This window comes from Methylobacterium sp. GXF4, assembly GCF_000272495.1.
Lineage (GTDB): Bacteria > Pseudomonadota > Alphaproteobacteria > Rhizobiales > Beijerinckiaceae > Methylobacterium > Methylobacterium brachiatum.
On the sequence record NZ_AKFK01000063.1, the window covers coordinates 54,876 to 96,297 of the forward strand.

At 68.8% G+C, this 41,422-nt stretch carries 40 protein-coding genes and 1 pseudogene (1 of these 41 running past the window's edge); 16 read left to right on the forward strand and 25 right to left on the reverse strand.

The window, feature by feature from the left end; translation table 11 throughout:
• Nucleotides 1-7 carry the beginning of a phosphoribosylformylglycinamidine cyclo-ligase gene (gene purM, locus WYO_RS16110; protein WP_007564369.1) on the reverse strand. 1,061 nt of this gene lie to the left of the window's left edge, so 7 of the gene's 1,068 nt are visible here — the first part of the coding sequence; the start codon lies at nucleotides 5-7; its stop codon lies beyond the left edge, outside the window.
• 156 nt (nucleotides 8-163) lie between these two features.
• Between purM and WYO_RS16115 the strand changes: the two genes are divergently transcribed.
• The 5 genes from WYO_RS16115 to WYO_RS16135 all read left to right on the forward strand — a co-directional run bounded on the left by WYO_RS16115 (nucleotide 164) and on the right by WYO_RS16135 (nucleotide 9,141).
• Nucleotides 164-1,294, forward strand: coding sequence for an AI-2E family transporter (locus tag WYO_RS16115; protein WP_007564372.1), 1,131 nt, complete (start codon nucleotides 164-166; stop codon nucleotides 1,292-1,294).
• Nucleotides 1,295-1,314: 20 nt separating this feature from the next.
• On the forward strand, nucleotides 1,315-2,025 hold the full coding sequence (locus WYO_RS16120; protein ID WP_007564375.1) for a hypothetical protein: 711 nt from the start codon (nucleotides 1,315-1,317) through the stop codon (nucleotides 2,023-2,025).
• Nucleotides 2,026-2,116: 91 nt separating this feature from the next.
• Nucleotides 2,117-4,705, forward strand: coding sequence for an RNA degradosome polyphosphate kinase (locus WYO_RS16125; protein ID WP_007564377.1), 2,589 nt, complete (start codon nucleotides 2,117-2,119; stop codon nucleotides 4,703-4,705).
• A gap of 285 nt (nucleotides 4,706-4,990) precedes the next feature.
• Nucleotides 4,991-6,544 carry an exopolyphosphatase gene (ppx, locus tag WYO_RS16130; RefSeq protein WP_007564379.1) on the forward strand — a complete coding sequence of 518 codons (1,554 nt, stop codon included), beginning with the start codon at nucleotides 4,991-4,993 and terminating at the stop codon, nucleotides 6,542-6,544.
• A gap of 500 nt (nucleotides 6,545-7,044) precedes the next feature.
• Complete coding sequence (locus WYO_RS16135; protein ID WP_007564382.1) at nucleotides 7,045-9,141, forward strand: HAMP domain-containing methyl-accepting chemotaxis protein; 2,097 nt, start codon at nucleotides 7,045-7,047, stop codon at nucleotides 9,139-9,141.
• A 56-nt stretch (nucleotides 9,142-9,197) separates the two neighbouring features.
• Here the strand turns inward: WYO_RS16135 and WYO_RS16140 are convergent, their stop codons facing one another.
• Nucleotides 9,198-11,525: an NADP-dependent malic enzyme gene (locus tag WYO_RS16140; RefSeq protein ID WP_007564384.1), complete on the reverse strand. Its 2,328-nt coding sequence runs from the start codon at nucleotides 11,523-11,525 to the stop codon at nucleotides 9,198-9,200.
• A gap of 78 nt (nucleotides 11,526-11,603) precedes the next feature.
• Here WYO_RS16140 and WYO_RS16145 point away from each other — a divergent pair, with 78 nt between their 5' ends.
• Nucleotides 11,604-12,281, forward strand: coding sequence for a CatB-related O-acetyltransferase (locus WYO_RS16145; RefSeq protein WP_007564386.1), 678 nt, complete (start codon nucleotides 11,604-11,606; stop codon nucleotides 12,279-12,281).
• Nucleotides 12,278-12,532: a DUF3297 family protein gene (locus WYO_RS16150; protein WP_007564388.1), complete on the forward strand. Its 255-nt coding sequence runs from the start codon at nucleotides 12,278-12,280 to the stop codon at nucleotides 12,530-12,532. Before WYO_RS16145 ends, WYO_RS16150 begins: the two co-directional genes overlap by 4 nt.
• A 13-nt stretch (nucleotides 12,533-12,545) precedes the next feature.
• Here the strand turns inward: WYO_RS16150 and WYO_RS16155 are convergent, their stop codons facing one another.
• From WYO_RS16155 to aspS, 6 genes are all read right to left on the reverse strand, one after another.
• Nucleotides 12,546-12,941: a hypothetical protein gene (locus tag WYO_RS16155; protein WP_007564390.1), complete on the reverse strand. Its 396-nt coding sequence runs from the start codon at nucleotides 12,939-12,941 to the stop codon at nucleotides 12,546-12,548.
• A 284-nt stretch (nucleotides 12,942-13,225) separates the two neighbouring features.
• Complete coding sequence (locus WYO_RS30970) at nucleotides 13,226-13,594, reverse strand: hypothetical protein (RefSeq protein ID WP_128755018.1); 369 nt, start codon at nucleotides 13,592-13,594, stop codon at nucleotides 13,226-13,228.
• Between the two features lie 754 nt (nucleotides 13,595-14,348).
• Nucleotides 14,349-14,687, reverse strand: a complete 339-nt coding sequence (locus tag WYO_RS16160; RefSeq protein WP_007564393.1) for a hypothetical protein — start codon at nucleotides 14,685-14,687, stop codon at nucleotides 14,349-14,351.
• Nucleotides 14,684-15,760: an acyltransferase gene (locus tag WYO_RS16165; RefSeq protein WP_007564395.1), complete on the reverse strand. Its 1,077-nt coding sequence runs from the start codon at nucleotides 15,758-15,760 to the stop codon at nucleotides 14,684-14,686. The genes WYO_RS16160 and WYO_RS16165 overlap by 4 nt, the downstream gene beginning before the upstream one ends.
• Complete coding sequence (locus WYO_RS16170; RefSeq protein WP_007564398.1) at nucleotides 15,760-16,629, reverse strand: glycosyltransferase family 2 protein; 870 nt, start codon at nucleotides 16,627-16,629, stop codon at nucleotides 15,760-15,762. Before WYO_RS16170 ends, WYO_RS16165 begins: the two co-directional genes overlap by 1 nt.
• 22 nt (nucleotides 16,630-16,651) lie before the next feature.
• On the reverse strand, nucleotides 16,652-18,496 hold the full coding sequence (aspS, locus tag WYO_RS16175) for an aspartate--tRNA ligase (RefSeq protein WP_039903117.1): 1,845 nt from the start codon (nucleotides 18,494-18,496) through the stop codon (nucleotides 16,652-16,654).
• 133 nt (nucleotides 18,497-18,629) lie between these two features.
• On the opposite strand from aspS, the gene WYO_RS16180 reads away from it, so the two are divergent.
• The 3 genes from WYO_RS16180 (at nucleotide 18,630) to WYO_RS16190 (ending at nucleotide 20,796) form a co-directional block, all read left to right on the forward strand.
• A complete protein-coding gene (locus tag WYO_RS16180) occupies nucleotides 18,630-19,052 on the forward strand; it encodes a hypothetical protein (RefSeq protein ID WP_052311424.1) in 423 nt (140 codons plus the stop codon).
• Nucleotides 19,053-19,114: 62 nt separating this feature from the next.
• Nucleotides 19,115-20,302, forward strand: a complete 1,188-nt coding sequence (rnd, locus tag WYO_RS16185; protein ID WP_007564404.1) for a ribonuclease D — start codon at nucleotides 19,115-19,117, stop codon at nucleotides 20,300-20,302.
• A gap of 206 nt (nucleotides 20,303-20,508) precedes the next feature.
• Nucleotides 20,509-20,796, forward strand: a complete 288-nt coding sequence (locus WYO_RS16190) for a hypothetical protein (protein ID WP_007564406.1) — start codon at nucleotides 20,509-20,511, stop codon at nucleotides 20,794-20,796.
• A gap of 26 nt (nucleotides 20,797-20,822) precedes the next feature.
• Here the strand turns inward: WYO_RS16190 and WYO_RS30975 are convergent, their stop codons facing one another.
• Nucleotides 20,823-21,035 carry a hypothetical protein gene (locus tag WYO_RS30975; protein WP_128755019.1) on the reverse strand — a complete coding sequence of 71 codons (213 nt, stop codon included), beginning with the start codon at nucleotides 21,033-21,035 and terminating at the stop codon, nucleotides 20,823-20,825.
• Nucleotides 21,036-21,591: 556 nt separating this feature from the next.
• On the opposite strand from WYO_RS30975, the gene xoxF1 reads away from it, so the two are divergent.
• From xoxF1 to xoxJ, 3 genes are all read left to right on the forward strand, one after another.
• Complete coding sequence (gene xoxF1, locus WYO_RS16195) at nucleotides 21,592-23,397, forward strand: lanthanide-dependent methanol dehydrogenase XoxF1 (protein ID WP_007564409.1); 1,806 nt, start codon at nucleotides 21,592-21,594, stop codon at nucleotides 23,395-23,397.
• Between the two features lie 132 nt (nucleotides 23,398-23,529).
• Nucleotides 23,530-24,141 carry a c-type cytochrome, methanol metabolism-related gene (locus WYO_RS16200; protein WP_007564411.1) on the forward strand — a complete coding sequence of 204 codons (612 nt, stop codon included), beginning with the start codon at nucleotides 23,530-23,532 and terminating at the stop codon, nucleotides 24,139-24,141.
• Nucleotides 24,141-24,998 carry a rare earth element methanol dehydrogenase accessory protein XoxJ gene (xoxJ, locus tag WYO_RS16205; protein WP_007564413.1) on the forward strand — a complete coding sequence of 286 codons (858 nt, stop codon included), beginning with the start codon at nucleotides 24,141-24,143 and terminating at the stop codon, nucleotides 24,996-24,998. Before WYO_RS16200 ends, xoxJ begins: the two co-directional genes overlap by 1 nt.
• Before the next feature lie 6 nt (nucleotides 24,999-25,004).
• Here the strand turns inward: xoxJ and folK are convergent, their stop codons facing one another.
• The 16 genes from folK to WYO_RS16285 all read right to left on the reverse strand — a co-directional run bounded on the left by folK (nucleotide 25,005) and on the right by WYO_RS16285 (nucleotide 38,682).
• Nucleotides 25,005-25,475: a 2-amino-4-hydroxy-6-hydroxymethyldihydropteridine diphosphokinase gene (gene folK / locus WYO_RS16210; protein WP_007564415.1), complete on the reverse strand. Its 471-nt coding sequence runs from the start codon at nucleotides 25,473-25,475 to the stop codon at nucleotides 25,005-25,007.
• Nucleotides 25,472-25,849: a dihydroneopterin aldolase gene (gene folB, locus WYO_RS16215; protein ID WP_007564417.1), complete on the reverse strand. Its 378-nt coding sequence runs from the start codon at nucleotides 25,847-25,849 to the stop codon at nucleotides 25,472-25,474. Before folB ends, folK begins: the two co-directional genes overlap by 4 nt.
• On the reverse strand, nucleotides 25,846-26,682 hold the full coding sequence (gene folP / locus WYO_RS16220) for a dihydropteroate synthase (RefSeq protein WP_007564419.1): 837 nt from the start codon (nucleotides 26,680-26,682) through the stop codon (nucleotides 25,846-25,848). The genes folB and folP overlap by 4 nt, the downstream gene beginning before the upstream one ends.
• Nucleotides 26,683-26,770: 88 nt before the next feature.
• Complete coding sequence (locus WYO_RS16225) at nucleotides 26,771-27,133, reverse strand: hypothetical protein (protein WP_007564421.1); 363 nt, start codon at nucleotides 27,131-27,133, stop codon at nucleotides 26,771-26,773.
• Nucleotides 27,114-27,824, reverse strand: coding sequence for a hypothetical protein (locus tag WYO_RS16230; protein ID WP_007564423.1), 711 nt, complete (start codon nucleotides 27,822-27,824; stop codon nucleotides 27,114-27,116). Before WYO_RS16230 ends, WYO_RS16225 begins: the two co-directional genes overlap by 20 nt.
• On the reverse strand, nucleotides 27,821-28,966 hold the full coding sequence (pqqE, locus tag WYO_RS16235; protein WP_007564425.1) for a pyrroloquinoline quinone biosynthesis protein PqqE: 1,146 nt from the start codon (nucleotides 28,964-28,966) through the stop codon (nucleotides 27,821-27,823). The genes WYO_RS16230 and pqqE overlap by 4 nt, the downstream gene beginning before the upstream one ends.
• Nucleotides 28,963-30,048 carry a pyrroloquinoline-quinone synthase PqqC gene (gene pqqC / locus WYO_RS16240; protein WP_007564427.1) on the reverse strand — a complete coding sequence of 362 codons (1,086 nt, stop codon included), beginning with the start codon at nucleotides 30,046-30,048 and terminating at the stop codon, nucleotides 28,963-28,965. Before pqqC ends, pqqE begins: the two co-directional genes overlap by 4 nt.
• A gap of 186 nt (nucleotides 30,049-30,234) precedes the next feature.
• Nucleotides 30,235-31,134, reverse strand: coding sequence for a pyrroloquinoline quinone biosynthesis protein PqqB (gene pqqB / locus WYO_RS16245; protein WP_007564429.1), 900 nt, complete (start codon nucleotides 31,132-31,134; stop codon nucleotides 30,235-30,237).
• A 34-nt stretch (nucleotides 31,135-31,168) separates the two neighbouring features.
• Entirely contained in the window at nucleotides 31,169-31,258 is a 90-nt protein-coding gene (pqqA, locus tag WYO_RS16250) for a pyrroloquinoline quinone precursor peptide PqqA (protein ID WP_007564431.1), read from the reverse strand.
• Nucleotides 31,259-31,480: 222 nt separating this feature from the next.
• Nucleotides 31,481-32,185 carry a response regulator transcription factor gene (locus WYO_RS16255; protein ID WP_007564433.1) on the reverse strand — a complete coding sequence of 235 codons (705 nt, stop codon included), beginning with the start codon at nucleotides 32,183-32,185 and terminating at the stop codon, nucleotides 31,481-31,483.
• Complete coding sequence (locus WYO_RS16260) at nucleotides 32,182-33,816, reverse strand: ATP-binding protein (RefSeq protein WP_007564435.1); 1,635 nt, start codon at nucleotides 33,814-33,816, stop codon at nucleotides 32,182-32,184. The genes WYO_RS16255 and WYO_RS16260 overlap by 4 nt, the downstream gene beginning before the upstream one ends.
• 46 nt (nucleotides 33,817-33,862) lie before the next feature.
• On the reverse strand, nucleotides 33,863-34,069 hold the full coding sequence (locus tag WYO_RS16265) for a hypothetical protein (RefSeq protein WP_007564437.1): 207 nt from the start codon (nucleotides 34,067-34,069) through the stop codon (nucleotides 33,863-33,865).
• A 135-nt stretch (nucleotides 34,070-34,204) separates the two neighbouring features.
• Entirely contained in the window at nucleotides 34,205-34,999 is a 795-nt protein-coding gene (locus WYO_RS16270; protein ID WP_007564439.1) for a formylmethanofuran dehydrogenase subunit C, read from the reverse strand.
• Nucleotides 35,000-35,002: 3 nt separating this feature from the next.
• On the reverse strand, nucleotides 35,003-35,950 hold the full coding sequence (fhcD, locus tag WYO_RS16275; protein WP_007564442.1) for a formylmethanofuran--tetrahydromethanopterin N-formyltransferase: 948 nt from the start codon (nucleotides 35,948-35,950) through the stop codon (nucleotides 35,003-35,005).
• A 27-nt stretch (nucleotides 35,951-35,977) separates the two neighbouring features.
• Complete coding sequence (locus tag WYO_RS16280) at nucleotides 35,978-37,609, reverse strand: formylmethanofuran dehydrogenase subunit A (protein ID WP_007564444.1); 1,632 nt, start codon at nucleotides 37,607-37,609, stop codon at nucleotides 35,978-35,980.
• Nucleotides 37,603-38,682, reverse strand: a complete 1,080-nt coding sequence (locus WYO_RS16285; RefSeq protein WP_007564446.1) for a hypothetical protein — start codon at nucleotides 38,680-38,682, stop codon at nucleotides 37,603-37,605. Before WYO_RS16285 ends, WYO_RS16280 begins: the two co-directional genes overlap by 7 nt.
• 299 nt (nucleotides 38,683-38,981) lie before the next feature.
• On the opposite strand from WYO_RS16285, the gene WYO_RS16290 reads away from it, so the two are divergent.
• The 3 genes and pseudogenes from WYO_RS16290 to WYO_RS16300 form a co-directional block, all read left to right on the forward strand.
• Nucleotides 38,982-39,962, forward strand: coding sequence for a beta-ribofuranosylaminobenzene 5'-phosphate synthase family protein (locus WYO_RS16290; RefSeq protein WP_039903121.1), 981 nt, complete (start codon nucleotides 38,982-38,984; stop codon nucleotides 39,960-39,962).
• 91 nt (nucleotides 39,963-40,053) lie between these two features.
• Complete coding sequence (locus WYO_RS16295; RefSeq protein WP_007564450.1) at nucleotides 40,054-40,947, forward strand: NAD(P)-dependent methylenetetrahydromethanopterin dehydrogenase; 894 nt, start codon at nucleotides 40,054-40,056, stop codon at nucleotides 40,945-40,947.
• 22 nt (nucleotides 40,948-40,969) lie between these two features.
• Nucleotides 40,970-41,422, forward strand: a pseudogene (locus WYO_RS16300) (tetrahydromethanopterin C1 transfer protein); the annotation flags it as partial.

Here is a 41,422-nt window from a genome sequence, read left to right on the forward strand (position 1 = left end):
CCGTCATGCCAGCGTCGTCCCGGTCATCATCGGGTTCGCCTTAGCGGCTTCCAACGCGCGGCGCGAGTCGGCAGCGTCGAGGCTTGATCGCGAGTCTTGATCGACAGATGACCGATGCCCACTCTGCGACAGGGCGTCGTAGGTTGCGTCAGGGGGCGACATCATGCGGACGCGGGCTGTGATCGGGCTGGGGGCCCTCGTCGCCCTGAGCCTCCTCGTCTACCTGCTGCGGGAGGTCATGCTGCCCTTCGTGGCCGGCATCGCGCTCGCCTACCTGCTCGATCCGCTGGCCGACCGGCTGGAGCGCCTCGGGCTCGGCCGGCTGGCGGCGAGCCTCCTGATCCTGGCGCTGTTCGTGGTCGCGCTGATCGTCTCATTGCTGATCCTGATCCCATTGACCGCCAACCAGATGGCCGCACTGGTCAACGCGCTGCCCGGCATGGTCTCGCGGCTGCAGGGAATCATCGCCGAGCGTGCCGGCCCGCTGCTGGAGCGGATCGGCGGCGACAACGTATTGACCGAGTTGCAATCCTCGGTGGGCACCCTGGCGAGCCAGGGCGGCGCCTGGTTGCTCGCCTTCCTCAAGTCGATCTGGTCCGGCAGCCAGGCCCTGATCTCGATCGCCTCGCTGCTGGTGGTGACCCCGGTGGTCGCCTTCTACATCCTGGTCGACTGGGATCGGATGATGGCCGCGCTCGATAGCTGGGTACCGCCCCGGCACCGGGCCACGGTGCGCGACCTCGCCCGGCAGATCGACGGCGCGATCACCGGCTTCGTGCGCGGCCAGACCCTGGTCTGCCTGATCCTCGGCAGCTTCTACGCGGTCGGCCTCTGGCTGGTGGGCCTCAATTTCGGGGTGCTGATCGGTTTGATCGCCGGCTTCCTGACCTTCATCCCGTATGTCGGCACGCTGACCGGCTTCCTGCTCTCGGTCGGCGTCGCGCTGGTGCAGTTCTGGCCGTCCTCCGACTGGCTCCATCTCGGTCTGACCGTGGGGGTCTTCCTCATCGGCCAGTTCCTCGAAGGCAACGTCATCGCGCCCAAGCTCGTCGGCGAATCCACCGGCCTGCATCCGGTCTGGCTGATGTTCGCGCTGCTGGCCTTCGGGACCCTGTTCGGCTTCGTCGGCCTGCTGCTGGCCGTCCCGGTGGCCGCCTCGATCGGCGTGCTCGTGCGTTTCGCCCTGGCGCGGTATCTCCAGAGCCGCCTCTACCATGCCGAGCAGCCGGTGCTGATCGACCTCAACGACGAGGCCGGCCGGACCTTGACGGCGACCGGTACCCGGTCATCCTGACCGACCCATCTGAGCAACCCATGCGCGAGAACGCCCCACCCCGGCAGCTGGCCTTCGACCTGCCGCTCGATCCTCGCTACGGCCGCGAGGACTTTCTGGTCGGGCCGGCGAACGAAGCAGCCTACGCGCTGATCGAGGCTTGGCCGGACTGGCCGGACAGCGTGCTCGTTCTGACTGGCCCGTCGGGCAGCGGCAAGAGCCATCTGGCGGCGATCTGGGCCGAGCGCGCCCATGCCTGGACCGCGTCGGCGAGTGAAGTCGGGTCGGATGCGGTCCAGCACCTCGTGTCGAATGGGGCGCTGGTGATCGAGGATATCGACCGGGATGCCGGCCGTGACGAGGCCGCCCTGTTCCACCTGCTCAACCGCGCCCGCGAGCTGGCCTGCCCGGTGCTGCTGACCAGCGCCGCCGGGATCGACGCGCTGGGGCTCGCGACGCCGGATCTGCGCTCGCGGCTGCGTCTCGCGCCCAACATCGCGATCGAGGCCCCGGACGACGCCTTGCTGCGCGCCGTCCTGGTCAAGCTGTTCGTGGACCGCCAGCTGGTGGTCGATCTCAGTGTGATCGACGCGCTGGCGTTCCGAATCGACCGCTCCCTGGGCCGGGCCAGGGACCTGGTGGCGGAGCTCGACCGGGACGCGCTCGGGCGCGGCCGGCGGATCAGCCGACCGCTGGCGCTGGCGGTGCTCCGTCGGATGGGCTTCGACGACGAGGCCGACGCGGAGGCGTAAAACGGGAAACCGGTGGCCGTCACGAAAGCGTCGTGAAAGCTACGGGTGTAGAATGCTAAACGCGCCGCGACGGGCAAGGACAGGAATCGGAATGGAATCGACGCAGAAGCCCATGGATCGCGACGCCGCCGAAGAGGCCGCGGAGCCCCGTCGGCCCGACGCGACCAATCCGCCGCAACGCCGCGCCCCCGTGAGGCGCGCCCCGGCCAGGCCTACGGCCGACCAGGGCGCAACGGCCGCGGCCGCGCCGAGCACCGCTCCCAGGACGGCGTCCACCAGGACGCCCGCTGCCAAGGCCCCATCCGCGAAGAGCGCCACGGTTTCGAACGCCGCCGCAAAATCCGCGGGTGCCGGCAGCACGGCCGCCCCGGAGGCGGGCACGACCAGCGGAACGCCCAAGGGCGCGCCGCTTGATACCGCGCCGGCGTCCCGGGCGGCGGCCCCCGCGCCGGTCGATACCGCCGACGAGTGGCCCGCTGCCGCAGCCGCCGCGCCTGCGGAACCGGCCGCGAGCGCCGCCCGCGAACCGGTGGTCGAAGCCGGGCGATCGCTGCGCCATTCGCCCGAGCGGTTCGTGAACCGCGAGCTGTCCTGGCTGCAGTTCAACCGCCGCGTGCTGGAGGAGGCCGCCAACCCGAACCATCCGCTGCTCGAGCGCCTGCGCTTCCTGTCGATCTCGGCGAACAACCTCGACGAGTTCTTCATGGTGCGGGTGGCCGGCCTGATCGACCAGGTCCGGGCCGGGCTGACTCTGCCGTCGCAGGACGGGCTCACGCCGTCCGAGCAGCTGAACCGCATCGGCATCGAGGTCTCGCGCCTCGCCGCCGATCAGCAGGCGCGCTGGCGCGAGTTGCGCGTGGAGTTGCAGGCCTCCGAGATCGAGATCGTCGAGCCCGCGGGCCTCACCTCCGAGCAGGCCGCCTGGCTGGAGGAGTATTTCCTCAACCACGTCTCGCCGGTGCTGACGCCGCTGGCGATCGACCCGGCGCACCCGTTCCCGTTCATCCCGAATCTCGGCACCACCATCGCGCTGATGCTGGTGCGGCCGCGCGACGGCCGGCTGTTGCGCGCCCTGATCCGGGTGCCCGGCGTCATCGACCGGTTCGTCCGCCTGCCCACCAGCGAGAGCGAGACCGCCGCGCGCCTGATCTCGATCGAACAGGTGATCGGCATGTTCACCGGGCGGCTGTTCCCGGGCTACCTGGTCAAGAGCAGCGGCGCGTTCCGGGTGGTGCGCGATTCGGATCTGGAGATCGAGGAGGAGGCCGAGGACCTCGTCCTGCATTTCGAGACCGCGCTGAAGCAGCGCCGCCGGGGCGTGGTGATCCGCCTGGAGGTCGAGGCCGGCATGTCGGAGGAGCTGCGCAGCTTCGTCGCCGACGAGCTGGAGATCTCCGCGGACGCGATCTTCCTGATCGAGGGCATGCTCGCCTTGAACGAGCTGTCCCAGATCGTCGGGATCGACCGGCCGGACCTGAAGTTCAAGCCGTACAACCCCCGCTTCCCCGAGCGCATCCGCGAGAGCGGCGGCGACGTGTTCGCGGCGATCCGGCAGAAGGACTTCATCGTCCACCACCCCTACGAATCGTTCGATTCGGTGGTGCAGTTCCTGGCCCAGGCGGCCCGGGACCCGAACGTGGTGGCGATCAAGCAGACGCTCTATCGCACCTCGTCGAACTCGCCGATCGTCGCCGCGCTGGCCGAGGCCGCCGAACTCGGCAAGTCGGTCACCGCGCTCGTCGAGCTGAAGGCGCGGTTCGACGAGGAGGCCAATATCCGCTGGGCGCGCAACCTGGAGAAGGCGGGCGCGCAGGTCGTGTTCGGCTTCGTCGAGCTGAAGACGCACGCCAAGCTGTCGCTGGTGGTCCGGCGCGAGGGCGACAAGCTCGTCACCTACTGCCACGTCGGCACCGGAAACTACCACCCGATCACGGCCCGCATCTACACGGACCTGTCGTTCTTCACCGCGGACCCGGCGATCGCGCGCGACGTCTCGCGGATCTTCAACTTCATCACCGGCTATGCCGAGCCGGCCGAGCTGGAGCGGATGGCGGTCTCGCCCCTGACCCTGAAGAACCGGCTGCTGGAAAACATCGAGGCGGAGGTCGCCCACGCCAAGGCGGGCCGTCCGGCCGCCATCTGGATCAAGTGCAACTCCCTGGTCGATGCGCAGATCATCGACGCGCTCTACGATGCGTCCTCCGCGGGGGTTCAGATCGACTGCGTCGTGCGCGGTATCTGCTGCCTGAGGCCGGGCATCCCCGGTCTTTCGGAGACGATCCGGGTCAAATCGATCGTCGGGCGCTTCCTGGAGCACGGGCGGATCTACGCCTTCGGCAACGGCGTCGGGCTGCCGCACCCGAAGGCCACGATCTACATCTCGTCGGCCGACCTCATGAGCCGCAACCTCGACCGCCGGGTCGAGGCGCTGTTGCCGATCACGAATCCGACCGTGCATCAGCAGGTTCTCGACCAGATCATGCTGGCCAATCTCCTGGACAACCGCCAAAGCTGGCGGCTGCTCGCATCCGGCGGCTGCGAGCGAATCCAGCCCGCGGAGGGCGAGGAGCCGTTCAACGCGCACAAGTACTTCATGACGAACCCGAGTCTTTCCGGACGCGGCAAAGCATCGAAGAAGTCGAGCCCCCGGGCGTTGAGCCGCCGGGCGCAGCGTGGCTAAGTGCCCCGGCGCATGCGCAGACAATTCGACAGGTTTCGCAAGCGGGTTGTGCAGTTCTGCGTGCGAACTCTGCGCCCGGGCAGAAAGCCGGGCGGGCGTAACGTTGCCCTGCTGGTGCCATTGGGCTTAGAGCAGTCGGCGTCGCCAAGGACAGCGGCGCGGTCGAAGGCACTTCGTATCATCGACTTGGAGCCGAGTTCGGTGGCAACATCGCCGAGCACAGCTCTGGATTGCACCCGTGGCCCGCCGGTCCGGCCGGCCGCGCTCCATCAAGGACTCGGACGTTTGGGCAGCCCTCGCGCCAACCTCACCCTCGCGCATTCTGCGGACAGGCCCTCGCGCGACCCGCAGCCGCCGGTGGCGATCATCGATATCGGCTCCAACTCGGTTCGGCTCGTCGCCTATGACGGCCTGAGCCGCGCGCCGACGCCGCTCTATAACGAGAAGGTGCTGTGCGGCCTGGGCCGCAACGTCCTGACCACCGGCCGGCTCAACGAGGATGCGGTCAACCGCGCGCTGACCGCCCTCGGGCGGTTCCGGGTGCTGTGCGAGACGATGCGGGTCGGACGGGTGTTCGTGCTGGCGACCGCGGCGGCCCGCGATGCCGAGAACGGACCCGATTTCCTGCGCGCGGCCGAGGCGGCCTGCGGCCAGGAGATCCAGCTGCTGTCCGGCCGGCGCGAGGCGGAGCTCTCCGCGATGGGCGTGATCTCGGGCTTCCACGCACCGAACGGGGTCGTGGGTGACATGGGCGGCGGCTCCCTCGAACTGGTGGACGTGCGCGGCACCGTGGTCGGTCAGGGCGTGACCATGCCGCTCGGCGGCCTCGCCCTGCAGGATCTGTCCGGAGGGTCGATCAAGAAGGCGGCGAAGATCGTGCGCGAGCACATGCGCAAGGCCGAGCCGCAGCTCGAGACCCTGCGCGGACGCACCTTCTACGCGGTCGGGGGCACATGGCGGGCGCTCGCGCGCCTGCATCAGGCCGCCCGCGGCTATCCCGTCCATGTGATGCACGGCTACGCGGTGGAACCCACCGACGAGATGAGCTTCCTGCAGATCGTCGAGGAGACCGACGTCGCGATGTTGCAGGATGTCGACGCGATCTCGGAGGCGCGTCGCCCGCTCCTGGCCTACGGCGCCGTCGTCCTCGAAGAGATCATCCGGGTCGGACGGCCCCGGGAGATCGCGATCTCGGCCTCCGGGGTCCGGGAGGGGCTGTTATTCGAGCAGCTCGACCGCGATTCCCGACTGATCGATCCGCTCCTCGCCTCGGCTGCGGAATTCAACGCCTTGCGCGCCCGCTCGCCCCGCCACGGGGAAGAGCTGGTGGCGTGGACGGACCGGTTCGTGGCGACGCTGGACGGGCCGGAGACTGCGGATGAGCGGCGCCTGCGCCATGCGGGCTGCCTGCTCTCAGATGTCGGCTGGCGGGCCCATCCCGATTATCGCGACGAGCAGAGCATCGCGGCGATCCAGAACGCCGCCTTCGTCGGGGTCGATCATCCCGGACGGGCCTATCTCGCCCTCTCGGTGTCGCTGCGGCACAGCGGGCTGGCGCCGGAAAAGGCCAACCCAATTCTCCGTTCCATCGCTGGCCCGCGCCTGTTCGAACGGGCGCGCCTCCTCGGCGCGCTGCTGCGCGTCGCGTTCCCGATCTCCGCCGGCATGGACGGCGCGCTCATCCGGGCACCGCTCCTCATCGAGGAGGGCCGAGTCACGCTGCGGATACCCCAGGATTGGGCCGCCCTCGCCAGCGACCGCCTGCTGAACCGCGTCCGCGGTCTCGGCCGTGTGGTCGGACTGGACGGCAGGATCGAGATCGGCGGCACCGCCGGCTGATCGTTTCGCGGCCGACGGGCGCCACCCGAGCGAGTGGCCCGGGACGCATCGCTGCCCGTCCCGATCCGGATCTGTGATGTCGCGCGACTACGCCGGAGCGGTCGGCTTTCCGCTTCCCGGTCGTAGGACCCGGTGCACGCCTTCGGCTGCTGCCATCCCGTCCGCGTTGCGCATGGCGCTCGAAGATTCTGGATCGGCGCACTGTTGCGGTGGAACGTCCGCCGCCGGTGACCGGCCACTTGCGACGACTTCAAACCACATGAGCGCCCGGAGAAACAACTTAAGATTAAAAATATTTTCTTCGAGATCGATATTTCAGCAGAAACGCCTCCAACAATATGAAACATCAGAGATCATTATAGATCGGAACGAGGGTAGTTGCTTCACTGGCAGAGTCTGTCATTTAGGATCTCGCAGACGTTGCTGTAGTCAGATGCGTGGAAATCGAGACTAAGGTATCAAATCTTCGCGAGGCCCTGCGCGGCCACCGGAGTTTGACCATGCACTGGCTCGGACGTGTCTCGATCAAAACGCTGCTCTGCCTGGTGATCGGTGCTTTGGCATTGATGTTACTGGGCTACACGACAACGGCACTCCTTCAAGCCCGGGAACAAGCCAGGCAGGCCGACCGGGCCGTCACCCTGGCCCAGGCGAGCCGGCGCCTGCTCAAGACGATCCTGCCGCTGCGTCTCGAGCGCGGCTCGACCCTTGCGCTGAGCAGCGCGGAACCCGCCGGCCCGGAGACGCTGGCCTTGATCGCGACGAACCGGCAGGCCTCGGTCTCGAGCTTCGACCAGGCACAAATCCTGTTGCGTCAACAGGACGTCCCGGCGGTCACCGCGACGTTGACGCGGCTGAACGCGACGTACGAGTCCCTGAACGCCTTGCGCCCCCGCATCGACGCGGCCCTGCGTCTTCCGAAGGCGCAGCGTGACGCGACGCTGCTGCCCGCGACGCTGTCCGCGTTCCAGGATCTGCTCGACGCGCTGACCGTCACGACGGACGCCGTCGATAGCGCCATCCCGCGTTCGGATACGATCCTGCAACGCTACCTCGCCCTGAAGCGTGCAGCCTGGGCGACGCGCGTCGCGATCGGCAACGTCGCCCTGCGAATCCAGGCCTCGCTGGCGGCGGGAACGTCGTGGACCCTCCCCGAGACCGTCGCCGCCGCCGAAGAGCGCGCCCGGTTGCAGACCGCCTGGGCCAGTACGAGCGAGGCCGCAACGGAAGTCTCGGAGACGGTCCGCGCCGCCTTCCGGAAGGCCATTGTCGAGAATTTCGAGAGCGAGGCCGCCTCAAAGTCGAAGGCGGTGTTCGACGCGCTCAGCACCGGGACGACGCCAAGCGAGACGTTCGAGAAATTCCGGGAACGGAACACGAGCGCGCAACCGTCCATCGTCCATCTCGCCTATGCAGCGCTCGACGAGATGGTGGCCCGGGCCGAGAGCCTTGCGGACGAGGCGCGCGGCGTCCTGACCCGGAATGTGGCCGCGTTGGCGGCCGTCATCGTGCTGGTCGGTCTTGGCCTGCTCGCCGTCTTCGGCGGTGTCCTGCGGCCGATCCGGACGATCTCGGCGACGATGCGGATCCTCGCCGAGGGCGATGCGAGCGTGGAAGTCCCGGTCGGCCTTTATCGGAACGAGTTCGGCCCCATGGCGGCGGCCGTGCAGGTTTTCAAGGACAACCTGATCCGCAACCGGCAGCTCGAAGCGGAAGCGACGCAGGCCCGCGTCGCGGCCGAGGCGCAGCGCAAGGCGGGGATGCACCAGATGGCCGAAGCCTTCGAGCGGGCGGTCGGCGGTATCATCGCCCAGGTCTCGGCCGCGGCTGCCGAATTGCAATCCACGGCCCAAACCCTGACGGCGACCGCGACCCAGACCGCGGACCAGTCGAGCACGGTGGCGGCTGCGGCCGAACAGGCGGCGAACAACGTCAACACGGTGGCGGCCGCCTCGGATGAACTCGGCTCGTCGGTTCAGGAGATCGGCCGCCAGGTCGATGGAGCCGCCAAGCTGGCCCAGGGCGCGGTCGCCGAGGCGGGGCAGACCGGTGCGATGGTGCAGGAGCTGACCAACGCCGTGTCGCGGATCGGTGACGTGGTCGGGCTGATCTCGTCGATCGCCGGCCAAACCAATCTGCTCGCGCTCAACGCGACCATCGAGGCGGCCAGGGCTGGCGAGGCCGGGCGCGGCTTCGCGGTGGTGGCGTCGGAGGTGAAGGCGCTGGCCGAACAGACCGCGAAGGCGACCCAAGAGATCGCGGCCCAGATCGCCCAGGTTCAGGCGTCCACGGGCCAGGCGGTCACGGCGATCGGTTCGATCACGACGCGCATTCAGGAGATCAGCTCTGTGGCGACCACGATCGCCGCGGCGGTGGAGGAGCAGGGCGCAGCCACGCAAGAGATCGTCCGCAACGTCGGAGAGGCGGCGCAGGGGACCGGCTCGGTCACCCACAACATCACCGGCGTCGCCGAAGCCGCGGATCAGACTGGCAAGGCGACGAGCCAAGTGCTCGATGCCGCCACCGAACTATCCCAGCAATCCGAGCACCTCAGTGCCGAGGTCGCCCGTTTCCTCGACACCGTCCGGGCGGCCTGAGCCGACCATGTTGACCGATCCCGGCGGTACAGGCCGCCGGGATCGAGGCGATCACGTCACTCGGAGATCATGCCGACGCCGCTTTCGCCGCTGGGCAGCGGCGCCGGCTCGGACTGCGCCTCGACCACGGCCGCGGCCGTGACGTTGACGATGCCCCGGGCGGTGACCGACGGCGTCAGGATGTGGGCGGGCTTGGCCGGGCCGATCAGCAGCGGCCCCACCGGAAGCGCGTCCGCCAGCACCTTGGCGAACTGGAACGCGATGTTGGCCGCATCGAGGTTCGGGAAGATCAGGACGTTGGCCGCCCCCTTGAGCCGCGAGCCGGGCAGCACCCGGTCGCGGACCAGCTCGGAGAGGGCCGAATCCGCCTGCATCTCACCATCGACCATCAGGTCGGGGTCGCGGGCCTGCAGCAGCGCCAGCGCCTCCCGCATCTTCATCGCCGAGGGCGAGTCCGACTGGCCGAAATCCGAGTGGCTGAGCAGGGCGATCTTCGGCGTCAGGCCGAAGCGGCTGACATGGCCGGCGCAGGCCTGGGCGACCTCGGCGATCTCTTCCGCCGTCGGATTCTGCCGGACATGGGTGTCGGCCAGGAAGTAGGCGCCCTCGCTGGTGACGATCAGGCTCATGGCGGCGCACTGGGCGATGCCCGGCGCCAGGCCGATCACGTCGCGGATGATCCGCAGCCGGGTCTCGAACCGGCCCTCCAGGCCGCAGATCAGCGCGTCGGCCTCGCCGCGCCGGACCGCGATGGCGCCGATCACGGTGTTGTTGGTGCGCACCAGGGTGCGGGCCGCATCCGGGGTGATGCCGCGCCGGCCGGCGACATCCAGGTAGGTCTGGACATAGGCCCGGTAGCGGGGATCGTCCTCGGGATCGATCAGCTCGAAATCGCGGCCCTCCTGGATCGACAGGCCGAAGCGCTTGAGCCGCGACTCCACCACCCGCGGGCGGCCGACCAGGATCGGCAGCGCGACCTTGTCCTCGACGATGGCCTGGACGGCGCGCAGCACGCGCTCATCCTCGCCCTCGGCGTAGATCACGCGCTTCGGCTGGGCCTTCGCCTTGGAGAAAAGCGGCTTCATGATGAGGCCGGACCGGTGCACGAACCGGTCGAGGCTCTCGACATAGGCGTTGAAATCCGCGAGCGGCCGGCCGGCCACACCGGACTCCATCGCGGCCTTGGCCACCGCCGGGGCGATGCGCACGATCAGGCGCGGGTCGAACGGGCTCGGGATCAAGGATTCGGGACCGAACGGCCGGGCCTCGCCGCCATAGGCGCGAGCGACCACGTCGGAGGGGGTCTCGCGGGCGAGCGCCGCGATCGCCTTCACGGCGGCGCGCTTCATCTCCTCGTTGATGCTGGTCGCGCCGACATCGAGCGCCCCGCGGAAGATGTAGGGGAAGCACAGGACGTTGTTGACCTGGTTCGGGAAGTCCGACCGGCCGGTGCAGATCATCGCGTCGGGACGCTTCTGCTGGGCCAGATCCGGCATGATCTCCGGATAGGGGTTGGCCAGCGCCATGATCAGCGGCTTCTCGGCCATCTTCTCCAGGAGCTCGGGTTTCAGGACGCCGCCGGCCGAGAGGCCGATGAACACGTCCGCGCCCGGGATCACGTCGGCGAGCGTGCGCGCTTCGGTCTCCTGGGCGTAGACGTCCTTCCAGCGGTCCATCAGCTCGGGGCGGCCCTTGTAGACCACACCCTTGATGTCGGTGACGGTGATGTTCTCGCGGGTCGCGCCGAGGGAGACCAACAGGTTGAGGCAGGCGAGCGCCGCCGCGCCGGCGCCCGACGTGACGATGCGAACGTCGGAGAGAGTCTTGCCGGCAAGCTCCAGCGCATTGAGGACCGCAGCCGCGACGATGATCGCGGTCCCGTGCTGGTCGTCGTGGAAGACCGGGATGTTCATCCGGGCCCGGCACTGCTCCTCGACCTCGAAGCACTCCGGCGCCTTGATGTCCTCGAGGTTGATGCCGCCGAAGGTCGGCTCGAGGGCGCAGACCACGTCGACGAGCTTGGACACGTCCTTCTGGTCGACCTCGATATCAAAGACGTCGATCCCGGCGAATTTCTTGAACAGGACCGCCTTGCCCTCCATCACGGGCTTGGAGGCGAGCGGGCCGATATCGCCCAGGCCCAGCACCGCTGTGCCGTTGGTGAGCACCGCCACCAGGTTCTGGCGGATCGTCAGTTCGGCAGCCTGCTGCGGATCGTCGTGGATCGCCATGCAGGCGACGCCGACGCCGGGCGTGTAGGCCAGCGCCAGGTCCCGCTGGTTGCCGAGCGGCTTGGTCGCCTGGATCTCCAGCTTTCCGGGCTGCGGCAGGCGGTGGTAGACGAGCGCCCCGGCCTTGAGGTCCTCGGACATGTTATCGGCCATCGCGCACCTTCCAGCTCGCCTGCTTTCCCGGAGACGACGCGGTCGCAAACCGCGCCGGATCCCATCGTGAGGGGTCTGTTGCACCGGCTGCGCAGGGGGCGCAACCCGCATAACGAGACCCGGATCCACCTCGCCGCGCTGGCGAGGACCTACGGTTTCTCCATAGGCTCTTATTCGTACGGGCGTCCAAAAGTGCGCTTCCCGGAGAGCGGGCGGCGCCTGACGATCGGCCGCTATTGTTCCATCGCCGACAAGGTCGAGATCCTGCTCGGCGGCGACCACCGTCTCGACTGGGCCTCGACCTACCCGTTCGCGGCGATGCGCGGGCTGTTCCCGGATGCAGGCGCCCCGGAGGATTACCATGCGTCGCGCGGCGACGTGGTGATCGGGCACGATGTCTGGCTCGGCTCCGGCTGCATGATCCTGTCCGGCGTGACCGTCGGGCACGGCGCCGTGGTGGCGGCCCGGGCGGTGGTGACCCGGGACGTGCCGGCCTACGCGGTGGTCGCCGGCAACCCGGCCCGGGTGGTGCGCCGCCGCTTCGACGAGGCCACCGTGGCGGCACTCGTGGAGACGGCTTGGTGGGACTTGCCGCACCCGGAGGTGACGCGGCTGGTGCCGCTGCTGCAAAGCGGGCGGATCGCCGAGCTGCTCGCGGCGTTGCGCGCCGGCGCGGATTCCCGTACCGGCGAGCCATCCTCCCCGCCGGATGCCTGCGGGGCCGCACACGAAACCGACCCGAGATCCGGACGATGACCGACACGCCTCCCGACCGCCTGGCCGCGAACCCAAACAGCCCGTTCTACGACGAGAAGATGCTGGAGCGCGGCGTCGGCGTGCGGTTCAAGGGCGTCGATAAGACCAACGTCGAGGAATATTGCGTCAGCGAGGGCTGGGTCCGCCTCTCGGCCGGCAAGACCCTCGACCGGGCCGGCAACCCGATGACCGTGAAGCTGAAAGGCACCGTCGAGCCCTATTTCCGCGAGCCCGAGACCGGCGAGGCTTGAGACACCCTATGCTTCACAACTCCAGGGGGAACGGGGTCGGCTCCCAGTAACGCTCCAATTCCGTACGCTGGACGTTGGCGGCCTCCCAGCCGTGCAGGATGCGCGCGAGAGCCGGCCGGTCGCCGGCGTGCAAGGGCTCGGCGACCGCATCGAGCTGCTCCCGCAACCAGCGCTGCCGCGGGACCGGATGACCCGGCAAGTTCCGATGCCAGAGATCCTGCTCCTGCCAGATCGTGCGGGCGGCATCGAGTTCACCCATCGCGATATGGACGAGCATCAGATCTTCGGGTGCTTCGTGCAGCGGACCGTATGTCTCGGGCGGGAGGGTCGCGTAGGATTCCACTGTCTCGTAGTATGACAGTTTTGGCATCGCCGTCGTCTCGATGGCTTCGATAAGGTCGGAGACCATCGTCGGATCGGACCAATGCCAGAACCTATCCGCCGACGTATCTGGCCGACTCAGATTTTCGTAAATGGTCCCTAGCGCAAGATAGTGAAATATTCTGTAGACGAAGAGTGGTGTCACCGACCATCTTGGCCAACAGCAGTTCGCATCTGAGGATCGTTCTACGAAGATACCGCAAGCTAAATGATGGACGGGCGTTTTGCATAAAAAGCGCATGCTCGTCATTTTATAGTTCGGATGACGTTTGATCAGATCTCGATAGATCGGATTGACTTGACGCGCGTTTGTCATAGCTTCGGTTTTATCATAATCATAACATACCTATAGCCTGGACCGAAACGTTTCTGAACGGCGCTTATGATATCGATTGCACGGGTAGGCCTCAAGTCGGCATTCCCCGTTTTGTGGTCGTAGACGCACACTGTTGAAAGCTGAGTTCGCTCCAGTAAGTCGAGGCGCAAAGAACCTTTTGCGCCAGAATTTTGATCAACGCCCGTTGCTGGATCGTATGACGTCTCTGCAACGAAATTTGGATCTTTCCGACCATTGACGTTCTCGGCGATCCGCGCGTGAACCTTATTTCCGAAGTCCTGCGCGGCCCTGAAATCATCGGACGCTCGCACCTCAGCTGCGACCGAATCGGCAAGAGCCTGCACCTCCCGGTTCCGCGGGCAAATCTGGTCCAGCTCGGTCTGCCCCACTGCACCCACCCATATGGCCCGCTCATCATATGCGTCCCCTGGGATGTACTCACTCGCAGGCGCTGCGAACACGGCTTTACGACCGTCGCCACCCCGCCCAGCGAGCACCGAGAGGGCGTTCCTGCCGCCTCCAGGGTCCGCGAGATCCGCTGCCCCAGCTTGCCTGGCAGGCCCCGCGCCGGTTGGCTGAACGCCCCCGACTCGGCGCCGTCCGCGGTCAGCGTGCTCCGACCCAGGATCTCACCGGTCTCGCCAACGCGGATGGTCTGGGTCAGGCCAGAGGTCTCGAACACCGTGCGCGTTCCGTCGGGCGCGGTGACGGTGTGCTGCGCGTCCCAGTCCGCGCGGGCGTTGGCCCGGATGCGAATCGACAGCACGCGCGACCCGCATTCGGTCACGGCCTCCTCAATTTGGGTCTCCGCCTGGCCGCCCGAATTCGCCGACATCCAACGCGCGCCGCCGGACGGAGCGGAAACCCAACGGCCGCCGTCAGGCTGGCCGGCAGGCGCCCGCGGCTGATGGACCGGTACTTCCGGGCGAGCATCCGCTCGACCCGGATGAATCCGACTTCGACCGCGATTCTGGCAAGTTCCGAGCGGAGCGCGGCGACGTCTCGGTCGTGATGTCGGGTGGTTGAGCGCGGCATCGGCCAAGCCCCAGCTAACGGACTAAAAGCCTCCACGCCGCCGCGCGCATTGCCACTACAATCCTAACGCTCGGGGCTGTCCTCCGCAGGAACTTCGTCAGTGAGCACCGCGTGTCTCGCCGCGATCGCCAAGACATAATTCCGTTTGGCGGCCGCAATCAGGGTCGCGATCTGCGCGGCGCTTCGCGCTTGCCGGATGACGAGGCTGGTGGCGACCTCGGGATGGGTTCGACGCTGCTTTGGGCGTCGCGCATGGTTCGAGAGGCGGAGCGTGGCGCGCTCGCCCTGAAGCGCGAGATAGAAGCTATCACCACGTTCGTTCCGGGCGACGATGGCGAAGCCCTCCGCCTCCAGGAGTCGCGCAGCCAGAGCCAGAGCGGCCGATGGGGGGAGGGTACTCACGGTCCCGCAGGCTCGATCGTGCCGAGGCTGCGCCGGCCAAGCGCCCGCGCCTTCAGCGCCAGCGCCGGCCGCTCGATCCCGTACCAGGACAGGGCCGCCACCGGCAGCGTCAGCGCGAGGGCAGGCGCGAGCAGGGCGAGGCCGGACGGGTCGGGCCAGAGGGCATGCAGGCTCTGCTGGACCGGCCAGCCGTAGAGATAGATCCCGTAGGACAGGTCGGCTTTTGGATCGAACAGGTCGCGCGCCATCGGTCCGAGTGCCAGCCATACGGCGCCGTAGGCCTCGGCGAGGAACAGCAGCGCCGGGTAAGCCGGCGTCCGGGCGAGGACCACGGTCGCCACAACCAGGCAGGCGAGGGCGGCGCCCGACACAAGCAGGCGGTCACGCCAGAGATACAGGCAGGCCCCGGCCGAGAAGATCAACGGCAGGCGCAGCGCGGTCTCCAGCCCTTTGGGCAGCTCCGCGCCACGCAGAGCTACGGCTGCCGTCAGGGCAATGGCGAGCCCCGCGAGGATCAGGAGCGCCGGGATCCGCCGGCCGAGGAGGCCGCAGAGGGCGGCGACCAAGACCCCGAGGTAGCAGAAAACCTCGTATTTCAGGGTCCAGATCGTGCCGAGCGGTGCCCGGTAGGGATTCGCCTCGAAGACGCCGGGCAGGGCGGCGTTGCTCTTGAAGGTCGTCAGGGTGCCGCGCATGAACGACCAGAGGCCGGGCTCGCGCAGGTATTCGGCCAGCGGCAGGCGCGTCATCGCGGCCCCGAGGACCAGCGATACGAGAAGCGTCGCGGCGACGAAGCCCGGAAGGATCCGCAACGTCCGGGCGAGGGCGTAGTCGCGGATGCCGCGCCGGTCGCAGCTCATGGTGACCAGGAAGCCCGAGACCGCGAAGAAGCCGTTCACCGCATGCTCGCCCAGCGTGTAGCCGGTAAGCGCCGCCAGAGGCTCGTCGCCGGCGGCCCCGGTGGCGACGCTGAAGGCGTGCGAGACGACCACCGCCAGCGCCAAAGCCAGGCGCAGGCCGGTGAAGCCGTTGCGGCCCCTGTCGAGTGCGTCCGCGATCGTGGGGCCAGCCATCAGCGCAGACCCTCGCGGGCGAGGGCGTCCTGCCCGCGCAGGAAGGCGAGGGCGCCGGAAGCGGAGCCGCCATAGCGCTCGAGGCCCGACCGGCGCAGGACCAGGGCCGAGAGCGCGGCCTTCGGCAGGTTGGTCATGAGATGCGACACGCTCGGGTCGGGCAGGCCGTATTTGCGGCTGACATAAGCCCGCGACCACGCCTGGTGCCAACGCGACCGGAAGATCCGGCCCGGCTCCTGCGCCGATGAGCGGCCGCGGCCGTGCAGCGCCTCGGCACCGTGGACGTGGATGAGGGCGCGCCCGGCATCGGCCACCCGCCGGCACAGGTCGTCATCCTCGTAGAACAGGAAGATGTTGTCGTCGAAGCCGCCGAGGTCGAGGAACAGGGTGCGCTCGACCATCAGGCAGGCCCCGGACAGGAACGGCGCGCAGGCATCGCCCTGGGGCAGCGCAAGGCGACCGCCGGGATTGGTCAGATACGGCGCCAGCAGCGAGCGCGCCTGGTAGAAGAAGCGCCCATCCGGCTCCATCAGGCGCGGCGCCAGCAGCCCCGCATCCGGCCAGGCCCGGGCTGCGGCGAGCAGGGCGTCCACCGCTCCTAGTCGCAGGACCACGTCCGGGTTGACGATCAGCACCCGGTCCGCGGTCTCGGCCGCGGCGACGCCGCGATTGTTGGCGCGGCCATAGCCCTCGTTGCGGGCGTTGCGGATCACCCGGGCACCGGCGGCTTCGGCGATTGCCGGGGAGCCGTCACGGCTCGCATTGTCCACGACGATGGCCGGCACGTGCTGCCGGGCCAGAGCCGCGAGGCAGGCCGGCAGCACCTCCGCGCTGTCGTGGGCGACCACGATGGCGACGAGGCCGACCATCGCGGGTCGGCCCGTCCAGGCCTTACGCCTTCTTCTCCGGCAGGTTCAGGCGGATATGCAGCTCGCGCAGCTGCTTGGGCGTGGCCTCGGCGGGGGCGCCCATCATCAGATCCTCGGCGCGCTGGTTCATCGGGAACAGCACCACCTCGCGGATGTTCGGCTCGTTGCACAGGAGCATGACGATGCGGTCGACTCCCGGGGCGATGCCGCCGTGCGGCGGGGCGCCCATGCGCAGGGCGTTCAGCATGCCGCCGAACTTCTGCTCCAGCACCTCGTGGCCGTAGCCCGCTATGGCGAAGGCCTTCTCCATCACGTCGGGGCGATGGTTGCGGATCGCGCCGGAGGACAGCTCGATGCCGTTGCAGACGATGTCGTACTGGAACGCCTTGATACCGAGGATTCTCTTCGTGACTTCGCCGTCCTGGCCTTCCGTGGCCAGGGCATCGAGGTCGAGGGCCAGGAATTCCTCGCGGTCGATGTTCGGCATCGAGAACGGGTTGTGGGAGAAGTCGATCCGCTTCTCCTCCTCGCTCCACTCGTACATCGGGAAGTCGGTGATCCAGCAGAAGGCGTACTGGTCCTTGTCGCACAGGCCCAGCTCGTCGCCGATCCGGATGCGGGCCTTGCCGGCCAGCGCCGCGGCCTTCGCCTCGGTGCCGGCGGAGAAGAACACCGCATCGCCGGCCTTGGCGCCGGTCTTCTGCGCGATCAGCGCCTGGACCTCGGCCGGGATGAACTTGGCGATCGGCCCCTTGCCGGTGAGCTGGCCGGCCTCCTCCTCGAACACCACGTAGCCCAGCCCGGGGGCACCCTCGGTGCGGGCCCAGTCGTTCAGCTTGTCGAAAAACGAGCGCGGCTGCGACGCGGCCCCGGTCGCGGGGATCGCCCGGACCACGCCGCCGGACGCGATCACGCCCTTGAACGCCTTGAACGCGACGTCGTCCCGCGCGAACTCGTCGGTCACGTCGGCGATGATGAGGGGATTGCGCAGGTCCGGCTTGTCGACGCCGTATTTCAGCATCGAATCCGCGAAGGTGATGCGCGGGAACGCCTTCGTGACGCGCTTGCCCTCGGCGAACTCTTCGAACACCCCGCGCAGGACCGGCTCCACCGCCTGGAACACGTCCTCCTGGGTGACGAAGCTCATCTCGATATCGAGCTGGTAGAACTCGCCCGGCGAGCGGTCGGCCCGGGCGTCCTCGTCGCGGAAGCAGGGGGCGATCTGGAAGTACCGGTCGAAGCCGGCGATCATCGTCAGCTGCTTGAACTGCTGCGGCGCCTGCGGGAGCGCGTAGAACTTGCCGGGATGGACCCGCGACGGCACGAGATAATCGCGCGCGCCTTCAGGGGACGAGGCGGTCAGGATCGGCGTCTGGAACTCGAAGAAGCCGCCGTCACGCATCCGCCGGCGCAGCGCGTCGATGATCGCCCCGCGCTTCATGATGTTGGCGTGGAGCTTGTCCCGGCGCAGGTCGAGGAAGCGGTAGCGGAGCCGCGTCTCCTCCGGGTATTCGAGATCGCCGAAGACCGGCAGCGGCAGCTCGCCGGCCGGGCCCAGCACTTCGAGGTCGTCGATATAGACCTCGACCGCCCCAGTCGGCAGCTCGGCGTTCTCCGTTCCGGCGGGCCGGGTGCGCACGCGCCCGTCGATCCGCACGACCCATTCCGAGCGCGCCACCTCGGCCGCCTTGAAGGCCGGGGAGTCGGAATCGACCACGCATTGCGTCAGCCCGTAATGGTCGCGCAGGTCGATGAACAGCACGCCGCCATGGTCGCGGATGCGATGGCACCAGCCGGAGAGCCGGACGGTCTGTCCGACGTCGGACGGGCGGAGCGCCCCGCAGGTGTGGGAACGGTAACGGTGCATGACGGGCTTCTTCTCTGGGAAGGCCGGCACCATTCACGCGAGGCCCCCCAAGTCAAGCATGGGCGGCTGGAATCCGGTGCCGGATCGGGCCGCCGACCTACCGGATCGAGCGGTCGATCCCCATATGATGTCTATGAGGCACAACGCTTTTTCCGATCCGAAGGGCCGCCCCGCCCGGCCCGTCGAAAGCCCGCCCGGCGCCTGGCGCACGCTGCCGCTCGATGGCCGTTTCGACCTCGTCTACGAGGACGCGACCGGCACGTGGAGCAACCGCTCGCTCTCGGCGCGCGAGCTGAAGCTCGGGCCGGGGCGCACCCTGCTGGGCGGTATCGACATGCGACACGGCGGTTATCGCGGCTTCCGGGTCGACCGGATCCGCCGCCTCACCGATGGGGCGACCGGTGAGCGCGTCGAGACCGGCATCCTGGACCGGCTGCTCGGGCGCGCCGAGGCCCAGCGCCGGGCCGACGCGGTGCGGATCCGCCGGCAGACCGAGGCGCGCCGGCGCGGCCCTGGCCGGCCCGGCGTAGACGGCGCGACGACGTTGACCGTGTGAAACATGGGGACCTTCGCGTCGGCGGCTCCCCATGACGGCGTCGGTTGCGTATAGCCGGATTCATGGACCTGATTACGACCACCGCCGCGCTGCACGACGTCTGCACGCGTCTCGCCGAGCAACCCTTCGTGACCGTCGACACGGAGTTCATGCGCGAGACGACGTACTACCCGAAACTGTGCCTGATCCAGATCGCGGCGCCGGACGGGACGGGCGTATTGGTCGATCCCCTGGCCACGGGCATCGACCTGCAGCCGTTCATTGACCTGATGGCGGACGAGCGGACCGTGAAGGTGTTCCACTCCGCCCGTCAGGACCTCGAGATCATCTGGCTGATGGGCGGGATCCTGCCGCAGCCGTTCTTCGACACCCAGGTCGCCGCCATGGTCTGCGGCTACGGCGACTCCGTGTCGTACGAGCAGCTCGTCAACGACGTCGCCAAGGCCAAGATCGACAAGTCCTCGCGCTTCACCGACTGGTCGCGCCGTCCGCTCTCGGAGGCCCAGCTCAGCTACGCCCTGTCCGACGTGACGCATCTGGTGAAGGTCTACGAGGTCCTCGTCGCCGAGCTCCTGCGCACGGATCGCGGCGCCTGGCTCGACGAGGAGATGGCGGTTCTCACCTCGCCGGAGACCTACCGGGCCGATCCCACGCAGGCCTGGCGGCGGCTGTCCGGCCGGATGCGCAAGCCCCGCGAGATCGCGGTGTTGATGGAGGTGGCGGCGTGGCGCGAGAGCGAGGCCCAGGCCCGCAACGTCCCGCGTGGCCGCGTGCTGAAGGATGAAGCCGTCATCGATGTCGCCTCCGCGGCGCCGCGCAACGCCGAGGCCCTGGGCCGGCTGCGCACGATCCCGGCCGGGTTCGAGCGCTCGCGCACCGGCACCGATATCCTGGCGGCGGTGGAACGCGGCCTCGCGCGGGATACCGGCGACATCCGCATGCCCGAGCGGATGCGCCGGAGCGGCGGCAACGGCGCGATCGTCGAGCTGCTGAAGGTTCTGCTGAAGGCGGTGTGCGAATCCGAGGCCGTGGCACCGAAGATCATCGCGACGGTCGACGATCTCGAAGCCATCGCGGATGACGACGCGGCCGAGGTGCCGGCGCTCCAGGGCTGGCGCAGAACCCTGTTCGGCGACAAGGCTCTGGCGCTCAAGCAAGGCCGCCTCGCGCTCTCCGTCGAGAGCGGGCGCATCGTGGTCCGGGAAGTGGAGCCGACGGGCGCCGCCGATCGGCCCGTCGCGCTCGGCTGATCGGGGCGCTCCTGCCTGGAGCGCCCTTCAGAGTCGGGCTTCCGGGACAGAGAACATCGACGGCGGGTCCGTAGCCGGGGCGCGCGCTCCTGCCGGCAACCCACTCGGTTTATCGGGCCAGCGCGTCACGAGGGCGTGACACGCCGCGGTGGCAGGATTAAGTGGCAAAGGCGATTGCCACTTAATCCTGCCACCGCGTCCCGCGTATGTTCGAGCCGAACGAGATTCTCACGACGCTGACCGGGCGCGGCCTCGTTACGGCCGAGGGGTGCGAAACCGTGCGGGTTCGCTACCGCGTCGTGGTGGAGCGCCGGCAAGGCGGTCTCTTCGCCTATGGCGATCTCCATGGCAGCCATGCCGGGCTGCGGCCGATCTGGCTCGAACCCGATGCGCAGCTGCGCCTCAAGACCGGTCGCCGCCTCGACATCTCGCTGACGGACCTCGTCGGCGATACCGCGGAGTTCGAGAGCACTGGCGCGGTCGGAGCCCTCTGACGGGCGGTCTCGGGCACAGATATCGGTCAACCATCGCGCAATACAGATTTGAGGCGAATCGCCCGCCCCGATTCCTCTGTTTTGCCGTCCGCCTTGATTCTGCGGCTTGCTGGCAGCGCGTGATCCGCTGAACGCTCGGCGTCCTGATTGTCCCGCTGCTCGAAACGGCAGGACGATTCGGCAATCACAGCATCGCGATCACCGCCATTCATTGCGTAGCCGGACAGCTTACAACCCATGCGGCGAGAGAACGCAGCACCCTCAACCTATGAAACAAGCGTCTGGTTTCCCCAGGGGGCGATTGCGCACCGCAACCCCGGGGGGGTCGGGCGGCGTGCCAGACGGACACAGGTCAAGACCAGCCTACGCAACCGAAGCATAGTTGAACGCGGCATTCTCGCGGGCTGTGCAAGACTTGCATGGGCGTGCGTCACGCGGACGCGAGATCGAACCGTAGACCTCCTGCCGCGCTTGTGCGCCGCAACATTTCTTTTCGCGCAGCAATGACATTCAACCGGACTTTGTCATGCGAAAAGAAGCTTTCACCGTGCCGTCAGGGTCGGAGAACAGCGAGTTGACGGCGCTCAAAAATCTCTTAAGGTCCGTTCAAGCTTCGGTTTCGAGGGGGCCGCCTCAGGGATGGCGGCTCCTGGCGAGGGGATCTTCTGGTCTCCTCAAGTCCGCTACGCCCGCTACCGAAGCGTCCATCCCTGTCGCAAACAGTCAGGTCGGGGTCCGAGCGACGCCACTCTCTCAGCGCGTCTGAAAGACTCTTAAGACTTGTCGGAGGAACCCATGAGAGCGGTACATCTCCTCGCGCTCGGCGCAGGTGTCGCGGCCATCGCCGCGCCGGCGCTGGCCAACGAAAGCGTCCTGAAGAGCATCGCCAACCCGGCGGAGCAAGCGCTTCAGACCGTCGACTACGCCAATACGCGCTATTCGAAGCTCGATCAGATCAACGCGTCGAACGTGAAGAACCTCCAGGTCGCCTGGACCTTCTCGACCGGCGTGCTGCGCGGCCACGAGGGCTCGCCGCTCGTGATCGGCAACATGATGTACGTCCATACGCCGTTCCCGAACATCGTGTACGCTCTCGACCTCGAGCACGAGGCCAAGATCGTCTGGAAGTACGAGCCGAAACAGGATCCGTCCGTGATCCCGGTCATGTGCTGTGACACGGTCAACCGCGGCCTCGCTTACGCCGACGGCGCCATCCTGCTGCACCAGGCCGACACCACCCTCGTGTCCCTCGACGCCAAGACCGGCAAGGTGAACTGGTCGGTCGTCAACGGGGACCCGAAGAAGGGCGAGACCAACACCGCCACGGTTCTGCCCGTGAAGGACAAGGTCATCGTCGGCATCTCGGGCGGCGAGTTCGGCGTGCAGTGCCACGTCACCGCTTACGACCTGAAGACCGGCAAGAAGGTGTGGCGCGGCTACTCCGAGGGCCCGGACGATCAGATGATCGTCGACCCGGAGAAGACCACCTCGCTCGGCAAGCCGATCGGCAAGGATTCCTCGCTGAAGACCTGGGAAGGCGATCAGTGGAAGACCGGCGGCGGCTGCACCTGGGGCTGGTTCTCGTACGATCCCAAGCTCGACCTGATGTACTACGGCTCGGGCAACCCCTCGACCTGGAACCCCAAGCAGCGTCCGGGCGACAACAAGTGGTCCATGACCATCTGGGCGCGTAACCCGGATACCGGCATGGCCAAGTGGGTCTACCAGATGACCCCGCACGACGAGTGGGACTACGACGGCATCAACGAGATGATCCTCACGGATCAGAAGATCGACGGCAAGGAGCAGCCGCTCCTGACCCACTTCGATCGTAACGGCTTCGGCTACACGCTGAACCGCGAGAACGGCGCCCTGCTGGTCGCCGAGAAGTTCGATCCGGCCGTCAACTGGGCGTCCAAGGTCGACATGGACAAGGGTTCGAAGAACTACGGCCGGCCGCTGGTCGTGTCGAAGTACTCGACCGAGCAGAACGGTGAGGACACCAACTCCAAGGGTATCTGCCCGGCGGCCCTCGGCACCAAGGATCAGCAGCCTGCTGCCTTCTCGCCGAAGACCAACCTGTTCTACGTGCCCACCAACCACGTCTGCATGGACTACGAGCCGTTCCGGGTGACCTACACCCCGGGCCAGCCCTACGTCGGTGCGACCCTGTCGATGTACCCGGCCCCGAACTCGCATGGCGGCATGGGTAACTTCATCGCCTGGGACGGCGTCAACGGTAAGATCAAGTGGTCCAACGCCGAGCAGTTCTCGGTCTGGTCCGGTGCTCTCGCCACCGCCGGTGACGTGGTGTTCTACGGGACCCTCGAGGGTTACCTGAAGGCGGTCGACGACAAGAGCGGCAAGGAGCTGTTCAAGTTCAAGACCCCGTCGGGCATCATCGGCAACGTGATGACCTACCAGCTCAAGGGCAAGCAGTACGTGGGCGTCCTCTCGGGCGTCGGCGGCTGGGCCGGCATCGGCCTCGCGGCCGGCCTGACCGACCCGAACGCCGGCCTCGGCGCGGTGGGTGGTTACGCGGCTCTGTCGCAGTACACCAACCTCGGTGGTCAGCTGACCGTCTTCGCTCTGCCGAACTAATCGGCCGCAGGGTCTCGGTAGCAAAATGGTGCCGGCGCGGGTTTCCGCGCCGGCATCCTTGTGATTAGAATTTGTTGTAAGAGGCTGCGGCTCAACGCGAGACGAAGGGCCTCGCTCTAGGGAGACTACACGTTGCACAACCTCAGCAACATCGTAACGCGGCCGGTTCTCGCCGCCCTCGCCCTAGCGACCGTTTCCGCGGTTGCCGTACATGCTGAGGATGCCAAGCCTGCCGATCCGGCGCTCGCCAATTCGCTCAACGCGAACGACAAGACCGCCGAGCAGGACCCCGCACTACTGAAGAAGAACGCCGCCGTTAAGGTCGAGGACGGCAAGTATCTCGATGCCGACGGCCATCCGACGTATCACGTCACCAACGACGGCAAGAAGCTCGACTGGTACACCTACTCCGGTTACCGCCGCTATCACGCCGAGTGCCACGTGTGCCACGGTCCCGACGGCATGGGCTCGACCTACGCGCCGGCGCTGAAGGACTCGCTGAAGACCCTCTCGTACGAGGAGTTCATCGGCATCCTGGTCGGCGGCAAGCAGGACGTGAGCGCGTCGGAGCAGAAGGTCATGCCCGCCTTCGGCGATAACAAGAACGTCATGTGCTACTCGGACGACCTCTACACCTACCTCAAGGCGCGCGCCGACGGCGCGGTGGGCCGCGTGCGTCCCTCCGAGCACGAGGACAAGCCCGAGGCCGCCCGGAAGGCCGAGAAGGAGTGCATGGGCGGCTGATGTCCTCCCCTGCATCGTCCTTCACCCGGACGCTCGCCCTCTGCGCCCTGTCGATGACGGTGGCGCAGGGGGCTGCCGCGCAGCACCTGCCGGACACGGTCACGACCGATGTGCTGCGCGTCTGCGGCGATCCCGGCAACATGCCGTTCTCCGAACGCAAGGAGGACGGCTTCGAGAACAAGATCGCGGCGATCATCGCCGACGAGCTGAAGGTCAAGCTCCGCTATTACTGGCTGACGCAAGGCCCGGGCTTCGTGCGCAACACGCTCGGCACCGGCCTGTGCGACCTGATCATCGGCCAGGCCTTCGGCAGCGACCTCGTCCAGACCACCAACCCGTATTACCGCTCGTCCTACACGCTGGTCACCCGGGCGGGTGAACTCGACGGGATCACCGCCCTCGACGACCCGCGGCTGAAGGGCAAGGCGATCGGCGTGATCGCCGGCACGCCGCCGGTGAACCGGATGGGCGATCTTGGCCTGGTCTCGACCATGAAGGCCTACGCGCCCTACCAGCTCGACCCCTCCCGCAAGTTCCAGACGGTGGGCGCCGAGATCATCGGGGCACTCGCCGCCAAGGACATCGACGCGGCCGTGCTGTGGGGACCGGCCGCCGGCTGGCTCGCCAAGCAATCCGGGACGCCGATGACGGTCGTCCCCCTCCTGAAGGAACCGCCACGTCCGCCGATGGCCTACCGGATCGCCATGGGCGTGCGGCTCGGCGAGAACGACTGGAAACGCTCGCTGAACACCGTCCTGCGCAAGCGCAAGGCCGATATCGACAAGGTGCTGCGCGAGTACGACGTGCCGCTCCTCGACGACGAGGAGAGCAAGCTCGCCGAGCCGAACGAGCGCTGAGCGGGTTCAGGCCCGCTCGATCCCGCTCCGGTCGAGCTTTGCCAACGCATCGACGACCCGCTCGCCACCGATCACGAGATCGGGGGCGATCTCGGCCAGCGGCACCAGAACGAACGCCCGCTCGCGCACATGCCGGTGCGGCAGCACGAGCCGGTCGTCGTCGACGGCCGCGCCCTCATAAGCCAGGACGTCGATATCGATCACCCGGGGCCCCCAGCGCTCCTCGCGAATGCGTCCGAGCGCGTGCTCGACGGCCAGGCACGCATCGAGCAGGCCGTGCGGGTCGAGGTCGGTGTCCACAGCCACCGCGCCGTTGAGGAACCAGGGCTGATCGGTCTTGCCCCAGGGCGGCGTCCGGTAATCGGCCGAGCGGGCGACCACCCGGATACCCGGCGTGGCGCCGAGCCCCGCAACCGCGCGGTCCAGCATCGCGGCCATGTCGCCGATATTGCTGCCGATGCCCAGGTAGGCTCTCACGCGTTCTCTCCGCGGTGCCGCATGATCTCGATGCTGACACCGTCCAGGATCGCCGGGACCGGCGCGCTCGGCTTGTCGACCCGCACCGTGATCGATTCGACCGCGCCGAAGCGCTCAAGAATCGTGGCCGCGATCGCCTCGGCCAGAGCCTCGATCAGGTTGAAGCGCCGCTCCGTGGCGATATCCACGGCGATCTGCGTGAGATCCGCGTAGCTCACCGTGTGGGCGACGTCGTCCGAGCGGCCGGCCGGCGCGAGATCGAGTCGCGCATCCAACGAAATATAGAAGCGCTGGCCGAGCACCGCCTCCTCGGGCAGCACGCCGTGGCGGCCGAACACCGCGATGCGCGCGACCCCGATCCGGTCCGTGCTCATCGGGCCTCCGGGCGCATCACTGCGTCGACCACCCGCATCGCATCGATATGGGCGGCGACATCGTGCACCCGGACGATGTCGGCCCCCAGGGTCGCCGCGAGGGTGTGGGCCGCCAGGGATCCATGGAGACGGTCCGCCGGCCGGGTCTCGCGATCGTGCAGGCGGCCGAGCAGCGACTTGCGGGACACGCCGACCAAGACGGGGAAACCGAGGGCCCGGATCTCGGGCAGGCGCCGGAGCGCCTCGAGGTGCTGCGACCAGGTCTTGCCGAAGCCCACGCCGGGATCGAGCACGATGTCGCGGTCCGGAATGCCCGCCCGGCGGGCGATGTCCAGCGAGCGCTCGAAGAAGGCCCGCATGTCGGCAACGATGTCGAGGTCGGCGTCGATGGTCTCGCGGTTGTGCATGATCACGACCGGCGCGCCATGCGCGGCCGCCACCGTGGCGATGTCGGGCTCGCGCTGGAGGCCCCAGACGTCGTTGACGATGCGGGCCCCGGCTTCGAGGGCGACGCGGGCCGTGGAGGCCTTGTAGGTGTCGATCGAGATCGGGACCGTCAGACGGGGCGCTACGGCCCGGATCACCGGCAGGACGCGGGCCTGCTCCTCCTCGGCCGGGACGGGAACGTGGCCGGGCCGGGTCGACTCGCCGCCGATATCGAGGATCGCGGCACCCTCGGCCACGAGGCGCTCGGCCTGGGCGACGGCTTCGGCCTCGCCGGTGAACAGGCCGCCGTCGGAAAAGGAGTCGGGCGTGACGTTGAGGATGCCCATGACCAGCGTGCGCGACCCGAGGCCGGGCAACAGGTCGGACAGGCCGGGGGAGGGGGGCACGGATCGGGTCCCGTTCTCAGGAGCGGTTCGGGACCCGGTGTGATCGAAACCACAGGCCAGCGCAACGCCGACCGTCACCGTCGCGTCATCAGCCGCGATAGCAGCGGATTTCCGCCTCGGCCTGGGCGCGCCGAAGATCCGCGACCTTGTCGTCGAAGATCTTGGTGGACTTGAACTCGTTCGCCCGGTTGCCGATGCCCTGGCGCATGGACAGGACCGTGCTGGCCTGGACGTACTTGTCGTAGGGCAGGATCGCGGCGAGCTGGTCGAGCGAGCAGGAGCAGCGCTGCATGCTCTCGCGGGTCTGGCCGTTGGCGGCCATGCAGCCGAAGACGTAATCGACCCGCGCATCGGTGGGATAATCGTTCTCGTCCGCCGCCCAACCGGCGATGGCCGAGAGGGACAGGGCGAAGGCGGCCAGCGCGCCGCGTTCAGCCAGCTTTCTGATCATAGCTCAGCTTCTCCTCAAGCAATTCGCCACCCTCGGCATTCTTCGACTGCGCCTCGATGGAGACGATCTGGCCGGGAACCTCCGGGGACGTGATGAAGGTGTAGGTCATCTTGTCCATGCCGCGCATGCGCTGTTCCATGGCATCCTTGGCGAAGGGCTGGATCTCGACCCGCCAGCCATCGACTTCGCGTCCGCCCACCGTGACCTTGGTCGGCGTCACGGCCGCGCCCTCGCGCAGACCCTTGCGGATCGCGAGCTTCAGGTAACGCGGATTCGCCTCCAGGACCTTCGCCAGCGAGCGCAGATGGTTCTCGAGGAAGAGCGAGACCACCGGGTTGCCGCTCATATCCTCGAAGGGCCCGGCCGGCATCCGGTTCATGCCGGAGAACATCGTCACGCTGATGTCTCGCCCCTCGGGGCTCTTCCCGGGCTCCAGCTTGAGCGTGACCGTATCCGAGAGCGGCGGGCCGAAAGGTCCCTTGGAGATGCCCGACCGGCGCAGGTAATCGTACGTGATCGTCGAACCGGGGGCGGCATTCTTCATATGCGGCTGGTCGAACAGGAGATCGGCTGCGCTGGGCGGAGCCGCCGCGTTGACCTGGGTGACCGCTCCGGGCTTGGGCGCATCCTCGGCAAGCGCCGGCATCGCGGCCAGCACCAGCGCGACGGCTGTCGTGGCGAGAAGCTTCACGAGTTGACTTCCTCCTTGAACGGCGACCGGACGTTGCTGCCGATCGTCCGATAAACGTAATCCGGCGGGGTCTCGGCCGCCTCCTCGACGGCGAGCGCCCGCACCTTGGCGTGGAGCGGCGAGAGCGAGCAAGCCGGGTCCGTGGCCGCGGCATCGCCGGCGAGCGCCAGGGCCTGGCACCGGCAGCCACCCCAATCCTTCTCCCGCCGGTCACAGGAGCGACAGGGCTCCTGCATCCAGTCGGTCCCGCGATAGGCAGTGAAGGCCGGGGAGTCCCGCCAGATCTCGCCGAGGGAGTGCTCGGTGACGTGCCAGAATTCGAGGCCCGGGATCGTCTCGGCCGCGTGGCAGGGCAGGACCTTGCCCTGGGGCGTGACGTTCATGAGCTTGCGGCCCCAGCCGCCGGCACAAGCCTTCGGGTATTTCGCGTAGTAATCCGGCACCACGAGGTCGATGACGAGCTGACCCTTAAGGCGCTCGCGCGCGGCCTCGACGATCCGGATCGAGGCATCGACCTGTGCCTTGTCCGGCATCAGGGCGGCGCGGTTGACGTAGGCCCACCCGTAATACTGCGTGTGCGCCACTTCGAGCCGCTTGGCGCCCATCTTCACGGCGAGGTCGATGAAGCCCTCGACCTCGTGAATGTTACCGCGGTGGATGACGGAGTTCAGCGTCAGCGGCAGACCGAGCTCGACCACCTTGGCGGCGAATTCGAATTTCTGCGGCTGTGCGTTTTTGAGGCCGCCGATCTTCTCCGCATTCTGCGCATCGACGCCCTGGACCGAGAGCTGCACGTGGTCGAGCCCGACATCGTAGAGCGCCTGAAGCTTGGATAGCGCGCCGCCGACCCCGGAGGTGATCAGGTTCGAGTAGAGCCCGAGATCCGCGCAGGTCTTGGTGATCTCGACGATGTCGTTGCGGGCGGTCGGCTCGCCGCCCGACAGGTGAACGTGAAGCACGCCGAGGCCGGACGCCTCGGTCAGGACGCGCTGCCAGGTCGAAGTGTCGAGCTCGCCGGACCGGCGATCGAGCTCCAGCGGATTCGAGCAATAGGGGCAGCGCAGCGGGCAGCGATGGGTCAGCTCGGCGAGCAGACCGACCGGCGCCGGCACGTCCGGCCGGTTCGGCGTCAGTGCGTTCATCGCTCCAGGACCCGTTTCTCCGCCAAGCCGTCCAGCATCACGAGGATGTCGGCTTCGATGGCGCGCGGGTCGGCCGCATAGGTCCGACCCAATTCATCGGCGATCGCCGCGACGGTGCGGTTGCCGTCCACCAGCTTGAGCACCGCCACGGCGTTGTCGTCGAGGTCGAAGGTCCGCTCGGGGGCGAGCAGGACGTGTTTGCCGCGGGTCTCGTCGTGGCGCAGGCGGACGCCGCGCGGCAGGCGCGGCCGATCCCCGGCGACCATCTTGCGGACACCGGATGCCGCCTGAGACGCAGGCGCCTCGGCGACCAGCCCGGTCCCCGGCGTCCAGGCATCCGGCGGGATCATCCCAGGGGCGACATAGGCGAAGTAGAGGGCGTCGAGCTGCGTCCAGAGCACGTTGCACTTGAACGTCAGCGCGGCCATCGCCTGACGCTGCAGCTCGGGCGTCGTCGCGTGCGTCTTCACGTAGTCGAGGGCGAAGTCGGCGTCGCGCGGCGCCTGGGTGAGGCGCTTGTCGAAATAGGCCAGCGTGTCCTTGGTGATGAAGTCGTAGTTCTTCAGCATTCCGGCGACGCGCTCGGAGATGATGGTCGGCGAGAACATCTCCGTCAGCGACGAGGCGATCGCCTCGAGCAGGCTCTTCTCGGCGACGAAATGGACATAGGCCTCGACGGAGAACTTCGTCGCCGAGAGGATGCCCCGGGTCGAGAGGACGTAGTCGCGCTCGAAGCCGACGCCCTCGGCGAGCTTCAGCCAGCGCTCGATCCCGCCGTCGCCGGGATGGTCGCCGTCGTGATCGACGATGCGCTGCCGCCAGATCCGGCGCAGGGACGCGTCGGTCATACGCGCGAGGACGGCGGCGTCCTTCACCGGGATCATCGCCTGGTAGTAGTAGCGGTTGAGCGCCCAGGCCCGGACCTGATCCTTCGAGAGCTTGCCGTCGTGCAGGAGCCGGTGGAACGGGTGCAGGTTGTGGTACCGCCGCGCGCCGATGTCGCGGAGCGCCGCCTCCAGCTCGTCCGGGCTCAGGAGGCGCTGGCTGTCAGCAGCATCGGGGGTCGGGAAGACTGCGTTCATGGCGTTTCCGGAATCCGTCCTCGGGTCGCGTTTCCTGTATTCCGATCCCGCCCTGGCTGAGGGCGTCGTCGTCATCCCAAAACCGGTCGCTGCCTTTCGAGACGAGACCCCGGTCGGGTGAATATCCGGGCTTGGTCTCGATATAGTGCCGACCGGGCCCGCACCCAACCGCTGGTCGAATGTGCCTCAGAGGGCGAGGCTCAGCCCGTCATGGCCCACTGTCCAACCGGCCGCCTCGACATCGGCCCGTTCCGGCGAGCCCTCGACCAGGACCGGGTTGGTGTTGTTGATGTGGACGAAAACCCGACGCCCGATCGCTGTGCCGGCCAGGGCGTCGATCGAACCGTTCGCGCCGCGCATCGGGACATGGCCCATGCGCCAGCCGGTCTTCGTGCCGACCCCGGCCCGGATCATGTCGTCGTCGTGCAGGACGGTGCCGTCGAACAGCAGGGCGTCCACGCCAGCGATCCGGTCGCGCAGGCCGTCCGTGACTCGGGCGCAACCGGGGATGTAGGCGAGACGACGGCCATTCGCCTCGATCAGGGCGCCCACGGTGGTCTCCGTTTCGGCGCCGATCTCCATGGTCTCGTCTTCGAGCCAGAGCGGCACCTTGCCGGGTACCGGGAACAGCGTGACCGACAGGCCGGGCAGGGGCTCGAAACGCCGGTCCATGGCGACCGCCTGCCGGGCGACGACGCCCTCGGCCATCACGTCGAATACGCGGTTGGCGTTGACCGAATCCAGGATGCCGCGGGTGGCGTAGAGCGTGTAGGGCTGGCCCTCGCGCAGGGTCAGGAGGCCCGCCACATGGTCCACGTCCCCGTTGGTCAGGAGGACCGACCGGATCGGCGAGTGTCGCAATCCCTCCTGGGGATGCATCTGGGGATTGTCGAAAAGCTGCTGCCGGATATCAGGCGACGCGTTGATCAGCAGCCAGTCGGTTCCGTTTGCGGAGACCGCGATGCTCGACTGCGTCCGGGGTCGCACCCGGTCGGGCTCGGACCGCGCTAAAGCGCAGATGGGGCAGCGGCAATTCCACTGGGGAAGGCCGCCGCCGGCCGCGGAGCCGAGGATCACGACGCGCATGGTGCGGTTCCCGCGATCCCCGGCCCCTGGAAACTCAGTTGAAGGTGTCGATCTCAGCGGACTCGTAGCTGGTCACTTCCATGCCGACGCAGATCTCGGACACAACGGGGGCAGCCCACTTCATGGTGTTTCTCCTTGGCGGTATCCTCACCAAGCGTCACGGGTTCCTAAGAGGCCCCTAAGACACTGATGGCGCTCTGGTTTCCGGCGCGCACTCGATATCGGCGATTCAGCTGCGGTCTTCAAGCACTAACTTGCCGGATCCTCCCAAATTTTTCGTGAGACTCCACCTAAATGCCCGGCGCCGCGTCGGAAACGTTACCGAATTCGACTTAAGTATAGTCGGTCATTGACGGAAGTCGGGACCGCGCAGCTCGAGCATGAAGCCCTTGCCCCGGACGGTGACCAATCCCGGGCCGCCAAAGCGCACGAAGTCGGCCATCTTGGAGCGCAGATAGCCGATATAGACGTCCACCACGTTGAGCGAGAGGCCGCCCTGGCTGGCCCAGAGACGGTCGAAGATGTCCGCCCGGGACACCGGCTTGCCGATGCTCTCCATCAGCATGGCGAGCAGGTCGGCCTCCCGGGGGGTCAGGCGCGCGCTGGCCTCGCCGCAGCTCGCCTGGCGGGTGTCGAGATCGAGCATCAGCCGGCCGGCGGTGATGCGCGAGCGCGGCGCCTCGGCCTGCTCCCGCCGCATCAGATGCGTGCGCAGCCGCGCCACCAGCTCGTCGAACACGAACGGCTTGACGATGTAGTCGTCGGCGCCGAGCGCCAGCCCCTCAGCGCGGTCGCGGATCTCGTCGCGGGCGGACAGGAACAGGATCGCGCCCGGGAAGCCACCCTCGCGCAGCGACCGGCAGACATCGTGCCCGGACCCGTCCGGCAGGTTGATGTCGAGCAGGACTGCGCCGGGCGCGGGATCGTGGGCGGCCTTCAGCGCCTCGTCGACGCAGGCGGCGGTGCCGACCTCGAACCCCTCGGCTTCCAGGCCGCGGGCCAGAAGGCCCCGGATATCGATATCGTCCTCGACGATCAGGATCCGCGTCATGCGGCCGGCTCCCTCACCTGCGCGTCGCCGGCCGCGTTCCCGACCGTGCCGATCTCCCATGCCGGATCGAGCGCCGGCATGTCCAGGCTGACCCGCGCGCCACGCCCGTCCGGGCCGGCGCCGAGGCGGATGATGCCGCCATGCTGCTCGACGATCCAGCGCGCCAGGGCGAGCCCGATGCCGAAGCCGGTCTCGTCCGGGCTCGCCCCGGCACCGCGCCGGAACCGCTCGAACAGCTCGGCCTCGGAGGCGCCGAAACCCGGGCCGTCATCCGTGACGGTGATCCGGGCGCGAGCGCCAGGCTCGGCCGACAGCGCGACCTCGACCCGGGTCAGCCCCTTCGCGTGGCGCAGGGCATTGTCCACCAGGCTCTCGACGGTCTGGCGCAGCCACTCGCGGTCGGCCAAGCACTCGACGTCCTGGCTGCCGGGATCGAGGCTGAGCGCTACCCGGCGGCGGGCGGCCTCGGAGCCCATGTTGTCGACGGCCTCCGCGAGCACCGAGGCGAGGCCCAGGGGACGCTTGTCGAACTCGATCTCGCCGGATTCGGAGCGGGCGACGCGCAGCAGGTCCTCTACGCGCAGCTTCAGCCGCTGCGCCCGCTTGCGGATCGTCGTGAAGACCGGCCCCGGATCGGCGCCCCGGGACACGCCGCGCAGGGCGAGATCGCATTCGCCCAGGATCACGGTGAGCGGCGTGCGCAGCTCGTGGCTGACATCGGCGAAGAAGCGCCGTCGCGAGCGGTCCACGGTCTCGAGCCGGGCATTGGCCGCGCGCAGATCCGCGGTGCGCGCCGCCACCGTATCCTCCAGCGCCGCCCGGTCGGCCGCGACCCGGGATTCGCGACGGGCGAGCCGCGCGGCCATGCGGTTGACGTTGGTCATCAGCAGGCCGAGTTCGTCGCGGGTCGCCACCGAGAGGCGGGTGTCGAGGGCGCCGTGGCCGATGGCGCTCGCGGCCCGCCGGACCTCCTCGATCCGCGCCAGGGTCGGCCGGGTCACACCGCGATACAGCACCGCCAGCAGCACCAGGGCGGCCGCGACCGCGGAGGCCGCCGCCACACGCAGCCGTGCCGAGAGGGCCCGCGCCTGCTCGGACCCCAGCGCCATGCTGCGCCGCTCGGCCTCGATCAGGAACGAGAGCGGCTGGCCGGTCATCGCCCCGAAGCCGTTGAGCGCGCCCTTGATCGCGTCCTGGCGCTTCTCCGGCTCGGTCTGACGGTTGATCCGGGCCACCTGCCGGTCGAGCACGACCCGGGCGGCGCGCAGCTGCGCCATCGGCCGAGTCCGCGCGGCGTATTGCATGCGGTCGGCCGGGTCGTCGCTCGGTGGGAAGCTCTGCGCGAGCGCCTCGTCCACCGTGGTCAGCGCCCGGTCGGCATTGTCGCGGGCAATCGCCATCGCCTCGGGCTGCCCGTCGGGATTGCCCACGGTCTCGACCGCCGCCAGGCCGAACTGGGTCAGGCGGCCGGACAGTTCGGCGAGCAGTTCCAGGCGTCGCTGCGCCTCCAGCGTACGGTCGACGGTGCGCTCGGCGGCCGCGATCGAGGCCAGAGCCGCGATGGCCGCCAGCATCACCACGACGGCGGTGCCGCCGAGCAGCAGCGCGAAGCGGAGCTTCAGCGAGCGCATCGGCCCCATCCCGGAGGGAAGCGCCGCGCGCGGTTGCCGCGCGCCGTCACAGATTCTTCGGCAGGCTGCCGCGCGCGGCGCAGCGCCAGCGCTCGACATGCCAATCCGGATGGGCGGCCTGCCAGGTCGCCAGCGCGCTCTGCGAATGGCGCAGGCAGATGAACGGATTCGAGCCCTCGTAGGACATCTCGATCCGGTCCTCGCGGCAGGTCGAGGGCTGGGCGACGAGGCAGATGGACAGAAGCAGGAGCATGGGCGTCTCCCTCGTGCATCATCCGGATCGACGGTGACCGTCTCTCGGCGCGGATGATGCAGAGCCTTGCCGGCCTCGTGCGGGCCGGCTTGGGCAGAGCATATGCCGCGCGCGGCCGCTCTGCCCAGAGCGGCGTCAGGACGCGACCCAGATCTCGCCCTTGGCGATGGTGGCGAGGTCGCCGGAATAGCGGCGCAGCGGCCGGCCGAGCAGCGCGGCATGCTCCGCGCTCAGGCCCGACAGGGATTTCGCCAGGAGCTTCAGGAACACGAGGTCGTGCGTCCCGGTCTCCACGAAGGTCGGCGACAGCCGCCCATGCGACCCGACCAGCAGGGTCCCGCGGCGCATGCCGTAGCCCGGATTGTCGCCCACCGCGAGCGCCGCCAGGGTCCCGGCGATCATCCGCGAGCCGGCATAGGCGCCGGCCCGGCCTGCCAGAAGAAGCCCGCGCCGCATCCGGTCGCCGAGATGGGCACCGGCCGTCCCGCGGATGATCAGTGTCGCGCCGTCGAGACCGGCCTTGGCCGCGTAGACGGCCCCGCCGGCATAATCGCCGGCATCGCCCTCGATCGTGATCGTACCGCCGGTGGCGCCGGCACCTGCATAGGGGCCGGCATGGCCCGCCACGGTCAGGCTGCCGCCGGCCATGCCCTCGCCGAGGCGCTGGCCGACATCGCCGGTGACGCGGATCGCGCCCTCGGACAGGGCGGCGCCGACCCGGTCGAGGCGCTCATGGCCGCCCTCGATGGTCAGGGTGTCGGAGCCGTCCAGCGCAACCGTGAAGCAATCGCCGAGACGCATACCGGTGCGGGTCGTCCCGACCTCGAGGCGCTCGGCCTCGGCCTGGGACAGGCGGCTGAGTGCCAGCGGGTTGATGTTGAGGAAGTCGAGCCGCTCGGGGGGGGCCGCGCGCAGGGTGAGGGTGCTCAAGGCTCAGCCCTCCGTCTTGGCGTCGTCGCGCGCGAGCAGGTCGCGCAGATGATAATGGTGGCGGCCGAGATTGCCGCCGTAATTTCCGGCCGTGACCGCGATCAGCCCGTGCTTGCCGCCGATCTCGGTGGCGGCGTGGAGGCCGGCGCGCATCGAGTCGGACACGCCCTGCGAGGTCAGGGCATCGATCACGATCTCCAGCACGACGCCGCACTCGGCGGGCAGCGCCGAACCGGCCCGGCCCTTCAGGGTCGGGCAATAGGCGTCGTTGGTGGAGGCCATCATGCCCTTCGTCCGGCCGCCGACCTTCGAGCCCGAGCGGACGATGCCGCCCGGGAAGGGCAGGATCGCGCCTGGGACCGCCTTGGCGGCTTCGACCGCCGCCTCGGCGACGATGAGCGTATCCTTGTGCGTCCGCCCGAGGAACAGCAGGTTGCCGCCGCCGACCGCCCCGTCGACCGCCCGGACCGAATCCTCGCAGAGGAACTCGCCGTCCATCACCGGGATGCGCCAGTAGCGCCGGGCCTTGCCGGAGGCATCGGGCAGGCGCTTGGCGATGGCGAAGCCGTCACCGAAATACCGGATCGCGCCGCCGAGCTTGATCTTGGTCGGCCCGTCCACGCCGGCATAGCAGGCCGTGCCCGGGCAGGTGAGGATGCACTGGCCGACCCGCTTGATCAGCTGTTCCTTGAGGCCGTTCGGCTCGAAGCCGAACAGCAGGATGCGCACGCCGGGCCGGCCGTCCGGAGTCTCCTCCGGCGCCAGCTCGGCATCGATGCCGGCCTCGGCACCGCAGCCGATCACCGACGTGGCGAAGCCCGTCATGGTGGTGGCGGCGATCATGGCCCATTTGGCGGTGTCGTTGGTGACGATGATGGCGGTCCCGGCCACGTCGAACGCTTCCGCGAAGGTGTCGACGATCGGGATGCCGTTGAGGCTGAGCTCAGACATGGTTGTTTCCGCCACTCGCCTCGCTGATCACGCCCGGCATGGCACGGCCTCGAAGGTGTCCGCATCCGCGTCGAAGGCCGCATCCGGTACCGCGAAGCTGTCGAGCCCCGCGCCGAACCGGTCCGTCAGGTAGGTATCGGCGCGCTTGGCCATCGCCGGATCCGACTCGACCGAGAGCGACAGCGTCCGGCCCGCGCGCCACTCGACCACCTCGCCGTCCTCGACGATCGGCACGCCGTCCTTGAGGACGAGCTTGGCGGCGGTGAACATCGCGGTGCGGTTCGCGTCGTCGCGATAGACCGCGACGTCGGCGCAGGCGCCCGGCCGCAAATGGCCGCGATCGGCGAGGCCCAGGAGCTTGGCCGGGCCGGACCGGGTCAGCTGGGCGATCTCCGAGAGGGTGTATTCCCGCTCCAGGCCGGGAAGGCCGGACCGCTCGCCGACGATGCCCGGCAGCGTGGCGATCTCGCGGTCGCGCTCGGACTTGTCCATCAGCAGATGGATGATCCGCGGATATTGCGTGAACGGGCCGCCGTTGGGGTGGTCGGTGGTCAGGATCGTGCGCTCCGGATCGGTGGAGAGCAGCATGATCTCCAGGCCGATCGCCCATTGCAGCGAGCTGGTCGGGCCGCGCGGCCGGTACAGGAACGGCACGACGCCGCCGCCCTCGGCATCGCCGGCATTCAACACCCACTTCTTCGGCTTGGCGCCCTTGCGGCCGGCGAACTGGCGCAGGATGTCGAGCGACACGGTCACGGTCTGGCCGAACACGACCTGCCCGATATCGAGGGTCGCGTTCGGGTTGTCGGCGATCGCCTGCGCGATCCGCTCGGCGGCGGAACGGAAGCCGCCGCCTTCGGTCGCGCCGTAGGCGTAGAATTGCGCGTGGGCGAAGTGGATGCGCCGACCCTCCGCCGCATCCAGGGTCTCGACGAAGGAATCGTCCGCGCCGGGCAGGCCGAGATTGTTGCAGTGGACGTGCAGCGGGTGCGGGACGCCGATCTCCTCGACCGCATCGAGGAGCGAGCCCATGATCTGCCGGGTCGAGAGACCGTAGACCGGGATCTCGTCGTCCAGCGACAGGCGCAGAGCGCCGTCCTTGAAGGCGGAGGCGCCGCCGGCATTGATGCACTTCACCCCGAGGCCGCGCGACGTGGCGACTGAGAGCGCCACGAGGTCGCGCACGGCGTTGCCGCCCTGGCGCTCGCGCAGCAGCTGCAGCAGTTGGTCGTCGTTGCCCATCACGGTGAGCGCGCCGCGATCCAGCAGCGGGATGTCGGCGAGTTCGAGCTGGGTTGCCAGCGCGTGGGTCGGCGGCATCGCCGGCTCCACCGCCGTGGTGTAGCCCATCCGCGCGTAGGTCGAGCCGATCCAGCCCGCAGCTCCGCCCGCATGGGCGAAGGGATGCCCCTCGGGCGAGGCCTCGCTCACGTACAGGTCGGGCAGAAGCAGGCGCGACGTGATCACGTTGCCGCCGGCGATGTGCGAATGCACCTCGACGCCGCCGGCCATCACGACGCAGCCCGACGCGTCGATCACCCGATCGGCCTCCCGGCCCGCCGGCTCGACCACGCGGCCGTCCTCGATCCAGACGTCACCGACGGCATCGCGGGACGCGGTCGGATCGACGACGCGCCCGCCCCGGATCACGCTCAGCATGCGGGCTCACTCCTCGACGCGACGTGACCTTCGGCCAGGCGCTCCGTCAGGGCACCCAGCACCGACGCGGCGGACGGCAGGTCCGTCGGCGCCGAGGCCGGCCAGTAGGTCAGCGCGGCGCGCTGCTCATTCCACAAGACGCCGCCGAGATCGCGGCCGGGACGCCCGACCGCGATCACCACATCGGCGAGAGAGGCCTCGGCCTCGGCGACCAAGGCGACGGACGGCACCGCAGCCAGCCATTCCGGCCGGTCGACGGGCAGAGCGGCGAGCCAGATGACGGCATCGACCTCGCCGGCGGCGACCTGGCGGGCGACATCGAACCGCCACGGATCATGTTCGGGAACGCGGCGCCCGAAGCCGCTGCGCGGCGCCTGGCCGGTCAACCAAGCGGCCACGGGTACCACGGCGCGGTCCTGATCGGGCCCGGCGACGGCGAGCGTAAAGCAGCGCGTGGTCTCGTTCAGCTCCATGGCGAAGCCCTGAAGCATCTCCACGCCGAGCTCACCGAGTTCGGCGGGATCGTACAGAAGGACGCCGTATTGTGCGGCGGCGATCCGCGCGACGAGCTCGGCCTGCGGCGTGTCAACCGCGAGATGGCCCTTGGCGTAGGCGCGCAGCTCCGCGACCGCCTCAGCCAACCCGCCCGCGGACGGGCAGGACAGCGCGGCCTTCGAACCCTCGGACCAGGCGCCGAGCGCCAGGAGCGTCCGGTCCGCACCGGCGGCGCGGCCCCGCGTGGGCTTTGCCCCCGTCAGGCGCTTCAGGAGCGGCGTATGCCAGGGCGCCGCGCCGACGACCAGGACGGTATCGGCCCGGCCGACCGCCTCGGCGGGCGTCGAGGTCATGGCGCCGACCCGGCTCAGCGCACCGAGCTCGGCATAGGTGCCGACCGCGCCGGCCGTATCGATCGAGGCGCCGATGCGCCCCGCAAGATCGTAGGCCGCGCGGATCGCGGCGACGTCGGCGCTGAGGCCGGCGATCACCGGCGCGCGCGCCTTGGCGAGCAGGGATACGGCCGCCCCGATGGCGGTGTCCGCGTCCGTCGCGCCACCCTTCACCCAGGCTGCCATGCTCCCTCACGCGACGTTATTGTTTGGCTTCGGAGCGGGCGACGGCCGTAAGACCGGACGAAGCGGGTTCACTCCCGAAAGAGAATCCCGCCGGATCGGAATGGCTCGACCGCCCGACTGGTCCGGGCGGGCGGCAACTCGGCGCGCCGTCGCTGGCCTAGGTTTGCATTCATCCGCGCCCCGCGGCAAGGGGGGGGCCCACCGTGGTTCGTCCGATCGGCAGCAAGATCCCGTTGCTTCGGGCGCCCGCCGCATGGGAAAAGCCCGGCGGTTCGGCGGTGAATTGCGAAGGAATGGGCGTGGGCGAGGTCCCCCAGCGGAACGCGGCAACCGCTCCGAGCAGCATCGTCCGAGTCGAGGCGCCGGCACGGCTGCATTTCGGGTTCCTCGACCTGCATGGCGGGCTGGGACGACGCTTCGGCAGCATCGGCCTCGCCATCGACGCCCCGTCCGTCGCGCTGACCGCCCGCCGGTCCGCGCATCTCTCCGTCACCGGCGCGGAAGCCGAACGGGTCCGGGGCTACGCCCGCGCCGCGGCGGACCATCTCGGACAGCCGGACGCCGTCGCGATCGAAGTCGAGCGGACGATCCCGGCCCATGCCGGGTTCGGATCCGGGACCCAGCTCGCCTTAGCCGTGGCGGCCGCCTTGGCACGCCTCGGCGGCCACGCGTTTTCGGCGACGGCATTTTCCGGGAGCCTCGATCGCGGCAACCGGTCGGGCGTCGGCCTGAGCGCCTTCACGGAAGGCGGCCTGATCGTCGATGGCGGACGCGGCGGAGACGGCGGCCCGCCGCCGGTGATCGCGCGCCTGTCCTATCCCGAGGCCTGGCGCATCGTCCTCATTCTCGATCAGAGCATGGCCGGCGTGCACGGCACGCGGGAGGTGGAGGCCTTTCGCGACCTGCCGCGCTTCCCGGAGGCGCAGGCGGCGGAGATCTGCCGAATCGTGCTGATGCAGGTGCTGCCGGCGGTCGCGCTCGCGGAACCGCAGGGCTTCGGCGCCGGCATCACCCGGATCCAGGATCTGATCGGCGACCATTTCGCCCCCCATCAGGGCGGCCGCTATGCCAGCGCCGCAGTCGCGCAGGCGCTGGCCCAGGCTGCCGCGCAGGGCGTGCCCGGCTACGGCCAATCCTCCTGGGGGCCGACCGGCTTCGTGCTGATGCCGAGCGAGGCCGAGGCGAGCGCTCTCGTGGAAAGTCTCGACCGCGGCGGGCCGCTGCGCTTCCTCATCGCCCGCGGCCGCAACACCGGCGCATCGATAACCACGGCGGACTGAACTGCCGCCCCCGGACTTGACCGCGGCACCCGCAGCGGGTTTGGACGGTCGGCAGGCGCAGGTTGATGCGCGCCCCACGGGATAGAACGTCATGGCCCGCTCGATCCTCCACATGTTGACGCCGCTCCGGCACATGAGCCCGTTCGACGTGAACATGGCCATCGATGCCGGCTTCGAGACGGTGGTGACCTACACGGAGGTCAGCCTCGCCGACGTCGTCTCGCTGACCCAGGATTCGATCTTCTCGCGCGCCCCGGCCGACGGCACCCGCACGGGCATCTTCATCGGCGGCAAGAACGCCGAGGACGCCCTCGACATGGTCGACCGGGCCAAGAAGGCGTTCGTGCCGCCCTTCGTGAACCATGTCTTCGCCGATCCCGCCGGCTCGTTCACCACCGGCGCCGCCATGGTGGCGCAGGTCTCCCGGGCGCTGCGGCAGAAATTCAACACCGACCTGACCGGCAAGCGCATCGTGATCTTCGGCGGCGCCGGCGTCGTCGCCTACGTGGCGGCGGTGATCGGCGCGCTCCAGGGCGCGCAGACCGTCCTGGTGGGTCATGACGGCGAGGAGCGGGTCTCGAAGATCGCCTTCACGATGAAGTGGCGCTTCGGCATCGAGGTCGGCGCCGTCGACGGCACCACCCCGGAGGATCGCCGCCGCGCCATCCGCGACGCCGACGTGATCCTGTCCGCCGGTCCGGCCGGCATCCCGATCCTCTCGGCCGAGGATCTGAAATCCGCTCCGAAGCTGCTGGTCGCCTCCGACGTGAATGCCGTGCCGCCGGCCGGCATCGCCGGGATCGACGTCAACGCCGTCGACGTGCCGCTTCCGGCCGGCAAGGGCGTGGGCATCGGCGCCCTGGCGGTGGGCAACGTGAAATACCAGACGCAGCGCCGCCTGTTCGACCGGATGCTCGCCTCCGACACGCCGCTCTGCCTCGATTTCCGCGACGCCTATACCCTGGCGGTCGAGATCGCCGGCTGAGCCGACGCGGGCGCATCCCGGCATGTCCGAGGCGATCCTGATCGCCGCGCAGTCCGGGCGTGCCCTCGCGGAGGCGGCTCGGCGCGCGGGCCTGCGTCCCTTCGTGGCCGACCTGTTCGGCGATTCCGATACGCTGGCGCTCAGCGAAGCCTATAGGCCGCTGCCGGGCCGCTTCGGCAGCCGGATCGCCGCCGACGCGACGCTCGCGGCGATCGACGACCTGGCGGCTTGCGCCGGATCGCGCCTCGGCATCGTCCTCGGCAGCGGGTTCGAGGACGCGCCCGACCTCGTCGCCCGCATCGCGGGCCACCACCGGCTGATCGGCGCCGACGCGGACGCCGTCGCGGCGCTGAAGGACCCGCTCGGATTCGCCGCCCTCTGCGACCGCTTCCGAATCCCGCATCCGGCGATTGCGACGGGTCCGCTGCCCGATCCGTCCGGCTGGCTGCTCAAGCGGATCGGCGGCAGCGGCGGC

Coding starts and splice junctions, on each gene's coding strand:
- xoxF1 (WP_007564409.1), top strand. CDS start 21,592: ATGAGAGCGGTACATCTCCTCGCGCTCGGCGCAGGTGTCGCGGCCATC.
- WYO_RS16255 (WP_007564433.1), bottom strand. CDS start 32,185: ATGACGCGGATCCTGATCGTCGAGGACGATATCGATATCCGGGGCCTT.
- WYO_RS16125 (WP_007564377.1), top strand. CDS start 2,117: ATGGAATCGACGCAGAAGCCCATGGATCGCGACGCCGCCGAAGAGGCC.
- WYO_RS16140 (WP_007564384.1), bottom strand. CDS start 11,525: ATGGCCGATAACATGTCCGAGGACCTCAAGGCCGGGGCGCTCGTCTAC.
- WYO_RS16295 (WP_007564450.1), top strand. CDS start 40,054: ATGGCCCGCTCGATCCTCCACATGTTGACGCCGCTCCGGCACATGAGC.
- WYO_RS16155 (WP_007564390.1), bottom strand. CDS start 12,941: ATGGTCTCCGACCTTATCGAAGCCATCGAGACGACGGCGATGCCAAAA.
- WYO_RS16260 (WP_007564435.1), bottom strand. CDS start 33,816: ATGCGCTCGCTGAAGCTCCGCTTCGCGCTGCTGCTCGGCGGCACCGCC.
- aspS (WP_039903117.1), bottom strand. CDS start 18,496: ATGCACCGTTACCGTTCCCACACCTGCGGGGCGCTCCGCCCGTCCGAC.
- WYO_RS16150 (WP_007564388.1), top strand. CDS start 12,278: ATGACCGACACGCCTCCCGACCGCCTGGCCGCGAACCCAAACAGCCCG.
- pqqB (WP_007564429.1), bottom strand. CDS start 31,134: ATGCGCGTCGTGATCCTCGGCTCCGCGGCCGGCGGCGGCCTTCCCCAG.
- WYO_RS16265 (WP_007564437.1), bottom strand. CDS start 34,069: ATGCTCCTGCTTCTGTCCATCTGCCTCGTCGCCCAGCCCTCGACCTGC.
- folB (WP_007564417.1), bottom strand. CDS start 25,849: ATGAGCACGGACCGGATCGGGGTCGCGCGCATCGCGGTGTTCGGCCGC.
- rnd (WP_007564404.1), top strand. CDS start 19,115: ATGGACCTGATTACGACCACCGCCGCGCTGCACGACGTCTGCACGCGT.
- WYO_RS16115 (WP_007564372.1), top strand. CDS start 164: ATGCGGACGCGGGCTGTGATCGGGCTGGGGGCCCTCGTCGCCCTGAGC.
- WYO_RS16180 (WP_052311424.1), top strand. CDS start 18,630: ATGAGGCACAACGCTTTTTCCGATCCGAAGGGCCGCCCCGCCCGGCCC.
- WYO_RS16135 (WP_007564382.1), top strand. CDS start 7,045: ATGCACTGGCTCGGACGTGTCTCGATCAAAACGCTGCTCTGCCTGGTG.
- WYO_RS16225 (WP_007564421.1), bottom strand. CDS start 27,133: ATGATCAGAAAGCTGGCTGAACGCGGCGCGCTGGCCGCCTTCGCCCTG.
- xoxJ (WP_007564413.1), top strand. CDS start 24,141: ATGTCCTCCCCTGCATCGTCCTTCACCCGGACGCTCGCCCTCTGCGCC.
- WYO_RS16280 (WP_007564444.1), bottom strand. CDS start 37,609: ATGCTGAGCGTGATCCGGGGCGGGCGCGTCGTCGATCCGACCGCGTCC.
- WYO_RS16120 (WP_007564375.1), top strand. CDS start 1,315: ATGCGCGAGAACGCCCCACCCCGGCAGCTGGCCTTCGACCTGCCGCTC.
- WYO_RS30975 (WP_128755019.1), bottom strand. CDS start 21,035: ATGGGTTGTAAGCTGTCCGGCTACGCAATGAATGGCGGTGATCGCGAT.
- pqqE (WP_007564425.1), bottom strand. CDS start 28,966: ATGAACGCACTGACGCCGAACCGGCCGGACGTGCCGGCGCCGGTCGGT.
- WYO_RS16285 (WP_007564446.1), bottom strand. CDS start 38,682: ATGGCAGCCTGGGTGAAGGGTGGCGCGACGGACGCGGACACCGCCATC.
- fhcD (WP_007564442.1), bottom strand. CDS start 35,950: ATGTCTGAGCTCAGCCTCAACGGCATCCCGATCGTCGACACCTTCGCG.
- pqqC (WP_007564427.1), bottom strand. CDS start 30,048: ATGAACGCAGTCTTCCCGACCCCCGATGCTGCTGACAGCCAGCGCCTC.
- pqqA (WP_007564431.1), bottom strand. CDS start 31,258: ATGAAGTGGGCTGCCCCCGTTGTGTCCGAGATCTGCGTCGGCATGGAA.
- WYO_RS16170 (WP_007564398.1), bottom strand. CDS start 16,629: ATGGTCGGCCTCGTCGCCATCGTGGTCGCCCACGACAGCGCGGAGGTG.
- WYO_RS16165 (WP_007564395.1), bottom strand. CDS start 15,760: ATGGCTGGCCCCACGATCGCGGACGCACTCGACAGGGGCCGCAACGGC.
- WYO_RS16190 (WP_007564406.1), top strand. CDS start 20,509: ATGTTCGAGCCGAACGAGATTCTCACGACGCTGACCGGGCGCGGCCTC.